Source organism: Nocardia sp. NPDC058640 (assembly GCF_042716995.1).
Taxonomy (GTDB): domain Bacteria; phylum Actinomycetota; class Actinomycetes; order Mycobacteriales; family Mycobacteriaceae; genus Nocardia.
The window spans coordinates 140,150-197,573 of record NZ_JBHXRG010000006.1 but is presented as its reverse complement, the minus strand read 5'-3'; the positions used below and the strand labels follow the sequence as shown (position 1 = coordinate 197,573).

At 68.0% G+C, this 57,424-nt stretch carries 53 protein-coding genes and 1 riboswitch (1 of these 54 only partly in view); of the genes, 26 read left to right on the top strand and 27 right to left on the bottom strand.

The window, feature by feature from the left end; genetic code table 11:
• Positions 1-250 precede the first annotated feature (250 nt).
• The 21 genes from ACFWU5_RS11395 to ACFWU5_RS11295 all read right to left on the bottom strand — a co-directional run bounded on the left by ACFWU5_RS11395 (position 251) and on the right by ACFWU5_RS11295 (position 22,632).
• Entirely contained in the window at positions 251-451 is a 201-nt protein-coding gene (locus ACFWU5_RS11395; protein WP_379244250.1) for a hypothetical protein, read from the bottom strand.
• Positions 452-541: 90 nt separating this feature from the next.
• Complete coding sequence (locus tag ACFWU5_RS11390; RefSeq protein ID WP_379244248.1) at positions 542-1,399, bottom strand: DivIVA domain-containing protein; 858 nt, start codon at positions 1,397-1,399, stop codon at positions 542-544.
• Between the two features lie 60 nt (positions 1,400-1,459).
• Positions 1,460-1,762 carry a YggT family protein gene (locus tag ACFWU5_RS11385; protein ID WP_379244246.1) on the bottom strand — a complete coding sequence of 101 codons (303 nt, stop codon included), beginning with the start codon at positions 1,760-1,762 and terminating at the stop codon, positions 1,460-1,462.
• An 89-nt stretch (positions 1,763-1,851) separates the two neighbouring features.
• Positions 1,852-2,607, bottom strand: coding sequence for a cell division protein SepF (locus ACFWU5_RS11380; protein ID WP_379244244.1), 756 nt, complete (start codon positions 2,605-2,607; stop codon positions 1,852-1,854).
• A 107-nt stretch (positions 2,608-2,714) separates the two neighbouring features.
• Complete coding sequence (locus ACFWU5_RS11375; protein ID WP_379244242.1) at positions 2,715-3,443, bottom strand: YggS family pyridoxal phosphate-dependent enzyme; 729 nt, start codon at positions 3,441-3,443, stop codon at positions 2,715-2,717.
• 85 nt (positions 3,444-3,528) lie between these two features.
• Positions 3,529-4,260, bottom strand: a complete 732-nt coding sequence (gene pgeF, locus ACFWU5_RS11370; protein WP_379244240.1) for a peptidoglycan editing factor PgeF — start codon at positions 4,258-4,260, stop codon at positions 3,529-3,531.
• A 234-nt stretch (positions 4,261-4,494) separates the two neighbouring features.
• Positions 4,495-5,757, bottom strand: coding sequence for a cell division protein FtsZ (gene ftsZ / locus ACFWU5_RS11365; RefSeq protein ID WP_379267042.1), 1,263 nt, complete (start codon positions 5,755-5,757; stop codon positions 4,495-4,497).
• A gap of 160 nt (positions 5,758-5,917) precedes the next feature.
• Positions 5,918-6,607 (bottom strand): cell division protein FtsQ/DivIB, encoded by a 690-nt coding sequence (locus ACFWU5_RS11360; RefSeq protein ID WP_379244237.1) that lies wholly within the window; start codon positions 6,605-6,607, stop codon positions 5,918-5,920.
• Positions 6,604-8,118, bottom strand: a complete 1,515-nt coding sequence (gene murC, locus ACFWU5_RS11355) for a UDP-N-acetylmuramate--L-alanine ligase (RefSeq protein WP_379244235.1) — start codon at positions 8,116-8,118, stop codon at positions 6,604-6,606. The genes ACFWU5_RS11360 and murC overlap by 4 nt, the downstream gene beginning before the upstream one ends.
• Positions 8,115-9,230, bottom strand: coding sequence for an undecaprenyldiphospho-muramoylpentapeptide beta-N-acetylglucosaminyltransferase (gene murG / locus ACFWU5_RS11350; protein ID WP_379267040.1), 1,116 nt, complete (start codon positions 9,228-9,230; stop codon positions 8,115-8,117). The genes murC and murG overlap by 4 nt, the downstream gene beginning before the upstream one ends.
• Positions 9,231-9,285: 55 nt before the next feature.
• Positions 9,286-10,653: a putative lipid II flippase FtsW gene (gene ftsW / locus ACFWU5_RS11345; RefSeq protein ID WP_379267079.1), complete on the bottom strand. Its 1,368-nt coding sequence runs from the start codon at positions 10,651-10,653 to the stop codon at positions 9,286-9,288.
• Between the two features lie 174 nt (positions 10,654-10,827).
• Positions 10,828-12,264, bottom strand: a complete 1,437-nt coding sequence (gene murD, locus ACFWU5_RS11340) for a UDP-N-acetylmuramoyl-L-alanine--D-glutamate ligase (protein WP_379267077.1) — start codon at positions 12,262-12,264, stop codon at positions 10,828-10,830.
• 50 nt (positions 12,265-12,314) lie between these two features.
• Entirely contained in the window at positions 12,315-13,391 is a 1,077-nt protein-coding gene (gene mraY, locus ACFWU5_RS11335; RefSeq protein ID WP_379244231.1) for a phospho-N-acetylmuramoyl-pentapeptide-transferase, read from the bottom strand.
• Positions 13,388-14,875 (bottom strand): UDP-N-acetylmuramoyl-tripeptide--D-alanyl-D-alanine ligase, encoded by a 1,488-nt coding sequence (murF, locus tag ACFWU5_RS11330; protein ID WP_379267039.1) that lies wholly within the window; start codon positions 14,873-14,875, stop codon positions 13,388-13,390. Before murF ends, mraY begins: the two co-directional genes overlap by 4 nt.
• Entirely contained in the window at positions 14,872-16,461 is a 1,590-nt protein-coding gene (locus ACFWU5_RS11325; RefSeq protein WP_379267038.1) for a UDP-N-acetylmuramoyl-L-alanyl-D-glutamate--2,6-diaminopimelate ligase, read from the bottom strand. Before ACFWU5_RS11325 ends, murF begins: the two co-directional genes overlap by 4 nt.
• A 113-nt stretch (positions 16,462-16,574) precedes the next feature.
• A complete protein-coding gene (locus ACFWU5_RS11320) occupies positions 16,575-18,455 on the bottom strand; it encodes a peptidoglycan D,D-transpeptidase FtsI family protein (protein WP_379267037.1) in 1,881 nt (626 codons plus the stop codon).
• Entirely contained in the window at positions 18,452-19,627 is a 1,176-nt protein-coding gene (locus tag ACFWU5_RS11315) for a hypothetical protein (RefSeq protein ID WP_379267036.1), read from the bottom strand. Before ACFWU5_RS11315 ends, ACFWU5_RS11320 begins: the two co-directional genes overlap by 4 nt.
• On the bottom strand, positions 19,624-20,622 hold the full coding sequence (gene rsmH, locus ACFWU5_RS11310) for a 16S rRNA (cytosine(1402)-N(4))-methyltransferase RsmH (RefSeq protein ID WP_379267035.1): 999 nt from the start codon (positions 20,620-20,622) through the stop codon (positions 19,624-19,626). Before rsmH ends, ACFWU5_RS11315 begins: the two co-directional genes overlap by 4 nt.
• Positions 20,623-20,815: 193 nt before the next feature.
• Entirely contained in the window at positions 20,816-21,247 is a 432-nt protein-coding gene (mraZ, locus tag ACFWU5_RS11305) for a division/cell wall cluster transcriptional repressor MraZ (protein WP_379244219.1), read from the bottom strand.
• 381 nt (positions 21,248-21,628) lie between these two features.
• The gene (locus ACFWU5_RS11300) at positions 21,629-22,057 is read right to left on the bottom strand and encodes a DUF3040 domain-containing protein (protein WP_379244218.1); all 429 of its coding nucleotides are present in this window, start codon (positions 22,055-22,057) and stop codon (positions 21,629-21,631) included.
• A 125-nt stretch (positions 22,058-22,182) separates the two neighbouring features.
• Positions 22,183-22,632 (bottom strand): SAV_6107 family HEPN domain-containing protein, encoded by a 450-nt coding sequence (locus tag ACFWU5_RS11295; RefSeq protein ID WP_379244216.1) that lies wholly within the window; start codon positions 22,630-22,632, stop codon positions 22,183-22,185.
• Positions 22,633-22,747: 115 nt separating this feature from the next.
• On the opposite strand from ACFWU5_RS11295, the gene ACFWU5_RS11290 reads away from it, so the two are divergent.
• The 5 genes from ACFWU5_RS11290 to ACFWU5_RS11270 all read left to right on the top strand — a co-directional run bounded on the left by ACFWU5_RS11290 (position 22,748) and on the right by ACFWU5_RS11270 (position 27,856).
• Entirely contained in the window at positions 22,748-23,374 is a 627-nt protein-coding gene (locus ACFWU5_RS11290; RefSeq protein WP_379244214.1) for a GNAT family N-acetyltransferase, read from the top strand.
• Complete coding sequence (locus ACFWU5_RS11285) at positions 23,371-24,936, top strand: phytoene desaturase family protein (protein WP_379267034.1); 1,566 nt, start codon at positions 23,371-23,373, stop codon at positions 24,934-24,936. Before ACFWU5_RS11290 ends, ACFWU5_RS11285 begins: the two co-directional genes overlap by 4 nt.
• The gene (locus ACFWU5_RS11280) at positions 24,933-25,829 is read left to right on the top strand and encodes a carotenoid biosynthesis protein (protein ID WP_379267033.1); all 897 of its coding nucleotides are present in this window, start codon (positions 24,933-24,935) and stop codon (positions 25,827-25,829) included. The genes ACFWU5_RS11285 and ACFWU5_RS11280 overlap by 4 nt, the downstream gene beginning before the upstream one ends.
• A gap of 97 nt (positions 25,830-25,926) precedes the next feature.
• Complete coding sequence (locus ACFWU5_RS11275; RefSeq protein ID WP_379267075.1) at positions 25,927-26,682, top strand: LppM family (lipo)protein; 756 nt, start codon at positions 25,927-25,929, stop codon at positions 26,680-26,682.
• Between the two features lies 1 nt (position 26,683).
• Positions 26,684-27,856 carry a glycosyltransferase gene (locus tag ACFWU5_RS11270; protein ID WP_379267032.1) on the top strand — a complete coding sequence of 391 codons (1,173 nt, stop codon included), beginning with the start codon at positions 26,684-26,686 and terminating at the stop codon, positions 27,854-27,856.
• 18 nt (positions 27,857-27,874) lie between these two features.
• Here the strand turns inward: ACFWU5_RS11270 and ACFWU5_RS11265 are convergent, their stop codons facing one another.
• Positions 27,875-28,579 carry a hypothetical protein gene (locus ACFWU5_RS11265; RefSeq protein ID WP_379267074.1) on the bottom strand — a complete coding sequence of 235 codons (705 nt, stop codon included), beginning with the start codon at positions 28,577-28,579 and terminating at the stop codon, positions 27,875-27,877.
• A 287-nt stretch (positions 28,580-28,866) separates the two neighbouring features.
• Positions 28,867-28,960, top strand: a riboswitch (SAM riboswitch).
• 109 nt (positions 28,961-29,069) lie between these two features.
• On the opposite strand from ACFWU5_RS11265, the gene ACFWU5_RS11260 reads away from it, so the two are divergent.
• From ACFWU5_RS11260 to ACFWU5_RS11200, 13 genes are all read left to right on the top strand, one after another.
• Positions 29,070-30,041, top strand: a complete 972-nt coding sequence (locus ACFWU5_RS11260) for an amino acid ABC transporter permease (RefSeq protein ID WP_379267031.1) — start codon at positions 29,070-29,072, stop codon at positions 30,039-30,041.
• Positions 30,038-30,799, top strand: coding sequence for an amino acid ABC transporter ATP-binding protein (locus tag ACFWU5_RS11255; RefSeq protein WP_379267030.1), 762 nt, complete (start codon positions 30,038-30,040; stop codon positions 30,797-30,799). The genes ACFWU5_RS11260 and ACFWU5_RS11255 overlap by 4 nt, the downstream gene beginning before the upstream one ends.
• Positions 30,800-30,831: 32 nt before the next feature.
• The gene (locus ACFWU5_RS11250) at positions 30,832-31,791 is read left to right on the top strand and encodes an ABC transporter substrate-binding protein (RefSeq protein WP_379267028.1); all 960 of its coding nucleotides are present in this window, start codon (positions 30,832-30,834) and stop codon (positions 31,789-31,791) included.
• A gap of 28 nt (positions 31,792-31,819) precedes the next feature.
• Complete coding sequence (locus ACFWU5_RS11245) at positions 31,820-32,890, top strand: LLM class flavin-dependent oxidoreductase (RefSeq protein ID WP_379267027.1); 1,071 nt, start codon at positions 31,820-31,822, stop codon at positions 32,888-32,890.
• Complete coding sequence (locus ACFWU5_RS11240; RefSeq protein WP_379267026.1) at positions 32,887-34,494, top strand: ABC transporter substrate-binding protein; 1,608 nt, start codon at positions 32,887-32,889, stop codon at positions 34,492-34,494. The genes ACFWU5_RS11245 and ACFWU5_RS11240 overlap by 4 nt, the downstream gene beginning before the upstream one ends.
• A gap of 34 nt (positions 34,495-34,528) precedes the next feature.
• Complete coding sequence (locus tag ACFWU5_RS11235; RefSeq protein WP_379267025.1) at positions 34,529-35,575, top strand: ABC transporter permease; 1,047 nt, start codon at positions 34,529-34,531, stop codon at positions 35,573-35,575.
• The gene (locus ACFWU5_RS11230) at positions 35,568-36,446 is read left to right on the top strand and encodes an ABC transporter permease (RefSeq protein WP_379267024.1); all 879 of its coding nucleotides are present in this window, start codon (positions 35,568-35,570) and stop codon (positions 36,444-36,446) included. Before ACFWU5_RS11235 ends, ACFWU5_RS11230 begins: the two co-directional genes overlap by 8 nt.
• Complete coding sequence (locus ACFWU5_RS11225) at positions 36,443-38,077, top strand: dipeptide ABC transporter ATP-binding protein (protein ID WP_379267023.1); 1,635 nt, start codon at positions 36,443-36,445, stop codon at positions 38,075-38,077. Before ACFWU5_RS11230 ends, ACFWU5_RS11225 begins: the two co-directional genes overlap by 4 nt.
• A complete protein-coding gene (locus ACFWU5_RS11220) occupies positions 38,074-39,192 on the top strand; it encodes an LLM class flavin-dependent oxidoreductase (protein WP_379267022.1) in 1,119 nt (372 codons plus the stop codon). The genes ACFWU5_RS11225 and ACFWU5_RS11220 overlap by 4 nt, the downstream gene beginning before the upstream one ends.
• Entirely contained in the window at positions 39,189-40,556 is a 1,368-nt protein-coding gene (locus ACFWU5_RS11215) for an NtaA/DmoA family FMN-dependent monooxygenase (RefSeq protein WP_379267021.1), read from the top strand. Before ACFWU5_RS11220 ends, ACFWU5_RS11215 begins: the two co-directional genes overlap by 4 nt.
• On the top strand, positions 40,553-41,362 hold the full coding sequence (locus ACFWU5_RS11210) for a DUF1684 domain-containing protein (protein ID WP_379267020.1): 810 nt from the start codon (positions 40,553-40,555) through the stop codon (positions 41,360-41,362). The genes ACFWU5_RS11215 and ACFWU5_RS11210 overlap by 4 nt, the downstream gene beginning before the upstream one ends.
• Positions 41,359-42,507, top strand: a complete 1,149-nt coding sequence (locus ACFWU5_RS11205) for an LLM class flavin-dependent oxidoreductase (RefSeq protein ID WP_379267018.1) — start codon at positions 41,359-41,361, stop codon at positions 42,505-42,507. The genes ACFWU5_RS11210 and ACFWU5_RS11205 overlap by 4 nt, the downstream gene beginning before the upstream one ends.
• 149 nt (positions 42,508-42,656) lie before the next feature.
• A complete protein-coding gene (locus tag ACFWU5_RS11200; RefSeq protein ID WP_379267017.1) occupies positions 42,657-43,259 on the top strand; it encodes a DUF2867 domain-containing protein in 603 nt (200 codons plus the stop codon).
• Here the strand turns inward: ACFWU5_RS11200 and ACFWU5_RS11195 are convergent.
• Entirely contained in the window at positions 43,249-44,250 is a 1,002-nt protein-coding gene (locus tag ACFWU5_RS11195; protein ID WP_379267015.1) for a methylenetetrahydrofolate reductase, read from the bottom strand. The two genes, ACFWU5_RS11200 and ACFWU5_RS11195, sit on opposite strands and share 11 nt — an antisense overlap.
• Positions 44,251-44,585: 335 nt before the next feature.
• Here ACFWU5_RS11195 and ACFWU5_RS11190 point away from each other — a divergent pair, with 335 nt between their 5' ends.
• The 6 genes from ACFWU5_RS11190 (at position 44,586) to ACFWU5_RS11165 (ending at position 51,077) form a co-directional block, all read left to right on the top strand.
• Positions 44,586-45,740 (top strand): polyprenyl synthetase family protein, encoded by a 1,155-nt coding sequence (locus ACFWU5_RS11190; protein WP_379267073.1) that lies wholly within the window; start codon positions 44,586-44,588, stop codon positions 45,738-45,740.
• Positions 45,741-45,754: 14 nt separating this feature from the next.
• Positions 45,755-47,392: a phytoene desaturase family protein gene (gene crtI, locus ACFWU5_RS11185; protein WP_379267014.1), complete on the top strand. Its 1,638-nt coding sequence runs from the start codon at positions 45,755-45,757 to the stop codon at positions 47,390-47,392.
• Between the two features lie 101 nt (positions 47,393-47,493).
• Entirely contained in the window at positions 47,494-49,149 is a 1,656-nt protein-coding gene (locus ACFWU5_RS11180; RefSeq protein WP_379244178.1) for an alpha-(1->6)-mannopyranosyltransferase A, read from the top strand.
• A gap of 76 nt (positions 49,150-49,225) precedes the next feature.
• Positions 49,226-50,191, top strand: coding sequence for a phytoene/squalene synthase family protein (locus tag ACFWU5_RS11175; protein WP_379267013.1), 966 nt, complete (start codon positions 49,226-49,228; stop codon positions 50,189-50,191).
• A 197-nt stretch (positions 50,192-50,388) separates the two neighbouring features.
• Positions 50,389-50,670 (top strand): type II toxin-antitoxin system Phd/YefM family antitoxin, encoded by a 282-nt coding sequence (locus tag ACFWU5_RS11170; protein WP_379244174.1) that lies wholly within the window; start codon positions 50,389-50,391, stop codon positions 50,668-50,670.
• Complete coding sequence (locus tag ACFWU5_RS11165) at positions 50,667-51,077, top strand: type II toxin-antitoxin system VapC family toxin (protein WP_379244172.1); 411 nt, start codon at positions 50,667-50,669, stop codon at positions 51,075-51,077. Before ACFWU5_RS11170 ends, ACFWU5_RS11165 begins: the two co-directional genes overlap by 4 nt.
• Positions 51,078-51,080: 3 nt before the next feature.
• On the opposite strand, the gene ACFWU5_RS11160 is transcribed toward ACFWU5_RS11165, so the two are convergent.
• Complete coding sequence (locus tag ACFWU5_RS11160) at positions 51,081-51,449, bottom strand: Rv2175c family DNA-binding protein (RefSeq protein ID WP_379244170.1); 369 nt, start codon at positions 51,447-51,449, stop codon at positions 51,081-51,083.
• Between the two features lie 92 nt (positions 51,450-51,541).
• Between ACFWU5_RS11160 and pknB the strand changes: the two genes are divergently transcribed.
• Positions 51,542-53,491 (top strand): Stk1 family PASTA domain-containing Ser/Thr kinase, encoded by a 1,950-nt coding sequence (pknB, locus tag ACFWU5_RS11155; protein ID WP_379267072.1) that lies wholly within the window; start codon positions 51,542-51,544, stop codon positions 53,489-53,491.
• Between the two features lie 78 nt (positions 53,492-53,569).
• Here pknB and ACFWU5_RS11150 read toward each other — a convergent pair whose 3' ends face one another.
• The gene (locus ACFWU5_RS11150) at positions 53,570-54,955 is read right to left on the bottom strand and encodes a class II 3-deoxy-7-phosphoheptulonate synthase (protein WP_379244168.1); all 1,386 of its coding nucleotides are present in this window, start codon (positions 54,953-54,955) and stop codon (positions 53,570-53,572) included.
• Positions 54,956-55,208: 253 nt separating this feature from the next.
• Between ACFWU5_RS11150 and ACFWU5_RS11145 the strand changes: the two genes are divergently transcribed.
• A complete protein-coding gene (locus tag ACFWU5_RS11145) occupies positions 55,209-55,706 on the top strand; it encodes a polyadenylate-specific 3'-exoribonuclease AS (protein WP_379267012.1) in 498 nt (165 codons plus the stop codon).
• 62 nt (positions 55,707-55,768) lie between these two features.
• Here ACFWU5_RS11145 and ACFWU5_RS11140 read toward each other — a convergent pair whose 3' ends face one another.
• Positions 55,769-57,400, bottom strand: a complete 1,632-nt coding sequence (locus ACFWU5_RS11140; protein ID WP_379244166.1) for a cytochrome bc complex cytochrome b subunit — start codon at positions 57,398-57,400, stop codon at positions 55,769-55,771.
• Positions 57,397-57,424: the 3' portion of a ubiquinol-cytochrome c reductase iron-sulfur subunit gene (locus ACFWU5_RS11135; protein ID WP_379267011.1), read on the bottom strand. 1,112 nt of this gene lie beyond the right edge of the window; only the last 28 of its 1,140 coding nucleotides appear in the window; its start codon lies off the right edge, out of view; the stop codon is at positions 57,397-57,399. The genes ACFWU5_RS11140 and ACFWU5_RS11135 overlap by 4 nt, the downstream gene beginning before the upstream one ends.

Sequence of the window (57,424 nt, the reverse complement as noted above, 5' to 3'; positions counted from 1 at the left end):
GAGCGCGAAATGTGGGCACGGGGACGATGTCGGCGCCGGTGCGCCGTACCGCGGTACCACCCCGTTTGCTCGCACTGTCCCTCGCCGGGAACAACACGAGCCTCTCGTTGTGTGAGCTGTGACGGGCTCACCCGTTCGGTTCTACTGAGCGCGAACGCCGTTCTTCCGAAGACTCCCCGGTGATAGCCGGATCAACGTCATGTGTACTGAAATTCTAACCGGGCGCGTCCAGCCGATATTTCGCGCCCGTTCAGTTCCGTCGGGCGTGTCGGCCGGGTGGGGCCGGTTCGCTCTCGGGTTTTCGACTGGCCAGTGCGCTCACGAGCAAACTCGCGGCACCGACCACGCAGATCAGAATGCAACCCCACGCCCACACCACCGAACCGGTGGCCAGCGCCGCCACGAGCAGTCCGAAACCGATCGTGGCTAGAACAAGCGTCAAGACGAGCATGGCGACTCCCAAAGCCAACCGAGCAGCCCGACGAAAGCTGGGCATTCCCGAATCACGCGGCGCGCTGCGCCGCGCGACCCGGGAACTAGTTTACTTGCCGCCCTTGGCGAAGGAGGCAGGAGCCAGACTGTTGGCCGAACCGTTGGTTTCGCCCGCGAACTCGGCGCCGTCGACCGGCACAGCCGACCCACGGTTCTCGAGCTCTTCCAGCTGCGATTCCAGGTAGGACTTCAGGCGCACGCGGTACTCGCGCTCGAAGGTCTTCAGCTGCTCGATACGGCTTTCCAGCACGGTGCGCTGCTGGGTGATCGTGGCCATGATCTCGGCGTGCTGACGCTCGGCGTCGGCGGTGAGCGCCTCGGCCTTGTCCTTGGCCTGCCGGATCTGGGTGTCGGACCGGTTCTGCGCATCGGCCAGCATCGCGTCGGACTTGCCGCGCGCGTCGGCGATCATCGCTTCCGAACGGGTGCGGGCGTCGCCGACCAGTCGCTCGGAGTTTGCCCGCGCGTTGGACAGCAGACCCTCGGCCTCGGTCTTGGCGTCGGTGGTGAGGCGGTCCGCCATCTCCTGCGCCAGGGTCAGCACCTTCGCGGCCTGCATGTTGGCGTCCGGGCCGGAGTTCTGCACCGGTGCCGCCACGGGCATCGGAGCGGGCGGCGCGACCGGCATCGGCTGCGGAACAGGTTCTGGTGCCGGCGGCGGAGCCTGCTGCACAGGCGCCTTCGCGGCGTTGACCGGGGCGGACCCACGGTTCTTCTTGGCGTCGGCCAGTTCGGTGTCGAGTTCGGCGACCCGCTGACGCAGGTCGGCGTTCTCCTCGATCAGGCGCGAAAGCTCCTGTTCGACGAGATCCAGGAAGGCATCGACCTCGTCCTCGTTGTAGCCGCGCTTACCGATCGGCGGTTTGCTGAACGCGACGTTGTGCACATCGGCAGGAGTCAGCGGCATCGAAGGATCCCTTCACGCGTCTTTTGGAGAACTAGCAAGCGGTCTTCTCGATTCATTGTGTCACACGGAGGTCACGGGCTGCCCGAGCCTACCCACGATCGACATCAGGATGAAGACGAGGAAGAGCAGGACCATTATCGAAAGATCGAGACGGATCCCCCCAAGATTCACAGGAGGTATCAAACGCCTCAGCAGTTTCACCGGGGGGTCGGTGACAGTGAAGATCACCTCGAGGATGACCACCACCACACCGGTGGGGCGCCAGTCGCGCGCGAAACTGCGAATGAACTCCACGATCACCCGACTGATGAGCAACAGCCAGAAGATGAAGAGCACGAGGTACAGAACCGCGAACAGGGCCACGGCATCACTCTGCCGTAAAACCGGCAACGCGCAAAATGGCCGCGCCGCGCAGTGCGCGGGCGGCCATCTCGGCATCGGGGATGCGGACGCTATTTCTGGTTGTAGAAGCCGTTTTCGGCGATCCGACGGCGCTCTTCCGCTGATACGTCGACATCGGCGGGTGAGAGCAGGAACACCTTCGTGGCCACCTTGTCGAACGACCCGCGCAGCGCGAACGCCAGGCCCGCCGCGAAGTCCACCAGACGCTTGGCATCGGCGTTGCTCAGGTCGACCAGGTCCATGATGACCGGGTTGCCCTCGCGGAACCGTTCGCCGATGATCCTGGCCTCGCTGTAGTCGCGCGGACGCAGCGTGGTGATCTTGGACAAGGGACCTCCGTCCTCGAAGATCCCTGGCCGCCGTGCGGGCGCGGGTTCGGGGCGCTCACGCTGCTCCATCCTGCGCTCCTCGGCATCGGGATCGACCGCGAGCGCACCACGAGTGGAGCCACGCATTCCTGGTGCGACACCGCCTGCCCGGAAGGACCGGCCCGACGACGGCGCCGTTTCGATCCTGGTGGGGCGACGCGGCGTCTCGTAGCGATCGTCGGCGTAGGTGTCGGCGACATAGTCGTCGCGACGGGCCTGGTAGGCCGACTTGTAGGCCGGCTGCGGAAAGTCGTCCGCCTCCTCCGCGAAACGGTCTGCACCGTAACGGTCTTCGGCATAGCGGTCGTAGCTGCGCGGGCGGATCCGGTCCGCGCGCTCCTCGGTACCGCGAGGGGCATGATCGTCGACGTAGTCGTCTTCGTACTCATCGAGCGGAACCATGCCGAAGTACGCCTTGAACTTATGCAGGGTACTCATCTGGTCGACCTTCCTTCGGCCCCGGTGGCGGCCGGGTGTTGAAGTTCTTGCTCAGCGCCTCTTCGGCCCAATCGTATGTGTCGAATGTGACTGATGAGGTTTCTTTGCTACGCCGAGGTTATCGGTCGGGTGCCCATCAAGGCGGTTCCGACACGCACACACGTCGAACCGTGTTCGACCGCGATCTCCAAATCACCCGACATACCTGCAGAAAGTTCGGTGGCTTCGGCGTGTTGCGCGAGTAGCGAAGTATGCGACTTCGCAAGCTTCGCAAATGACACATCGGCGGGCGTGTCAAGGGGCGGAATCGCCATCAGACCGGCCAGATGCAGGCCGGGCGCCTTCGCTACGAGGTCGGCCAGAGCGAGCAGATCGGCGGGCGCGACACCCCCGCGTCCGGGGTCGGCGTCCAGGCTCACCTGCAACAGCACCCGCAGCGGCGAGTTACGCTCGCCGGCTGCCAGTGCGTCCTGCGCGGCGCGGTCGAGGGCGTTAGCCAGGCGTTCGCTGTCGACCGAGGCGACGGTGTGCGCCCAGCGCGCTACCGAGCGGGCCTTGTTGCGTTGTAAACGGCCGATCATGTGCCATTCGACGTCGTCGTAGGCCAGTTCGTCGACCTTCGCGGAGGCTTCCTGCTCGCGGGACTCGCCGAATTCACGGCGGCCGAGGGAGTGCAGGATGGCGACGTCGGAGGCGGGGAAGAACTTCGTGACCGGGAGCAGTTTCACCGAACCCGGTGTGCGGCCTGCTGATTCGACCGCGGCGTCGATGCGAGCGAGCAGGCCGTCCAGGCGCGCCGAGAGTTCCGCGGTGCGCGCAGTGGGGTCAGTGGTCATCGGCGTGCTCCGGTGTTCGCGCGGGTGCGGATCCTCGTGCGGGCAGCGTTCGTGCGGGCAGAATCCGGGCGGGCAGTATCCGGGCTCATGCGTTGGTTTCCATCCAGATCACGCCGGCGATGCGGCCGGTGGGGGCGCCGCGGCGGTGGCTGAACAGGGTTTTGTCCTCGATGGTGCAGCGGGGGTCGGTCGCGACACCGGACACGCCCGCTTCGGTGAGCTGTCTGCGGATGCCCGCGCGCAGGTCCAGGCCTGGGGTCTTGCGGACGGTGGTGGTGGCGCTGCCGGGCAGGTGGGCTTCCACGTCGGCCCGCATGGCGGCGGGGACCTCGTACTGGCGACCTGACGCCGCCGGGCCGAGGAAGGCACCGATGCGGTCGATGCGGGCACCGACCGAGACCATCGCCTCGAGCACGCGCGGGACGATGCCGATGCGGGCGCCGATACGGCCCGCGTGGACGGCGGCGATCACGCCCGCCTCGTCGTCGGACAGCAGGATCGGCACACAGTCGGCGGTGAGGACCACCAGCGCCAGGCCGGGCACCGTGGTGACCAGCGCGTCGGTCACCGGGACCGGCTCGTCGCGCGGTCCGTCGACGATCTCGATATTGCGCCCGTGCACCTGTTCCATCCACACCAGGCGGTCCGGCGCGAGGCCGATGCCCTCGGCGAGCCGAATTCGGTTGCGGCGCACGGCTTCCGGATCGTCTCCGACGTGGTCGCCCAGGTTGAACGATTCGTAGGGCGCGGCGGAGAAACCGCCGGCGCGGGTGGTGGTCACCCGGCGGACGTTCACGGTAGGAGGTGCGGAAGTCATGGTTGCCAGGGTAGTGCGGTGGGCAGGTCACCTGGTCACCGCGCGGGGTGACGTGGGCAACCCTCCCAGGACCACGCCGCGCGCGTCACGACGCAGCCCGCGCGTCGCTACGCGCCCGTGGGTCGCGGCGCCACACGTGCAACCGCGATGGCTCGACGTCAGCTACCACTCCCCGCACACGCGAAAGCGCCCGAACTCACAGTGGAGTTCAGGCGCTGTCGGTGGTGCGAAAAACTATCGACGCATGAAGATCGGGATGTCGATGTCGTCGTCATCGTCGCCGTCGTCACGCGGCACCGAGTTGTTGACCTCGTTCATCGCCCGCTCGGTGACCCGTGCGCGCTCGGACTCCCGGTAGCGCTCGGTATCGCGGTAGTTCGGTGCCGCGGCCCGGCCACCGGACACCCCGGCCGTGGCGGGCTCGACGGGACGCGACGGCGCTTCGGGGGCACGCCCCTGGCCGATGGACCCCGCACTGCTGGACCCGATCGGGCCGGACGTGGTCCGGCTCGTGGTGGCCGTGTTGTTCTCGGAACTGCGGCGCGCCGGTCCCCCACCGTCGAATCCCGCGGCGATAACGGTGACACGCACCTCGTCGCCCAGCGAATCGTCGATGACCGTACCGAAGATGATGTTGGCCTCGATGTGCGCGGCCTCCTGCACCAGCGAGGCGGCCTCGTTGATCTCGAACAGGCCCAGATCGGACCCGCCCGCGATCGAGAGCAGCACGCCGTGCGCACCGTCCATGGAAGCCTCGAGCAGCGGCGAATTGATCGCCGTCTCGGCGGCTTTCACCGAACGACCCTCACCGCGTGCGGAGCCGATGCCCATCAGGGCCGAACCGGCACCCGACATCACGGACTTCACGTCGGCGAAGTCGACGTTGATCAAGCCGGGGGTGGTGATCAGGTCGGTAATGCCCTGAACACCGTTGAGCAGCACCTCATCCGCGGAGCGGAAGGCGTCCATCAGACTCACCGCCGCGTCGCCCAGCTGCAGCAGCCGGTCGTTCGGAATGACGATGAGGGTGTCGCACGACTCGCGAAGCAGGTTGATGCCCACTTCGGCCTGGTTCCCGCGACGTTTTCCTTCGAAGGAAAACGGCCGGGTGACGACTCCTATAGTCAACGCCCCCAGCTTGCGGGCGATGCTGGCGACGACAGGGGCGCCGCCGGTTCCGGTGCCACCACCTTCGCCCGCGGTGACGAAGACCATGTCGGCGCCCTTGAGCACCTCTTCGATCTCGTCCTTGTGGTCCTCTGCGGCCTTGCGGCCGACTTCCGGATCGGCTCCGGCGCCGAGGCCTCGGGTGAGTTCACGACCGACGTCGAGTTTGACGTCGGCGTCGCTCATCAGCAGGGCTTGCGCGTCGGTATTGACCGCGATGAACTCGACTCCCTTGAGTCCCTGTTCGATCATTCGGTTGACGGCGTTCACGCCGCCGCCGCCGATACCGACGACCTTGATCACCGCAAGGTAGTTGTGCGGGGGCGTCATGGGCTCTCGCCTTCCTTCGATCTAAAACCCTCAACCTCAACCATAGGGTTGGCGTTATGTCAAGTATCCGACTGCTGCGGAACGCTATTCGCAGCCACTGCGATCCCGGCGCAGGCGCGCCGAGGCAAGAGCCAGAATCTTGTGCCACAAAGAATGTCGCTCACTTTACCGTGACCAGATTCGGACTCGATACGTCGAACACGGTCCCCTCACGGGTCAGCAGCGGCAACACGACGGCGGCTTTGCGCTCGCCATCGCCCGTGCCGCCCCACACTACCTGTCTCCCGTCGCGAAGGCGCAGTGAGACGTCCGAAATCGACCGTGCGACAACCTCACCCACCTGCACCGACAGCGCGGGCGGCAGGGTGACCAGCACATCCACCGCCGCCCTGGTGGCCGCGGGCCCGGTGAACGAGCCCTCCGACAGCAGCATCGGAACCCCGATCGGCGCCTCGGGTTCGATCGCGAATTCGACGCCGTCGGTGTCGATCAGGTGCGCGCCGTCGCCTGCGTCGAAGTACACCACCGCGGTGCGTTCCTCGACGGTGACCAGCACTGTCGAGGGGAATTTACGCTGCACCCGGACAGATCGGACTTTCGGGATCGCGGCCACGCGCTGCGCGATCGCGGTGGTGTCGATGCGCAACATCGAACGGCCGTCCGGGATTTCGAGGCGACCACGCACCTCGGCGTCGGGCACCGCCGACAGTCCGTCGATGCGTACGGTGCGCACCGACAGCGCGGGGGTGAACCAGGCCAACGCCACCAGCAGGCTCACCACCAGCATCGCGACCACCGTCCACAGGCGGTAGCCGTGCCACCCGCGCGCGGCGGGCATCGGCAATCTCATCGGCCGCCCTGCTGCGGCCTGGCGCGCAGGCTGTCGAGAATCTGGGTGCCCAGCATCGTGACATCGCCCGCGCCCATGGTGATCACGACGTCGCCGTCGTGCGCCAGGCCCGCGACCTGCTTGCCGACCTTGGACATATCCGGCTGGTAGTGCACGGGTTTGGTCACCGACCCGGCCACCAGCGCGCCGTTGACGCCGGGCAGCGGGTCTTCGCGGGCACCGTAGACGTCGAGCACGACCACCTCGTCGGCCAGGCTCAGCGCGGTGCCGAACTCGGTGGCGAACGTGGCGGTGCGGCTGTACAGATGCGGCTGGAACACCACGATCACCCGGCCCCTGGTGGTGCGGGCACCGTCGCGGGCCTCCTGGGCGACCAGCTGGGCCGCGGCTTCGAGCACCGCGCGCACCTCGGTGGGGTGGTGCGCGTAGTCGTCGAACACGCGCACGCCGTTCTCCCGGCCGGTGAACTGGAACCGGCGATGCACGCCACCGAAACCCTCCAGTCCCTGGACGATCTCGTCGATGTCGGCGCCGGTGGCGCGCGCGGCCAGCAGCGCGGCCAGTGCGTTCAGTGCCATGTGCCTGCCGGGCACCGACAGGCGCAGCGAGCGCGGCACGGTTTCGCCGTCGAGCTGGAATTCCACGATGCCGCCGACGTCGCGCGGTTGCCAGTCCAGCAGGCGCGCACCGACGGTCACGGGGGCGTCGGTGAGATCGCCGGAGCCGTAACCGAGCACGTCGATGCCGCGTTCTCTCAACCGCGGTGCCACGCGCTGCGCCAAGGCCAGCGAACCGGGATCGTCCAGGCACACCACCAGCAGTCCGCCGGGGGCGAGACGGTCGGCGAAGTCGTCGAAGACCTGGATGTAGGCCTCGTCGGTGCCGAAGTAGTCCAGGTGATCGGATTCGATATTGGTGACCACGGCGACGTCGGGGTCGTATTGCAGCAGTGAGCCGTCGGACTCGTCGGCCTCGGCCACGAAGATGTCGCCGCTGCCGTGGTGGGCGTTGGTGCCCGCCTCGTTGAGCTCGCCGCCCACGGCGAACGACGGGTCGGCGCCGCAGTGCTGCAGGGTGACGATCAGCATCGAGGTGGTGGAGGTCTTGCCGTGGGTGCCCGAGACCAGCAGGGTCTTGTGTCCGCGCATCAGCGCCGCGAGCACGGTCGGGCGCATCAGCACGGGGATGTCGCGCCGGTTCGCTTCGACCAGTTCGGGATTGGTCTTCGGGATGGCGGCGTAGGTGGTGACCACCACGGTCGGGCCGCCGGGCAGCAGGTCCAGCGCGTCGGCGGCGTGGCCGATGCGCACTTGCGCGCCGCGGGCCCGCAGCGACAGCACGCCGCGGCTTTCGCGGGCATCGGAACCGGAGACCTGGCCGCCGCGCGACAGCAGGATCCGCGCGATGCCGGACATGCCCGCACCGCCGATTCCGACCATGTGCACGCGTTCGAGTTCGGGGGGCAGGGCCGTGCCGGTGGACTCGCCGATCGTGCCGCTCTGCTCGCTCATCGGGCCACCTCGGTGACGATCCTGGCGACGGTGTCGGCAGCATCGCGATGGCCCGCGCCAGCGGCGGCGCGGCCCATCTGCGCGAGTGCGGCGGGGTCCAGCAGCAGCGGAATCACCTCATCGATCACATATTTCGGAGTCAGTTCGGCATCGGCCACGATTGTGCCACCACCTTGGGCGACCACCGGTCTGGCGTTGAATTCCTGTTCGCCGTTGCCGTGCGGCAGCGGCACGTAGAACGCGGGCAGCCCGACCGCGGACACCTCGGCCACGGTCATCGCACCGGATCGGCACACCACCGCGTCGGCGGCGGCGTACGCCAGGTCCATCCGCGACAGATACGGCACCGCGACATACGGTGCGGGTGCCCCAGAAGTGCTCACCTCGACGCTGTTCTTGGGGCCGTGCGCGTGCAGCACCGAAACGCCCGCGGCGGCGAGTTGCGGTGCGGCACCGGAGATGGCCTCGTTGAGACTGCGTGCGCCCTGCGAACCACCGAACACCAGCAGCACCGGGCCCTGCGCGGGCAGCCCGAAGTGCGCGCGAGCTTCCGCGCGCAGAGCACCACGGTCGAGTTCGGTGATGGAGGCGCGCACCGGAATGCCGACGACCTGCGCACCAGCCAGTCCCGAATCAGGGACAGCGGCAAGCACTTTCGTGGCCAGGCGAGCACCGACCTTGTTGGCGATGCCTGCCTTGGCGTTGGCCTCGTGCACGATCACCGGAACCTTGCGTTTGCGGCCGAAAAGTCCACCGCGCGCGGCCAGGTACGCGGGCAGGGCGACGTAGCCGCCGAAGCCGATGATCACATCGGCCTGCACGTCGTCGATGACGGCCCTGGTCGCCTTCACCGAGGCCAAAACCCGGCCGGGCAGGCGCAAAAGGTCCGCGGAGGGCTTGCGCGGCAACGGCACCGGCGGGATCAGTTCGAGGGGGTACCCACGTTCGGGCACCAGTTTCGTCTCGAGTCCACGTTCGGTACCCAAGGCGGTGACCCGGATCGAATCGTCGAGTCTGCGCAGCGCGTCGGCTACTGCCAACGCGGGTTCGATGTGGCCTGCGGTTCCTCCGCCTGCGACGATCACCGACAACCCGGATCGCGGGTTACTCACCTGGATATACCTCGTTCTCTGTCTCGATGTGCCCGGTTCACGAAGGCCCGCGTGCTCACGCTCCGCTACCTCCGCCGTTCTGCCGTTTCACCGGGCGGTGTGGCATCGGGTAGGTCGGCTCCCATGCTCTAGTCGACCGTAGCGAACTCGTGCCGCGACTTTCGGGCGCGCGTCGCCTGCGCTGCGGGGCGGGCTCGCGGCGAGGCGGCTGACGTGGGCGTTCGGGTTTGCGCGGCGCGGGTTTGCGCACGGGCGGGGTGTACACCTCCGGCACCGGCAGGCGCAGCAGACGACTGAGTCGACCGTCCTGACCGGCTTTCAACGCCGACACCGCTTCCGGTTCGTGCCGGGCGGCGCTGGCGATGATGCCGAACATGAACAGCGTGATCGCCAGCGACGAACCACCCGCGGACACCAGCGGCAGCTGCAGACCGGTCACCGGCAGCAGGCCGACGACGTAGCCGATGTTGATCAGCGCCTGCGCGGTGATCCAGGTGGTCGCGGTGGCGGTGAGCAGGCGAAGGAACGGGTCCACCGAGCGCAGCGCGATGCGAATGCCCGTGTAGACGAACAGGGCCAGCAGCGCCAGCACCACCATGCAGCCGAGGAAGCCCAGTTCCTCGCCGATGATGGCGAAGATGAAGTCGTTGTGCGAGTTGGGCAGGTAGCTCCACTTGGCGCGACTCTGGCCAAGACCCCGGCCGAGAATGCCGCCGTCGGCCAGGGAGTACTTGGCTTGCAGCGCCTGGTAATTGGCGCCGAGTGGATCGTCGCCGGGATTGAAGAACGCGCGCACGCGGTCGGAGCGATACCCGGCCGACACCGCGAGCACCGCCGCCGCGACCGTGCCGGTGGCCACGATCGCCACGAACAACCGCACGGGCAGCCCACCGAACCACAGCAGCGCCATCAGCACGATGCCCAGCGCGATGGTGGTCGACAGGTTCGGCTCGAGCACCACCAGCAGACACACCAGCAGACCGGCGGGCACCAGCGGCACCAGGATGTCTTTGAGCTGGCCGCCGCGACGCGACGCGAGCAGGTGCGCGCCCCACACGATCAGGGTCACCTTGACCAATTCCGACGGCTGGATCGACAGCGGCCCGATGTCGAACCAGCGGCGCGCCCCACCGACCTTCGTCCCGATGCCGGGGATCAGCACCAGCACCAGCGCGAGCACCGAGATACTGAAGATCGGAAACGACCACTGCCGCAGGAACCGCAACGGCAACCGCAACGCCACATAGAACGCGACCGCACCCAGCGCGGCGAACATGGCCTGCTGGATGAACAGCGCGTAGGCCGACTCCCCGTCGGCATAGGACTCCACGCTCGACGCCGACAACACCATCACCAGACCGAGCACGGTGAGCAGGGTGGCGATGGTGACGATCAGGTGGAACGACGCCAGTGGCCGCGCCAGCCACGCGCCGAAGCGCTCCCCCGCCCAGTTCGGCGTGCCGGAGCGGCGCGACGGTCCGGCGCCCTTGTCCGCTCGACTCGTACTCGGCTGGGCCCGCGTGGTCCCCGCGCTGCCTCGGCTGTCAGCCACGCTGCCCCCTTGTGGGCGGTGAGTTCTGGGCTCGGCGCGGTGTGGTCACAGCGCCCGCCCGATGTCACCGTCTTCCAGTGCCGTCACCGCATCCACGAAACAGCGTCCGCGGTGGGTGTAGTCGTCGTACATGTCCAAAGACGCCGCGGCCGGGGCGAGCAGAACGGTGTCGCCGGGGCCTGCCAGGCCTGCCGCGGCGCGCACCGCGCGGCCCATGACCGCTTCGGCTCGCTGGGATCGGGACGACTCCATGTCTGCATCGTCTCCCGCATCCAGCTGGATGACCGGGACTTCGGGTGCGTGTCGCGCCATCGCGGCGGCGATCACCGGCGCGTCGGCCCCGAAAAGGACCGCGCCGACCAGTCGGTCGCCGATCTCCTCGATCAGGTCGTCCACGCTCGCGCCCTTGAGCAGACCGCCCGCCACCCAGACCACCTGCGGGTGCGCCATGATCGCGGCGCGGGCGGCGTGCGGGTTGGTGGCCTTGGAATCGTCGATGAATTCCACGCCGCCCAGTTCGCGCACGAACGCGGTGCGGTGCGGGCCCACTTTGTGTTCGGCCAGGCCCTCTTTGACGAACTGCGGGGCCACGTCGATGGCCCTGGTCAGCGCGGACGCGGCCAGTGCGTCGGCGATGCCGGCGGGTCCTGGTGGGCTGATGTCGCTGGTCTCGGCCAGGATCGCGGCCTTGGTGAAGGCGCGGTCCAGCAGCTTGCCGTCGACCACGCCGAGTTCGCCGTCGGCGGGGACGCCGATGCGGAAACCGACGGTGCGGCGCGCCTTGGCCTTTCGGGCCAGCGAGCCCGCGACCGGGTCGTCGAGGCCGACCACGCCGACGCGACCGGTCAGCGCGCGCGCTTTCGCGGCGGCGTAGGCGTCGAGGCCGCCGTGCCAATCCAGGTGATCCTCGGCGACGTTGAGCACCACGCCCGCTTCGGGTCGCACCGACGGCGCCCAGTGCAGCTGGAACGAGGACAGTTCCACGGCCAGCACCTGCGGACCGGGGTTGCGGCGCAGCGCGTCCAGGATCGGCAGGCCGATATTGCCGCAGGCCACGCTGGGGATGCCGGCGGCGCGCAGGATCGAGTGCGTCATCTGGGTGGTGGTGGTCTTGCCGTTGGTGCCGGTGACCACCAGCCACTTGCGGACGGGGCCGTAGATGCGGGCCTGATCGACCCACCACGCGAATTCGACGTCGCCCCACACGGGCACGCCCTCGGTGACCGCGGAGACCAGCACCGGCGAATCCGGTCGCCAGCCGGGGCTGGTGATCACCAGCGCGAAGCGGCTCAGGTCGGCTTTCTCGAGTTCGACGCTGGGCGCGATCTCGAGGCCGAGTTCGGCGGCTTCGGCCAGGGCCTTGGCGCCGTTGTCGGTGACCACGGGGTGCGCGCCGATATCGCGCAGCGGTTCGATCAGCGAGCGTCCGGAGACGCCCCAACCGGCCACGAGAACGTCACGGCCACGCAGGAATTCCAGCATGGGGCCCGGGGAACGCAGGGCGCGGGGCGAGTGTTCGACCATGTTTCGATTCACCCGACCTGTGACAGATATTCGCTATAGAACAGGCCCAGACCCACTGCGGCGGAGATGCCCGCCAATATCCAGAACCGGATGATCACCGTGGTTTCGGCCCACTTACTCAACTCGAAGTGATGGTGGAACGGCGCCATCTTGAACAGGCGATTGCGGGTGGTGCGGTACACCACGACCTGCAGCACCACCGACGCCGCCTCGGCGACGAACAACGCGCCGATCACGGCCATCAGCAGTTCGGTGCGAGTGGTGACCGACAGACCGGCGATCAGGCCACCCAGCGCCAGCGAACCGGTGTCGCCCATGAAGATCCGCGCGGGCGCGGCGTTCCACCAGAGGAAGCCGATGCACGCGGCGGCCGCGGCGGCACAGACCAGCGCCAGGTCGAGGGGGTCGCGCACGTTGTAGCAGCCGGCTTCGGGGCTGGTGGCGCAGGCGTTGCGGAACTGCCAGAAGGTGATGATCACGTAGGCACCCAGCAGCAGGCTCATCGAACCCGCCGCGAGACCGTCGAGTCCATCGGTCAGATTGACCGCGTTGGACCAGGCCACGACCAGCAGCAGCACCCAGATGACGAAAACGACCGCACCCATGGAGACGGTGTTCCAGTCGCGCACATACGACAGGTGCTGGCTGGCGGGGGCAAGGCCGTCGGTGTTGCGGAACTGCAACACCAGCACCGCGAAGATGACCGCCGCCGCGGTTTGCCCGATGTACTTGCCCGCGGCCGACAGCCCGAGGTTGCGCTGCTTGCGCAGTTTGATGAAGTCGTCGAGGAAGCCGACGATGCCCAGCGCGGTGGTCAGGCCGAGCACGAGCAGACCCGACGCGGTGGGACCTTCGGCGTCGTAGCCGATGCCGATCAGGTGCGAGCCGAGGTAGCCCGCCCACATGCCGATCAGGATGGCGACACCGCCCATGGTGGGGGTGCCGCGCTTGGCCTGGTGGCTGGCCGGGCCGTCGACCCGGATCTCCTGGCCGAAGCCCTGTTTGGCGAAAACCCGAACCAGCAACGGCGTCAACAGGATCGACACCGCCAGTGCGATCCCCGCCGCGAACAAGATTTGCCTCATCGAGCTTTGTTACCTTCCGCTGCCCCGGTCAGGTGCTCGGCGACGACCCAGAGGCCGACCGCCTTCGACGCCTTGACCAGTACCACATCGCCGGGGGCGATCTCGTCGTCGAGCAGCGCGATCGCCGCGTCGATATCGGGAACGAGGATCGATTCCTCGCCCCAAGAGCCTTCCATTACCGCTCCCTGGTGCAAGCCGTGGGAGGGTCGTCCGGTGCCGACCACGATCAACCGGTCGACATCAAGGCGTACGGCCAGGCGTCCGATCGCGTCGTGTTCGATCACCGAGGTGTCGCCCAGTTCGCCCATCTCGCCCAGTACGGCCCAGCTGCGCCGGTTGGCCGGTTTGGCCATGGTGACCAGCGCTTTGAGCGCCGCGCGCACCGAGTCGGGGTTGGCGTTGTAGGAGTCGTTGATGACGGTGACGCCGTCGGGGGTGGTCGTGACGTCCATGCGGCGCACCGAGGCCGCGGTCGCGCCCGCCAGTGCCGTGGCCACGGTCTCGAGGTCGGCGCCGCATTCCAGGGCCACGGCCGCGGCGGCCAGTGCGTTGCCGACCTGGTGTTCGCCGCTGACCGCGAGCTGCACCGGGATCGACTCGCCGTTCGCGTGCATCGTGAAGTGGGCGCGGGCCTGGCCGTCGGTGGTCACGTCGGTGGCGCGGATGTCGGCGTCGCCGGACAGGCCGACCGTGACCACGCGGGCCTTGGTGCGCGAGGCCATGGCGGCCACGTTCGGGTCGTCGGCGTTGAGCACCGCCAGGCCTTCGGCGGGCAGGGCTTCCACGAGTTCGCCCTTGGCCTGCGCGATGGCTTCGCGGCTGCCGAATTCGCCGAGGTGAGCGGTGCCGACATTGAGCACGACGCCGATGCGCGGGGGTGCGATGCGGGCCAGTGCGGCGATGTGGCCGCGGCCGCGCGCGGACAGTTCCAGTGCCAGGAACCGGGTTTCCGCGCCTGCGCGCAGGGCGGTCCAGGGGTGGCCCAGTTCGTTGTTGAACGAGCCGGGCGGCGCGACGACCGCACCCAGCGGCGCGAGCACCGCGGCGAGCAGATCCTTGGTCGAGGTCTTGCCCGAGGATCCGGTGACGCCCACGACGGTGAGTCCGGTGCGCTGCGCCAGGCGTTGCGTGCTGACGCGGGCCAGTTCGGCAAGCGCCGACAGTACCGCGGCGCCGGAACCGTCGCCGTCGTGGCTCAGCGCCACCGAAGTGGCCGGGACCGAACCGAGTTCGGGGGTGACCACGATCGCGGGCACGCCGACCGGTCGGGCCGCCAGGACCGCGACCGCACCGGCGGCGATCGCGGTGGCCGCGTAGTCGTGTCCGTCGGAGTTGGCGCCCGGTAGCGCGAGGAACAGATCGCCGGAACCGATTCGGCGCGAATCGAATTCGACCGAGCCGGTCACCAGTGCCTGGGGGTCGGGTACGTCGTGCAGCTGTCCGCCGACCACGTCCGCGATCTCCCGCAGTGTCATCTCGATCATGAAACCGTCAAATCCTCCGAGTCCGCACGCGGACTCTGTTGTGTCCGCAGGGCATCCAGCGCCGCGGCGACCACCTCGCGGTCGTCGAACGGCTGCTTGACGCCCTTGATCTCCTGGCCCGACTCGTGGCCCTTACCCGCCACGAGCACCACGTCGCCCGCGCGCGCCCAGTTCACCGCGGCGGCAATGGCTTGTGCGCGGTCGCCGATCTCGCGGATCTCGCCGCGGTCGGTGTCGGGGATGTCGTGGGCACCGGCCACCACGGCGGCTCTGATGGCCGCCGGGTCCTCGGTGCGCGGGTTGTCGTCGGTGACGATGAGCAGGTCCGCGCGGGCGGCCGCGGCGCCCATGAGCGGACGTTTGGCCATGTCGCGGTCGCCGCCCGCGCCGAGTACGACGGCGAGCCTGCCGGTGCCCGCCTCGTCGAGGTGACCGCGCAGGGTGGTCACCACGGATTCGATGGCGGCGGGCTTGTGCGCGTAATCGACCACGGCGAGGAAGTCCTGGCCGTGTTCCACCCGCTGCATCCGGCCCGGCACGTCGACCACGGCCAGCGCGGGTGCCGCGATCGCGGGGTCGACGCCTGCCGCGGCGCAGGTGGCCACGGCCAGCAGGGCATTGGCGACGTTGTAGCGGCCGGGCAGGCGCAGGCGCACCGTGAGGTCGCCGTCGGGGGTCGCGGCGGTGAATTCCTGTTCGCCGCCGGTCGTTTTGATGTCGCCGACCACGGACCAGGTCGCCGCGCCGGTGGTCGACACGGTGATCGGGTCGACCAGGTCGCCCGCCAGGCGGGTGCCCCACTCGTCGTCGACGCAGATCACCGCGGTGCGCGCGGCGATCGGCGAATCCGCGTCGAACAGTCGACGTTTGGCGGCGAAGTAGTCCTCGAAGTCTTTGTGGAAGTCCAGGTGATCCTGGGACAGATTCGTGAACGCGCCGACCGCGAACCGCACCCCGTCGACCCGGCCCAGTGCCAGCGCGTGGCTGGACACCTCCATCACGACCGCGTCGACACCCTGCTCGACCATCGCGGCGAACATCGCGTGCAACTGCGGCGCCTCGGGAGTGGTGAGCGCGCTGGGAACGCGGCGGCCGCCGATGCGAGTCTCGATCGTGCCGATCAGGCCGGTGGACAGTCCGGCCGCGACCAGACCGGCTTCGACCAGGTACGAGGTGGTGGTCTTGCCGGAAGTTCCGGTGATGCCGATGATGCGCAGCTTGTCGCTCGGATGGCCGTAGATCTCGGCAGAGAGTTCGCCGAGCACCGCGCGGGGCTGTTCGCGCACCAGCACGGGGACAGCCACGTCGCCGATCAGCGCGGCGCCCGCGGCATCGGTGAACACGGCCACCGCGCCCGCGGCGATCGCGTCGGCGGCGAAACGGGCACCGTGCGAGTTCGCGCCGGGCAGACCGACGAACAGGTCGCCGGGGCGCACCGCGTTGGAGCGTTGTTCGATGCCGGTGACCGTCACGTCGCCCGATACCGGCGTCGCCGACGTGGCACCGGTGAGGTGCAGCAGCGCCTGCAGCGGGGTCGACAGCGCAGTGGTTGGCCGGAGCGCGTGCGGGCTGGACTGCGCGGGCACAAGGCTCCTCTCTGAGAGTGATCGAGCGCGTGGGCGAGACGAGCAGTCAGGTTACCGACGCGCGGTGTCGGACGGACAACGTGGGTTGAGTTTCAGCGGGCGAACCGCACCCGCTATGACCCGGCTTCCAGCACCAACTGCGCGGGTTCCGGCGACGGTGGCACCCGGTCGCGTTGCAGGGCCCACGAGGCGATGCTGTGGAACAGCGGCGCGGCCGATCCGCCACCCGAGCCGTCGGAGCTGCGCACGGGCGCGTCGAGCATCATCCCGATCACGTAGCGGGGGTTGTCCGCGGGCGCCATCCCGGCGAAGGTGATGTAGTACGACGAGGTCGAATAGCACCGGCACGCGGGGTCTACCTTCTGCGCGGTGCCGGTCTTGCCCGCCACCTGATAACCCTCGATCGCGGCGGGTACGCCAGTGCCCATCTGGACGCCCATCGGGTCCTTCTGCACGGTCGCCTGGAACATCTGCCGCAGGGTCGCCGCGGTCTGCGGGCTGACCACGCGCACGCCATCGGGTTGCAGTTCCTCGGTGCGGTGACCGTCGGGGCCGATCTTGGCCTTGACGATGCGCGGCGGGATGCGAAGCCCGTCGTTGGCCACGGCCTGGAACATGCCCGCCATCTGCAGGGTGGTCATCGAAAGGCCCTGTCCGATGGGCAGGTTGGCGAAGGAACCGCCGGACCACTGGTCGCGGGCGGGCACCTGGCCGCCGCTCTCGCCGGGCAGGCCGACGCCGGTGCGTTGGCCCAGGCCGAAGCGGGTGATCATGTCGGCGAAGCGGTCCTCGCCCACCCGCTGGGCGAGCATGAGAGTGCCGACGTTGGAGGACTTTCCGAATACGCCGGTGGTCGTGTAGGGGGCGACGTCGTGTTGCCACGCGTCGTTGACGGTGACGCCTGCCATCCGGATCGAGCCGGGGACCTGCAGCACCTCGTCGGGGGTGGTCACGCCGTATTCGATGGCGGCGGCGGCGGTCACGATCTTGTTGACCGAGCCGGGCTCGAAGGGTTCGGAGACCGAGGGGTTGTTCAGCTTGCCGGTGGTCCAACCATCAGGTCCCAGTGCGGCATTGAAGGTGCCGTCGTTGGCCATGGCCAACACCTGACCGGTCTTGGCGTCCAGGACCACCGCCGAGGCCGAGGACGCGCCCGACATCTGTTTGGCCTGGTTGACCTGCTGCTGCACGTAGTACTGCATGTCGGCGTCGAGGGTGAGCTCCACGCCGTTGCCGTTCACCGCGGGCTGCTGATCGCGATAGCTGCCGGGAATCACCGCGCCGTCGGAACCCTGGTCGTAGGTGCGCGAACCGTCGGTGCCCGACAGCACCGAATCCAGTGCCGATTCCAGGCCCATGTGGCCCTGGCCGTCCCAGTTCGTCGCGCCGATCACATTGGATGCCAGTGAGCCGCCGGGGTATTCGCGCCGGTCGGTACGTTCGGCGCCGACCACCGGATACTTCTCGGTGATCTCCGCGGCCACCCGCGGATCGACATTCTTGACCAGGTACTCGAAGCCCTTCTCACTGTTCAGCTTCGCCAGCAGATCCTTCTCGCTGGGCGTGCCCGCGATGGCACCGAGCTTGTCGTGGATGAACTTCGCGATGTCCTTCAAGTGCTGCTCGGGATCGGGCGCGCCGGCCTTCAGCTCCTTGGCCTTGGCCAACTGCTTGCGCACCAGAACCGGTTGGAACGTCAAGGATTTCACGGTCAACGTGAAGGCGAGCTGATTGCCGTACCGGTCGGTGATCGGACCGCGCACCGCGGCCTCGGTCGCCTTGATGGTGCGCTGCGCGGCCGACTGCGCGGACAGGGCGGGCGAGGCGAAACTCTGAATGTAGAGCAGTTGCAACGCGACAACGGCCAGGGTCGACAACAGCGCCACCCGTCCGACGCCCAGTCGCAGGCGGATGGGCCGGTCCGGCGAGAGCGCGCGGGCCCTCGACGAGACCGGCCCGCGTCGCTTCGGCGACGCGGGCCCGCTGCGTTTCATCGGGGGACATCCTGCGATTCGACGACCTGAGGCTGTTCGCTCGTGGGTGCGCCGACAGGGGGTGCGACCGCGGTGGGCGGTCCTGCGGCGGGTGCTCGTGGGCCGGGGGCCGCACCCGGCGTAGGTAGCGGCGCGTCAGCGGGGATGGCCGGTTCGGGAGCCAGGCCCGATTCGGGCGCGAAACCTGGTGTGGGCGAAGGGGTTTCGACCTGGGCAAAAGGTTCGCCCTGACCTGGGGCCTCAGCTCGATCGGGCACCGTCACCGGGGCCGGCGGTGCGCTGCCGTCGACCGGAGCGGGCTGGCCTGCCGGTGCGAGGATCTCGCCGTTCGCCGATGCGGGTGCCTGTGCGGGCAGCGGAGTCTGACCGTTCGCCGGCACCGGCGCTGCGATCGGGGCGGCGACGATCGGAGCAGGCGCCGGTTCCGCCGCGGGCTGCGACGGAACGGCCGGAGCCTGCGGTTCGTTCGCGGCGGGAGCTGTCGGTGCGGCCAACGCGGGTGCCGGTACCGGTGTCGGAACACCGCTGGGCACAACAGGACTCGCGCCGGTTGCTGCGGGACCCGCGTTGGGAGCCACCGGGCTGGTCAGCGGCACGCCCGGCAGTACGGGCACCACACGCTCACCCTGCGCCTGCGCATGACCCGGTGCCGGACCGTTGGGCGTGGTGGTCGGCGGGGCGTTCAGCGGCGGGGCGGGTGCACCCTGAGCGGGCGTCGGGTCACCGATCACCGTGACCTCACCGTCGGCGCCGATCACCAGTCGAGCCGGGTCCTTGGCGGGGATCATGCCGAGTTCGCGTGCGCGGGAAGCCAATTCGGGAGCCGATTCCGCACCGGCGACCTCACGCTGCAGGGCGGCCCGCTCGTCGGCGAGCTTGCGGTTGGTGGCCCTGGTGTCGCTGAGCCGGTAGCTGTCCTCGGCAGCGCGGGTGGTGAGCAGCAGGGTCAGGGCCAGGCCGCACGCGAGCAGACCGATGATCGCGGTGACGAACGGGATCCGTCCCGCCATCGTCGAGTTCCGTTCGGGCAGTTCGATGCCGTCGAGCAGCTGTTCCCTGGTGCGCTTGCGGGCGTAGGCCCGCTGTGCCGCACCGGATTTCACTCGTTGTGCCGCTTGCACGCGGCGAGCCGCCTTGCTCGGTACCGCGACTGTGCTGCTCCGCACGCTCATCGTGTCCCCTCCTGTGTCCTCCCTGACCTCTCCGCGATACGTTCGGCCGCGCGCATCCGCACCGGTGCGGATCGCGGATTGACCTCGATCTCGGAATCGGTCGCTTTTTCCGCACCTCGGGTGAGCATCGTGAACTCCGGTCCCATGCCGGGCAGTTCGACCGGCAGGTCCATCGGTGACCGGGAGATGATCCGTGGTGCGAGTTCGTGTTTGACCAGCCGATCTTCCAGCGACTGGTACGACATGACGCAGATCCGTCCGCCCACACGCAGTGAATCCAGGGCCGCGGGCAGTGCTGCTCGCAGCGAGTCGAGTTCGCCGTTGACCTCCACGCGCAGCGCCTGGAACGAGCGCTTGGCCGGGTGTCCGCCGGTGCGGCGCGCGGCGGCCGGAATGGTCGCGTAGAGCACCTCGACCAGTTCGGCGCTGGTGGCGAACGGTTTCACCACGCGCCTGCGCAGCACCTCCGAGGCGATCTTGCCCGCGAAGCGTTCGTCGCCATAGGTTTTCAGCACCCGCGCCAGGTCGCCGTGGCTGTAGGTGTTGAGCACGTCGGCGGCGGTGGGGCCCGTGGTGGGGTCCATTCGCATGTCCAGCGGCGCGTCGATGGAGTAGGCGAAGCCGCGTTCGGCTTCGTCGAGCTGCATCGACGACACCCCGAGGTCCATGAGAATGGCTGAGACCGAACCGATTTCGTTCAGGCCCGCCTCGGCCAACGCCGCGGGGATACCGTCGTAGCGGGTGTGCACCAGCGTGACCCGGTCGGCGTAGGGCGCGAGGCGCTCGCCTGCCAGCCGCAGTGCGGTGGTGTCGCGATCGAGTCCGACCAGTCGTGCTTCGGGGTAGGTGCGCAGGAAATGTTCCGCGTGCCCGCCCAATCCGAGCGTCGCGTCCAAGTAGACCGCGCCCGGTTCGCTCAGCGCGGGGCCGAGCAGATCGTCGGCGCGCTCGAGCAGGACCGGCACATGACGGGGGTTCTCGGCGTCATGGCTCACCTTGACCTCCCGGGATACTGCCGCGCTGAGCTGACGGATCGTCTTGCCCCGCGGCGTTTTTCGAATGAGTGTGTGTGAAACGAGCTGCCGCGAATGCTTCGAGGTCTCTGACCGGGGCACGGCACCTGGCGTCGGGGAAGTACGTCAGGGTCCACGCCCGGGCAGAGGCCTCGCAGCACTCGCGTGCTCGGGGTCAGAAGATTCCGCCCAGCGACTCGTCTCCGGCTTGCGCGTAGTCCTCCTCGTGGTCTTCGAGGTAGGTCTCCCACGCCTGCTTATCCCATATTTCGAGGAAATCGACCGACCCGATGACCACGCAATCCCGTGAGAGGTTCGCGTAGCGCCGATGGTCGGGCGACAGCGTGATCCGGCCTTGTGCGTCCGGACGTTGCTCGTCGGTGCCCGCTGCCAGTGCTCGAACGAAAGCCCTTGCCTGCGGGTTGCTTCGGGACGCCGACGCGGCTCGTCGCGCAAGCGCGGTGAACTCGTCTTTGGGATACACGGCCAGGCTGTGGTCTTGGCCTTTCGTGACCATCAACCCTCCCGCCAGATCGTCTCGAAACTTCGCAGGCAACGTCAGCCGCCCTTTGTCGTCCAATCGGGGGGTGTAGGTACCGAGGAACATCCCGGCCACCTCCCTACTGGATTAACACCGCCGTGAGGCCTCTCCTGTAGTGCGCGACCCACATTACCCCACTTTCCCCCACTTTCCAGCGAAACCTTGCGTGATCTCGCTCCCCGCCAACGCAATTGCGCAGGTCATCCCAGCTATCACTGAGATTCGCGGTTATCGGGAGTTCGGGCAACCCGCGCGGGTCGGCAACCCGCGGTTCCGACAACGTTCAGCAAACACCGCAGGTACGCGACTATTCGGACATCACGTGGGGGCGAGGTGGGGAGCCGTGGGGAGAGTGGGGGGAACGCCCTGCCGACACACGCACGCACAAAGGCGGCGCCGCACCCGGTGGTGGGTGCGGCGCCGCCGTCGTGACCGGCTAGGTGTGAGCTACTCCTGCTCGAACCGTCGCCGGAATCGGTCTTCCATGCGCTCGGAGAAGCCGCCCGACTTGCGTGGGCGACCACCGCGGGCGGTGGGTCCGGTCGGCGGGACACTGCCCGCCGCCGGGGTCTCGGGCGCGTCGGGTCGCGCGGCGCGACGCGAGTTGCCGATCATCAGCAGGACACCAGCGCCGAACATGGCGATGAATCCGACCAGACTGATGATCGGGAAACCGCCCGGCTTGAACGGGGCGGCGATGCCGGCGACCAGCAGGAACAGGCCGACGGCGAACAACGCCGCAGCCTGCAGTCTGCGTCTACTCGACGTGGAACGAAGTCGTCCGCCTCGGACGGACGAGGCGAACTTCGGGTCCTCAGCATAGAGAGCGCTCTCGATCTGTTCGAGCATGCGCTGCTCGTGCTCGGAGAGTGGCACGGTACCTCCCCCGGCACTAGGCGTGGCTGGTCGCCTCCGGGTAGGCGACGGGTAGCCGACCTTGGCGGCTATCTGTCCCCCATGATACGAGTTCGATCGGTGGCGTACCACCTACTCGGTCATAACTAAGCGGTCATGTCGCGGCCACGACTCGGCTGCGGGTGGCTCTTAGCGGCGGCTACCAGCGCATCGTCGACGTCGTAGAGGAATGCGCCCACCCGTGAGCAGAACTCATCGGCTTGTGTGTCGGTGATCGCGCGGTCCAATCCGGCCTCCAGCGCGGCCCGTAATTGCGAGTGCGCCTCGAAATAATCGGCCCACATCACGAACTCCGGGCTGGCGCGTCTCAGCAATACCCACGCGCTGCGCGAACGCGCTCGCGGGGCCCGGTCGGCTCCGGTGAGCGCGATCATCGAACCGGCACCGCGCAGCGCGGCCAGGTACGCGGTGCGGAACCGCTCCCCCGGTTCGTGTTCCCAGGCGGAATCGGTGAGCAGGGCATCGGCCTGACGCAATAGCCCGCCGGCGCGCCCGTCGTGACCATGCGGTGCCCGACCATCGGTGTGACCAGTCATCTGCTGCCCCTTTCGCCCCTCGCACTATCGAACTAGCATTCGAACGTTTGAATTGAGATTGAATATAGGGACACCCACTGACAACTTTCCGCGTCCACATCCCTCGACGAGAGCCATGACAGCCGTCAAGCCGAAACACACCCCCGCACCCGTGGTCGTCGACCTCACCGTCGCCGGCATGCGCGCCCGTCTGCACGACGCGCTGTCGGTCTATGTCGCGGCCATGGAGTACCCGCGCGGCACCGAGCACCATCGCGCCCCCATGTGGAACGAACACACCGGCCGGGCGGGCTGGCGAGCCGTCGCGGCGGTGCTGCCCGACGATGCCGGTGGCGTCGACCTGCGTACGGCGCCGATCGTGGCGATCGCCTACGGCTACAGCGGGGCGCCGCGGCAGTGGTGGCATCAGCAGGTGCAGACCGGGATGCGCCGCAGCGGTTGGCCCGACGCGACCGCGCGCGACCTGCTCGCGGACTATTTCGAACTCACCGAGCTGCACGTGCATCCGGCCGCGCAGGGTCGCGGGATCGGGGCGCGACTGCTGGACCGGTTGCTCGCGGACCGGGTGGAGGCGGCGGTGCTGCTGTCCACGCCGGAGGTGCCGGAGGAGGCGAACCGGGCCTGGAAGCTGTATCGACGGGCCGGGTTCACCGATGTGGTCCGCAATTTCGTGTTCGCCGGCGATACCCGGCCGTTCGCGATCCTGGGGCGCAGGCTGCCGATGCCGCCCTCGCACCCGTGACGACGGTGGTGGTCGGTTCCGGCCACAACGCGCTGGTCGCGGCCTGTTATCTCGCGCGCGACGGACACCGGGTGCAGGTGCTCGAACGCGACGAGGTGCCCGGCGGGGCGGTGTCGACCGTGGAGCGGTTTCCGGGCCATCTTGTCGATCGTGGTTCGTCGGCGCACATCATGATCCGGCACACCGGGATCATCGAGGAGCTCGAGCTCGACCGGTTCGGGTTGCGGTATATCGACTGTGATCCGTGGGGTTTCACGCCGTCGGACGGTGGGCGTGCGCCGATCGTGTTCCATCGGGATCTGGACCGCACGTGTGCGTCGATCGAGGCGGCGTGTGGTGTCAAGGACGCTGACGCTTATCGGCGGTTCGTCGCGGTGTGGGGTGAGCGCAGTGCGCGGGTGATGCGGTCGTTCGGTGGGCCGCCCACGCCCGGCAGGCTGGTGCGTTCGTTCTGGGGGCTGGACGCGAAGGCCGGTGGGTCGGCGTTGTCGCGGGAGTTCTTGCAGTCCGGTGACGCACTGTTGGACTTCTGGTTCGACGACGAACGGCTCAAGGCGTCGCTGGCGTGGTTCGGTGCGCAGTCGGGTCCGCCGATGTCGGAACCGGGGACCGCGCCGATGGCCGGGTTCGCCGCGCTCATGCACACATTGCCGCCGGGGCGGGCGGTGGGCGGAAGTGGGGCACTCAGTGCCGCGTTGATCGCGCGGTTGCGTGCCGATGGGGGCGAGTTGCATACCGGCGATGCGGTCACTTCGCTTCGCCGGTCCGGCAGCGGTTGGCAGGTGACGACCGAATCGGGCCGAATCCTGCACGCCGACACCGTGATCGCGGGTTCGCACATTCTGTCCACGCTGGACCTGTTGCGCGCGGGCGATTTCGACACCGCGGTGCTCGACGACTGGCAGCGACGCATCCGGGTGGGCCCCGGCATCGGCATGGTGGTGCGTCTGGCCACCGACCGGCTACCCGAATATCCCGGCGCTAGCGTTGCCGAATCCGCGCGGGGCCTGCAGTTTCTCGTGTCGGATCGACGTCAGCTTCGACTGGCGCACGGTGCCGCGCTCGGTGGAACGCTACCGCCGCGTCCGGTGGTGCTGGCGATGAGTTTCAGCGCGCTCGACCCGTCCATCGCACCCGCCGGGCAACATCAGCTCTCGCTGTGGGCGCAGTGGCATCCGTACGAGCTCGCCGACGGCAGCGACTGGGCAGCACACGCCGAGCACGAGGCGGATCGGATCATCGCCGAAGTCGAAAGGTACGCACCGGGTTTCGCGTCGTCGGTGCGGCAGCGTTTCGTGCAGACGCCGGTCGATCTGGAAAGCGAGATGGGTTTGCGTGGCGGCAATGTCATGCATGTGGAGATGTCCCTGGATCAGATGATGCTGTGGCGGCCGCTGCCGGAATTGTCGGGGCAGCGGGTGCCGGGTGCGCCCGGACTGTATTTGACGGGCGCGTCGACCCATCCCGGTGGCGGGGTCTCAGGGGCCAGTGGTCGTAGTGCGGCGCAGTTGGTTCTGCGTGATGGTCGCAAGCGCAGGTTCGGCCTGCCGCGTTCGCGATGACAGCGAGCGGCGAAAGTTTTGCTGCGGTCCAGGACTGGTTGGGTGCGGACCGCCGGCGCGCGCTGCCCGCTGTTGCCGCGATGGCTCTGGTGCTCGTACAGGTCAGCTACCCATTGAGCGAGGGTGTGGGCCGTGATCGGATCACCGTCGCAGTGGTGGTGCTCTCGGCCGTGACCGCACTTCTGCACGCAGCGACCACGCGCGGACTTCGTTGGGCTGTTGGGTTTTTCGCCATCGTCTCGGGTCTGGGCCTGGCGGCGGAGATCATCGGGACCGCCACCGGGTTCCCGTTCGGCAGTTACTCCTACGCCGTCGACCGGCTCGGTCCGGCGCTGGCCGATGTCCCCCTGGTCGTCCCGCTCGCGTGGACCGGTGGCCTGTATCCGATCTGGATCGTGGCGGGCTTGCTCACCTCCGACTGGGAGCGAAGCGGTGGGCGCCGGTTCGGTGCACCCGGAACAGCCAGAGCTTCGAATGCGCGGCGCGCCGGGCTGTTCGTCCTCGGCGCGGTCGGGTGGGACCTGTTTCTGGATCCGCAGATGGTCGCCGACGGTCAGTGGACGTGGGCGGTGACCGATGCGGGGTTGCCGGGGTTGCCGCAGATTCCGTGCACCAACTATCTGGGATGGGCTTTGGTGGCCACGCTCATGGCCGGCCTGCTCACGGTCCTGGATCGCCGGAATCCGCCGCGCGATCCGTCGGTCGCCGTCCCCGTCGCGGTGTTCGGGTGGACCTGGCTCGGTTCGACTCTCGCGCACGCGGTGTTTCTCGGCCTGCCGGCGTCGGCGGCGTGGGGTTTCGTCGGACTCGGCGTGCTCGGAATCCCCTTGTTCGCGCGCCTGTGGGCGGCCCGGCGCGCGCGAGTCACCGCGATTCCCCGCGAAAACGCCTGATCGGCAGGGGTCGATGGGCACTGGTGGGCCCGTCGTGTGCACGCGGCGGCTCGAGCCTGGCACGATGTCAACCGTGCAGCCGAGTCCCGTCGCCGACATGCCCGCTTCCTCCCCTCGCCGTTTCGTGCCCGCGCGGCGCGTAGCGGCCGTCGCCGTGCTGTTGGCACTGCTGGTGCCCGCGCTCGCCGGATGCCTGCGGGTGCAGGTGTCGATGGGGGTGTCCTCCAACGACCGGGTGTCGGGCCGGATCGTGGCCGCGGTGGTGCCGACCGGACCCGAGGACAAGGGCCCGCAGTTGGCCGCGCCGGACCAGTTGGCGTCGAAAGTCCGGGTGGAGAACTACAACCAGGACGGGTTCGTGGGCACGCAGGTGTTCTTCGATGATCTGTCCTTCGGCGAGGTCGGCCAGTTGGGCGGGCTGTCGGATCAGACGCAGGGCATGTTCACCCTCGAATTCCAGCGCAGCGGCGATCTGGTGAGTCTGCTGGGTCGCGTGGATCTGGAATCGGTGCCGCCGCACGGTTCCGACGTGCAGTTCTCGGTGGCGTTCCCGGCGCGCGTGGCCAAGACCAACGGCACCCGCGAGACCACCGACAGCGAGAACACCGTGTCGTGGAAGCTGCCCGCGGGCGAGGTGTCGACCATGCGCGCGGAAGTGAAGTACGCCGACCCCAACACCCGCTCGTTCGCGGGGTGGGCGGGCATCGTCGGCGGTATCACCCTCGCGGTGGCCGCGCTGATCGCCGGGCTGGCGTTCCGCGATCGCAACCCCGCCCCGCCGCACGCACCGCGCGGCGGTTTCTCGCCGTCGGAGATGTGGCGCGAGATCTCCAGTCGCCGACTGGGTCGCTGACATGGGCGCGGCGGTCCGCTACCTGACCTGGGCGGGCACCGGTCTGGCCGCGCTGGGCGCGACGACCGCCGCCTACAACCTGGCCACTTTGCGCACGTTGCCGCGCGGGGGTTCCGGCGTGATCGAGCCGGTCACGGTGTGTGTTCCCGCCCGCGACGAAGCCGACCGCCTGCCCGCGCTGATCGCGGACCTGCGCGCGCAAACCGGTGTCCCCCGGTTGACGGTGTTGATCCTGGACGACGCGTCCACCGACGGCACCTACGACGCCGCACTGGCCGCGATCGCCGACGACCCCCGCTTCACCGTGCTGCGCTCGGCCGCCCACCCCGCCCCCGGTTGGACCGGCAAGGCCGCCGCCTGCGCCCGACTGGCTGCGCGCACCGACTCGGCCGCCCTGGTTTTCGTCGACGCTGACGTCCGCCTGGCCCCCCATGCCATCGCCGCGGCGGTGACCGAATTACGCAGGCGCGGTGCAGGTTTGGTCTCAGCCTGGCCGGTGCAGGAAGCGGGTTCGATCACCGAACACCTGGTCCAGCCGCTGCTCGCGTGGTCATGGGCCTCGACGTTGCCGGTCGGCCCCGCCAATCACAGCCTGCGACCGTCCACCGCCGTCGCCTGCGGACAGTTCCTCGCCGTCGACGCACAGGCGTACCGCGCGGGCGGCGGTCACGCGGCCGTAGCGGCAAGTGCCACAGAGGATCTCGACCTGGCACGCGCCATGCGTCGAGCAGGTCACCGCACCGCCCTGGTAGCTGCGGGTCCGGCCGCGAGCACCCGAATGTACTCCGGCACAACCGAACTCACCGACGGCTACACCCGCTGGCTGTGGTCGGCCTACGGAGGCCGCCGCGACACCGGTGCCGCCATCGGAATCCTTGCCGCCCTTGCCTATTGGCTGCCACCCCTGGCCGCCCTGTTCGGCCGCGGTAAGACCCGCCGCATCGGCCTACTCGGCTACCTGGCCGCGATCACGAGCCGACTCGCCGCCCGCACCATCGAAACCCGCCGCACCCCCACCGGTCCCGACATCGCCTCGGCCCTGGCCCACCCCATAGGCGTGGCCCACTACCTGACCCTGTGGACCCGCTCCCACCACCGCCACCGCACCGGCCGCCTCCGCTGGAAACAGCGCCCGCTGGTCACCCCCGACACCCCCATCGCCCGCCACGCCTGATTGTCACGCGGCGAGGTCTCAGTCGACCTCGGTGATGCCGATGGTCGGGAAGAAGAAGCAGGATTTGCCCGCGTTGTCCACGGTGCCGAACACCGCGGCCAGGACGGTGCCTTTGCCGGTGTCGACGGGGACCGCTCGCACGCCACCGACCGGAATCGCGGCGAAAAGGAAGTCGCGGATGGCGGTTTCGGCCAGTGGGCGCAGTTCCACGGGGACTTCGGGCGGGACCATCGCGCGAACGATGTCGGCGATCGACCCCATCGACTCCATACCACCGCGCCCGGTGCTGATATTGAGCCAGGCCACCTGCATACCGGCGGTTTTCGTCGCGGCGGTGTCGGCGGCCAAGCCGTAGGGCAGGAACGTGAACAGCGTCTGACCGGACTTCACGGCGGACAGATCCAGGCCGGGGATCGGGAGCGTATTCGCAGGCCACGGGCCCGGCACCGCGCCCGCGACCGCCGGGACCAGACCCGCGCCGTCGCCCGAACAGTTCAGGGCGACCGTCGGGTAGAGGAACGGCTGGATACCCAAGGCTTTCAGCGTCTCGACGACCGTCTGGTACGCGCCGAGCAGGTCTGCGGGACCGGCGGCGGGCGTGGCGTCCCTGGTGACCGCGGGCGCCACCGGAACAGCGGGTTCGGCGGCAGCCGACGGCGCGGCCAGCAGTAGCGCGGCGGCGCAGGCCGTCAGCGAGGTCAGTGTGGTGGAACGACGCGGCATGATCACGGCGAACTCCTCATCGACTCGAGAGAAGCCCGACGCTACCCCGCCCGATGACCATTTCCGCCCAGGTGAAGTGACCGCCCGTTCGGCGCGTCGCAATCTCCCAGCGAACCCACCGACCGCCTCTCGGTTCGTGTTCGCGGGTCGTAGACCACACCGAACCGGGGCAATTGTGCTCGGACTCGGGGCCGACACCAACCCCTGCACTCACGCTGATTTCTACCGTTGTGAACCATCGTGGCTGTGCCGCATGCTGATTCAGCTCGGGCCGCAAGGCAGGGGCACAACCATCCAGAGCGACCGAGAGACCTGGCTCGATGACGTCGCAGCAACCCGCCCGTTCGAGGGTGTGGGTGCTTCCGCCGGGTTCGATGGAGGAGATCTTGTGAACACTTCCTGTCCGGCCTGAGCGCCGCCAGATCGCGTACCCGTCGCTGGCCGGGTGGAGGTCGCCGTACCTCGTTCCACTGTGCTGCTGAGGACTCCCATGACCGCGTCCGCCGTCACCGCCCCGCCGGGCGACACCGCACCCCCTGAGCCGGACCCCATCGACAACGACCTGCCCCGGATCGCTGGTTCCTGGCATCCGTGGCGGTGGGTCGTTGCCGCGGCCGCACTGCTGCTGGTGGCCCAGTTCGCGCACGGTCTGATCACCAATCCGGGCTGGGACTGGGGCACGTTCGCCCAGTACTTCACCGCGAAATCGGTGCTGGCCGCGCTGCGGGTGACCATCGAGTTGACCCTGTGGGGCACCGTGCTCGGTTTCGCGATCGGCACGCTGCTGGCGATCGGGCGGGTGTCGAACAATCCCGTGCTGCGGGTGATCGCCTGGACCTACATCTGGGCGTTCCGGTCGATTCCGCTGATCGTGCAGCTGCTGTTCTGGTTCAACATCGCGTACCTGTATCCCCGTCTGTCGGTGGGTATTCCGTTCGGACCCGCGTTCTTCGATTTCGAAGTCAACGGCGTGATCAGCGGTTTCACCGCGGCGGTGATCGGGTTGGCCCTGCATCAGGCGGCGTACTCGGCCGAACTGATCCGGGCGGGTCTGCTCGCCGTCGACAGCGGACAGCTGGAAGCTGCCGCGGCACTGGGCATTCCGCGCTGGCGGCAGTTCCGCACGATCGTGCTCCCGCAGGCGATGCGTTCGATCCTGCCCAATGCCGCCAATGAGGTGATCAGCCTGTTCAAGGGCACCTCGATCGTGTCGGTGATGGCGATCGCCGAGCTGTTCTACCAGGTCCAGGTAATCTTCGGCCGCAACGGCCGGGTGGTGCCGCTGCTGATGGTCGCCACCGCCTGGTACATCGTGCTCACCACCGCGCTGACGATCGTCCAGTTCTACATCGAACGCCACTACGCCAAGGGCGCGCAGCGTGAGCTGCCGCCGACACCGTGGCAGAAGGTCCGCACCAAGGTGACCGAGATCGCCGCCGCACCCCGAGGAGCTACCCGATGACCACTGCGGTGCGGGCGCGAGGAATTCGTAAGTCCTACAACGGAACCGAGGTGTTGCGCGGTATCGACCTGGCGGTGCGGACCGGCGAAGTGGTCGCGCTGATCGGCCCGTCCGGGTCGGGCAAGTCCACGCTGCTGCGGGTGCTCAACCATCTCGAAGCGCAGGACGCGGGCACGGTGCACGTGGACGGTGAGTTGATCGGCTACCGGCAGCGCGGCGATACCCTGCGGCCGCTGCCCGACCGTGCGGTGCGTGCTCAGCGCAGCCAGATCGGTTTCGTGTTCCAGCAATTCAACCTGTTCCCGCATCTCACCGCCCTGGAAAACATTGTGCTGGCACCGGTTTCGTCACAGGGACGCCCGCGCGACGAGGTGGTGGCCGAGGCGAAGCAGCTACTACACCGGGTGGGGCTTGCCGATTTCGCCGACGCCTACCCGCGTCGACTGTCGGGCGGGCAGCAGCAACGCGTGGCCATCGCGCGTGCGCTGGCGTTGACACCGCGTCTGATCCTGTTCGACGAGCCCACCTCCGCGCTGGACCCGGAACTGGTCGGCGAAGTCCTCGCGGTGATCCGCGATCTCGCTGTCACCGGCACCGCGCTGGTGATCGTGACTCACGAAATCGGTTTCGCCCGCGAGGTCGCCGACACGGTGGTGTTCCTCGACGAGGGCCGCATCGTCGAACGCGGCGCTGCCGCGACCGTTCTCGACCATCCCGAACATCCACGCACGCAGGCATTCCTGTCCCGCGTGCGCTGACTGTCCCTTCCCACGAACAGGTTTCGACACTGATGAAACTCTCCACACTGATCGGCATCATTTCGGCGGCGACACTGCTGACCGCGGGGTGCGCCGATCCCGAGACGGCCGAAACCGCCCAGGCCGGCACGGTCACCTTCGACCTGTCACCCACCCAGCAGGGCCGGGTGCACGTGGCGAAGGTCGACGCGATCGCCGCGACTGTGCCGCAGGCGATTCGCGATCGCGGCACGCTGATCGTGACCGGTGCCGCCGGTGCCGCGCCGCCGCTGCGGTTCTACGCCACCGACGACAAGACCGTGGTCGGTTCCGAGATCGACTTCGCCAACCTGGTGGCCGACAAGCTGGGCCTGAAACTGGTGACGCAGGTGGCGGATTGGTCGCAGAACTTCGTGCGCGTGGACTCCGGTGAAGTCGACGCGTTCATCTCCAATGTGACCGTCACCGAGGAGCGCAAGGAGAAGTACGACTTCGCGACCTACCGCAAGGACAACGTCACCCTCGAGGTGCCCGCGGACAGTGCGCTGACGTTCACCGACCGGAAGAGCCTGGTGGGCAAGCGAATCGGCGTCGGCGCGGGCACCAATCAGGAACAGCTGCTGGTGAAGTGGAACGAACAGAACGTCGCCGAAGGACTGGCGCCGATCGACATCGCCTACTACCAGCAGGTCACCGACTACTACCTCGCGCTGGCCTCGAAGCGACTGGACGGCTTCATCGGACCCGGCCCCACGGGCCTCTACCACTCCGCGACCACCGGCGAGACCAAGGTCATCGCCACCTTCTCCGGTGCCGGTGAGGGTCTGCAGGGCGAGATCGCGGTGCTGACCAAGAAGAACAGCGGCCTCAATGCCGCCATCCACCGGGCACTGGTCGACGCCATCGCCGACGGCAGCTACCAGAAGGTCCTCGATCGCTGGGGTCTGGATTCGGAGAAGGTCGCCGAGTCGCGGATCAACCCGCCGGGGCTGCCGAAAAAGCCTGTCGCATGAGGTCATTCGAGACGCTAGGAGCGCGCGCATGAAATTCCTGCTGATGACGCTGATCACCCGGGTGCCCGATCCGGCTACCGGCGTGGTTCCCACGACACGTGATCGTCTGCACGAGGTGGTCGAACAGGCCAGGCGCGCTGAGGAATTCGGGTACGACGGGTTCGCTGTCGGTGAGCGGCACGAGGATCCGTTCCTGTCGGCCGCTCCCCCGGTGGTGCTGAGCCATATCGCGGCGGTGACCTCGCGGATCAGTCTGTTCACCGCGGTCACCACGTTGAGTCTGCTCGATCCGGTGCGCGCGTTCGAGGACTACTCGACGGTGGACAACCTGTCCGACGGCAGGCTCGAGCTGATCATCGGCAAGGGCAACGGTGCCGCCCAGGCGCAGCTGTATCACGTCACCGCCCAGGATCAGTGGCAGCGCAATCGTGAAGGCTACGAACTGTTTCGGGCGCTGTGGGACAGCGAGGAGGTGACGTGGTCGGGCCGGTTCCGACCCTCGCTGACCGCGGCCAAGGCATTGCCGCGACCGTTGCAGCCGCGAGTGCGGATCTGGCACGGCAGCGCGACCAGCCGAGAGTCGGTGGAACTTGCTGCGCGACACGGGGATCCGGTGTTCTCGGCCAACGTCACCAATCCGATCGAGCCGTACGCCGAACTGATCCGCCACTACCGCGAACGGTGGGCGCACTACGGGCACGACCCGGCCGACGCGCTGGTCGGTGCGGGCACCGCCGGTTTCCATGTCGCGCGGACCTCGCAGGAGGCCGTGGCGGTGTATCGCCCGCTGTTCGAGGCGCGCACCGCCTTGCAGCGCAAGGTCGGCAACCCCGTCGTGTTCGACACCGTCGAGGACTTCCTCGACCGCTCGTCGGCGCTGGTCGGCAGCCCGGAGCAGGTGATCGACAAGGTGGGTCGCTATCACGAGCAGTTCGGGCACGAGGTGATCCACCTGTCCGCCGAACGCGAAGGGCGTTCCGACGCCGACTATCTGGGCAGTCTCGAACTGTTCCAGGCCGAGGTGGCGCCGGAGCTGCGCCGCCGCATTCCCAGCCGTCCCCTGGCTACTCGCCGCGAATTGTCTGGAGCTACCTCGTGATTCGACATCGTCTCGCCGGACTGGTGGGTGTGGTCGCCGCCGCCACCACGGTGGTCGCGTGCGGCGGCGACACCGGCACCGGGCAGGCCGGTCCCCCGCAGCCCGGCGGCACCCTGCGCTACGGGCTGTCCCAAGCGCCCTCGTGCTCCGATCCGGCGCAGTCGGGTTCGAATCAGACCATCTATGTCGCCCGCCAGGTGGTCGACTCACTGACCGATCAGGATCCCCGGACCGGGGCGATCACGCCGTGGCTGGCCAAGAGTTGGCAGATCAGCCCGGATTCGAAAGTCTTCACGTTCACGCTGGCCGACGGGGTGACGTTCAGCGACGGCACCCCGCTGACCGCCGATTCGGTGCGCGACACGTTCGACGCGATCATCAGACTGGGTGGGGCGAAGGCACCGCTGGGCACCAGCTATCTGGCCAACTACGTCGGCACGACTGCGGTCGACAAGCTCACCGCGCGGGTGGAATTCAGCCAGCCCAACGCCCCGTTCCTGCAGGCGTCGTCGACGCCGCAGCTGGGGATCCTGGCGCAGTCGACCAATGCGAAACCGGCGGAGGCCCGGTGCGCTGGTGACAACATCGGCAGCGGGCCATTCACCTACGCCGACTACAAGCAGGACGCGTCGGTGACGCTGGCCAAGCGCGCCGGATATGACTGGGGCTCCGCGGTTTTCGGGCACAAGGGCGAGGCGTACCTGGACCGGATCGAGTTCACGGTCATTCCCGAATCGGGGGTGCGCACCGGCAGTGTGGCCTCGGGTCAGCTCGATGCGATCAGTGACGCGCTGCCCCAGGACGCACCGCAGATCGAGGCGGTGGGCGGGCGGGTGTTGTCCACATCCAATCCCGGCACGCCATTCGGGTTGCACCCCAACGTGACTCGCGGTCCGTTGCGCGACCCCGCAGTGCGCCAGGCGTTGCTGCCCGCGGTGGATCGCCGTCAGCTCGTGGACACGGTGCTGGGTCCGCAGTTCAAGCCGGCTACCTCCACGCTGGCCGCGGCCACGCCCGCCTACGCGGATCTGTCGTCGAAGCTCGCCTACGACCCGACCAAGGCGAAGTCGATCCTCGAGCAGGCCGGTTGGTTGCCGGGGCCCGATGGCATCCGCGTCAAGAACGGTGAGCGACTGAGCTTTTCGGTGACGTTCAGCCAGGTGTTCGCGGGTAATCAGGCGATTCTGGAACTGGTGCAGCAACAGTTGCGGCAGGTAGGAGTCGAACTGAAGCTCGACCTGGTCTCGTTCCCGGAGTCCACCGCACGGCAGAACAGCAAGGATTACGACGCCATCTACGGCAACTCCACCCGTGCCGACGGTGACATCCTGCGCACCGCGTTCTCACTGACCGGCCGCAATCTCAATGTGCGCGGACCGATTCCGGCGCTCGATGACACGCTGAACAACCAACTGTCCGCCAACGATCCCGCCACCCGCGCGGATCTGATCAAAACCGCGCAGCAACAGATACTCGACAACGGGCTCTACATCCCCACGATCGAGCTGTCGCAGGCGATCGGTGCCGCCGCGCACACGCAGGATCTGAAGTTCGAGGCCTCGGCGCGACTGCAGTTCTTCGACACCTGGCTGAGCGGGCACTGAGATGGTCCAGACGCGGGTAGCAGCGCACGCCCTCATGCTCCGGTACGTGAGTTCCCGAGTGCTGCAAGCACTGTGGGTGCTGTGGGCGGCGTTCACGATCTCGTTCGTGGTCCTGTACCTGCTGCCCGCCGACCCGGTGTCGATGGCCGCGGACAGTTCGGGCACCGGCACACCGGTCGACAAGGCGGCGATCGCGGAACTGCAGGCCCGCTACGGGTTGGACAAGCCACTGTGGGAGCAATATGTGAGCGCGCTCGGCAATGCCGTCACCGGCGATCTGGGCCGCTCCATCAATACCGGTCAACCGGTCACCGAAGCCCTCGGTGACGCCATTCCCTCCACGCTCGGATTGGCTTCTCTCGCACTGCTGTTCGCGTTCGTAGGCGGGGTCGGCCTGGCCTTCGCCGCGACCTACACGCGACGGCCGTGGCTACGGAACACCCTGAGTGCGCTACCGCCACTGGGTGTTTCGGTGCCGACGTTCTGGACGGGCCTTCTGCTGTTGCAGTTGTTCTCCTTTCGCCTGCACTGGTTTCCGGCCTTCGGTGGCACGGGGCTGCGCGGGACGGTGCTGCCCGCTCTGACCTTGGCCCTGCCGATCGGTGCCGTGCTCGCGCAGGTGCTCGCCGCCGGACTGGAACAGACCTGGCGGCAACCGTTCACCGAGGTCGCGCTGGCCAAGGGTGCGTCGCGGTGGTGGGTGCAGCGCCGACACATCGCCCGGTTGGCGAGCGTGCCCGCCTTCACCATCGCCGGCGTGTTGGTGGGCACGATGCTGGCCGGGTCGGTGGTGGTCGAGTCGGTGTTCGCCCGCGCCGGTGTGGGGCGGCTGACTCAGACGTCGGTGCTCAACCAGGACATTCCCGTGGTCCAGGGGGTGGTGTTGCTGTCGGCGCTGATCTTCGTCGCGGTGAATCTGGCGGTCGACCTGCTGTATCCGCTGCTCGATCCACGCATCACCGGAACTCACCGCAATCCCACTCCCCCGGCTGCTGAGGCCTCCGCTGAACTCGCGACAAGTACTTCGCAGCGGTCTGCCCGCAAGCTCACGAACGACACGGAAGGCAGCGAACATGGTTGACGTCCTCGTCCGGCATGCACGATTGGCTGATCAGCCGGTCGCGGCGCCCGCCGTCGAGCAGGTCCTGCGCTGGACACGCGGGCACCTCGGACTCGTGTTCTCCGGCGTGGTGCTGGTTGTCGCGGTCGGCTGGGCCGTGGCGCCGTCGGTGTTCGCCTCCGGTGATCCGCTGACCGGCGTGCCCGCGGAGAAGTTCCAGAGTCCCAGCGCCGCGCACTGGTTCGGGACCGACAATCTCGGGCGCGACCTGTACACGCGGATGGTGCACGGTGCGGGGCTGTCGCTCACCGCCACGCTGACCGCGGTCGGGATCGCACTGGTGGTCGGGTCGCTGCTCGGACTGTTATCCGGGGCGGCGGGCGGGATCGTCGACACCGCGATCATGCGGGTGGTCGATGTCCTGCTGTCCATCCCGTCGCTGCTGCTCGCGCTGGCGCTGGTGACGGCGTTGGGCTTCGGTACCCGCAATGTGGCTGTCGCCGTGGGGGTTTCGTTGATCGCGAACTTCGCCAGGGTGATGCGCTCGGAGGTGCTGCGGGTGCGGCACGCGCCGTATGTCGAGGCGGCGCACGCGTCGGGGGTGCGCTGGTATGCGGTGCTCGCTCGTCACGTCTTACCCAATTCGTTTCAGCCCGTACTCGCCTTGGCCGCAGTCGAATTCGGGATGGCAGTGCTGGCGGTGTCGTCGCTGAGTTTCCTCGGCTACGGCACCAAACCGCCTACCCCCGAATGGGGGTCGTTGATCTCCGAGGGTCGCAACTTCTTGGCCTCGGCGTGGTGGTTGACCACGCTGCCGGGCCTGGTGATCGTCGCCGTCGTGCTGTCGGCCCAGCATGTGGGCCGTTTCGCGGGAAGGACCGGGCAGCGATGAGCGACCGAACGAAGGACGCGACGCTACTGCGCGTGGACGATCTGCACATCGCCTATCGGACCGGTTCGGGGTCCGTCGACGCCCTGCGCGGAGTCACGATCGAGGTGGCGCGTGGGGAAGTTGTCGCGCTGGTGGGCGAGTCGGGGTCGGGCAAGTCGACGTTGGCCCACGCGGTGATCGGCTTGCTCGCCGATTCGGCGCAGATCGTCTCGGGCACAGTCGAATTCGATGGTGAGCGCGTCGATCCCGGGAACGAGAAGGCGCTGCAGCGCTTGCGCGGTGCTCGGGTGGGATTGGTCCCGCAGGATCCCGGCCTGTCGCTCAACCCGGTACTGCGGGTGGGCGATCAGGTGGCCGAGGCGCTGCTGGTACACAAGCTGGCTGATCGGCGCGGCGCGGCATTGCAGGCACTGGACCTGCTCGCCGAAGTCGGCCTCGACCGGCCCGAGGTTCGAGCTCGGCAGTATCCGCACGAGCTGTCCGGTGGGCAGCGGCAACGGGTGCTGATCGCGATCGCCCTGGCCTGCGGGCCTGACTTGATCATCGCCGACGAGCCGACGAGTGCGCTGGATGCGACCGTGGCGCGGCAGGTGCTGGATCGGCTGGCCGAGCGGATCGCCGCGCGTGGGACAGCGGTGCTGTTGATCACCCATGACCTGGCCGTGGCTGCCGAGCGGGCCGACCGATTGGTGGTGCTCGAGCAGGGCAAGGTGGTCGAATCCGGTTCCACGGAACAGGTTTTGAACCAGGCGGTCCAGCCCTATACCCAGCGGTTGCTCGCTGCGTCGCCTGCACTGTCCCCCACCGAATTCCGACCCTCGCGTCCCCGCGCCGCAGCGCCTTTGCTGTCGGTTCACGCCTTGCACAAACGATTCCACGCGGGGGCGGGCACTATCGCCGCCGTCGACGGCGTCGAGTTCAGTCTCGATCGCGGCGAAACACTCGCTCTCGTAGGCGAATCCGGCTCGGGCAAGTCGACTACGGCACGCATTGCCTTGCGACTCACCGACCCCGACAGTGGCACAGTCACTTTCGATGGCCACAACCTCACCGGAATCCGTCGAAGTCGCCTACGTGCCCTGCGCAAACGGTTCCAAGTGGTGTACCAGAACCCCTACTCGTCGCTGGATCCACGCTGGGATGTCGCCGACATCATCGCCGAACCCTTGCGCGCCTACGGCATCGACAACCGCGCCGACCGAGTAGCCGAGCTGCTCGAACAAGTCGCGCTGCCAACTACTTTCGTGCGGCGTAAGCCCGCGGAACTGTCCGGCGGCCAGCGCCAACGGGTGGCGATCGCCCGCGCGCTGGCCCTGCGACCCGACCTGTTGGTGCTCGACGAACCGGTCTCCGCCCTGGACGCCTCGGTCCAGGCACAGATCCTGGACCTGCTCGACACCCTGCAATCCGAACTGGCGCTGGGCTACCTGTTCATCTCCCACGACCTGGCCGTGGTCCGCCGGATCAGCGACCGGGTCGCGGTGATGCGCCACGGCCGCATCGTCGAAACCGGTCCCACCGCAACCCTGTTCACCGATCCGCGGCATCCGTACACCCGAGAACTGCTCGCGGCGATCCCCGCACCGGGCAACCGGATCGATTCCCCCGACGGAAAGGACCTCACCCGATGAGCAAGCCCAGACTGTTCCTCGGCATCGAAACCGCAGGCACCGGAACACATCCCGCGTCCTGGCGGCGACCCGATTCCGGCGCTGAAGACCTGTTCACCGCCGACTACTGGATCACGGTGGTGTCGCAGGCCGAGAAGCTCGGGTTCGACGCTGTTTTCCTGCCGGACTCGTTCGGACTCCAGTCCGGTGGTGCCGCGGTGACGCGCGGCAGGCTCGACGCCGTCGCGATCGCCGCCCGTACCGCGCCCCTGACCAGGCGCATCGGTCTGATCCCCCAGGTGCCGGTCACTCACACCGAACCGTTCCACGTGTCCAAGGCGGTGACCGCGCTCGACTTCGCGAGTCTGGGCCGTGCGGGCTGGGAGGTGACCGTGTCCGCCGATCCATCGCAGGCAAAGGCGTTCGGCCGCAAAGCATCTCAGAGTGTCGAATCGCTGTGGCACGAGGCCGACGAAGCGGTCGAGGTGGTGACCCGGCTGTGGGACAGCTGGGAGGACGACGCCGAGATCCGCGACGTGCCCACCGGCCGTTTCATCGACCGTGACCGTCTGCACTACATCGACTTCGTCGGCGACAACTTCTCGGTCAAGGGCCCGTCGATCACCCCGCGCTCGCCCCAGGGTCAGCCGATCGTGACGATCCGCGCCGATGATACCGAGTCCACCGACGTCGCGATCCGCCGCGCCGACATCATCCGCATCACCGCCGCTGACCTGCCCGCGGCTGCGCAACGCCGCGTCGCATTGCGCACCGCTCTCGCCGCCGCGGGCCGCGACCCGGATGCCGTGCGAGTCCTGCTGGATCTTCCTGTCCACCTGGCGGATTGGGCCGAGGAGGCCCGGTCGCAGGTTCGACAACTCGACCGGTGGGCCGACCTGCCCGCCGAGCACAGCCTCCGCCATGTGGGCACCGTGGCCGCCCTGGACGAACTCCTCGCGGAGATCTCGCGGTCCAGAGTCGCCGACGGCGTGGTGCTGCGGCCACTGGCACTGCGGGCCACCCTCTATGCCCTGGCCAACCGCCCGACCACGACCCCGACCGCGACAACGCTGCGCGAGCGCCTCGGACTGCCGCGCCCCACCAGCCGTTACGCCACGACAGGAGCAGTGCTGTGACCTCGAAACCCCGCAAACAAGTCCATCTCGCCGCGCACTTCCCCGGCGTCAACAACACCACCGTCTGGGCCGATCCGGCGTCGAAATCGCAGGTGGAGTTCTCGTCCTTCGAGCACCTGGCCCGCACCGCCGAACGGGGCCTGTTCGACTTCTTCTTCCTGGCCGAAGGGCTGCGGTTGCGTGAACATCGCGGCCTGATCCACGACCTGGACGTGGTGGGCAGGCCCGACACGTTCACCGTGCTCAACGCGGTGGCGGCGGTGACGCAGCGTCTCGGGTTGGCGGGCACCATCAACAGCACCTACAACGAACCGTTCGAGCTGGCCAAACAGTTCGCCTCGCTGGATCACCTGTCGGGGGGTCGAGCGGCGTGGAATGTGGTGACGTCCTCGGATGCGTTCACCGGCGAGAACTTCCGGCGCGGGGGGTATCTCGAACACGGTCAGCGGTATCGGCGAGCCGAAGAGGTGGTCGCGGCGACCCGGGCACTGTGGGACAGCTGGCCCACCGACTCACTGGTGATCGACCGCGAGCACGGGATTTTCGCCCGCGACGTTCCCGAAACTACCTTCCGCAGTGCGCAATTCGACTTCGCGGCACCCTTTGTCGTACCGCCGAGTCCGCAGGGACACCCGGTGCTGTTGCAGGCGGGCGATTCCGACGAAGGACGTGAGTTCGGCGCGAAGGCCGCCGATGCCATCTTCACCGTGCACGGCGCCCTCGACGCAGGCCAGAAGTTCTACGCCGACGTCAAAGGCCGACTCACCAAATATGGTCGCGCACACGATGATCTGCTGGTTTTCCCCGCAGCGACCTTCGTGCTGGGCGATACCGAACAGGAAGCTCGCGACAATGCCCGCCACATCCGCTACCAGCAGGTGAGCCCGCACACCGCCATCGCGTTCCTCGAACAGGTCTGGGGCCGTGACCTTTCCGGCTATGACGCCGATGGCCCCCTGCCCGATATCGACCCCGACACCACCGCCGAGATCACCCGCGGGCGAGTCCGACACGCGAAAGATCCACTGGCCGTGGCGAAAACATGGCGGGAGAAGGCGCACGCGCAGAACCTGAGCATTCGCGAACTCATCATCGAGGTCACCGCCCGCCAGCAGTTCATCGGCACACCCGCCCAGGTCGCGCAGCAGGTCGACCACTACGTGCAGTCCGATGCCGCCGACGGTTTCATTCTGGTCCCCCACCTGACCCCCGCCGGCCTCGACGAATTCGTCGACAAGGTGGTCCCGGAACTGCAGGAACGCGGCAGTTTCCGCACCGAATACACCGGCACCACCCTGCGCGACCATCTCGGTCTGCGTCACCCCCACCACCGCACTGTCACCGAAGGAGCCCGCGCGTCATGACCATCACCGTCGAATCCCCCACCACCGCAACACCCTTCGCCGCTGACTGGTCGCGCTGGCACCATGCCCGCGAGGACGGTCTGCGCGACCCGCTCGGCTGGCTCAGCTTGGCCGGGCTGCACTGGCTCACCGACCGCCCGCAGCGTCTGGACGGTGTCCCCGGCACCTGGTGGGTCACCGACGAAAAAGTGTTCATCACCGCGCAACCCGCCGACCGGCTCGACGTGGACGGCGAACGGATCGGCGGCGTGCGGATCGTCACGCCAGCGGAAGGCGCGCCGGGGGTGAGCGTGCTCAACGAGGCGCGGGTCCTCGAGGTGATCCGGCGCTCGGGACAGTTCGCGGTGCGCGTGCACGATCCGGCCGCCCCGACCCTGACCGCGTTCACCGGCGTCGCCGCCTACCCGGCCGACCCGCGCTGGGTGGTGACCGGGCATTTCACCGCCTTCGACCAGGCCCGCACGGTCATCACGGGCGCCGTGGTCGACGGGCTGGAGCACCACCACCGCGCCGCTGGGATCATCGAATTCCGGATCGGTGACAGCCACGAAGCCCTGCTGGCCTTCGGCACCCCCGACGACCTGAAGGTGCTGTTCACCGACGCCACCAGCGGCGTGACCACCTACCCGGCCGCGCGCTCGCTGGCCGTCGGCGCGGTCGAGGCGCACGGCACGGTCACCCTCGACTTCAACCGAGCCGTGAACCTGCCGTGCGCGTTCACCGACTTCGCGACCTGCCCGGTCGCACCGCGCGAGAACCGGCTGCGCGTGGCAATCGAAGCGGGAGAACAGGATCCGAAGCTATGAGCGTTCCCCTGTCGATCCTGGATCTGGCACCGATCAGCGAAGGTTCCAGTGCCGCACAGGCATTGCGCAACACCATCGATCTGGCACGGCACGCCGAGCAGTGGGGTTACCGCCGATACTGGTTGGCCGAACACCATTTCGTGTCGGTGGCCAGTTCTTCGTCGCTGACGTTGCTCGGTTTGGTCGCCGCCGCCACGTCGCGGATTCGGGTCGGAACCGGCGCGGTGCAGGTCGGGCACCACACGTCGGCCTCGATCGTGGAGGCGTTCGGCACCGTCGACGCGCTGCATCCGGGACGACTCGATCTGGGCCTGGGCAGGTCAGGGCATCGCCTGAGCCAGTTCGGTGCGGCGGCGGCGACCGCCAAGGGCGGGCATCCGGTACTGGACACGGTGACCGGGCGCACCGAGATCCGCGACGGGGTCGTGGTGCCGCCGCCGTTCGATCCCCGCCGGGTCACCGACCGCTCGAAGTTCCTCGCGTCTATCGAAGCGCTGCAACAGCCAGGCGCGCAGGCACTGGACTTCGCGGACCAGGTCGCCGAGGTCCAAGCGCTCCTCGACGGCCGCTATTTCACCTCCAATGGCGTTGAACTGCACGCCGTTCCGGGCGAGGGTATCGACGCCGAACTGTGGTTGTTCGGCAGTTCAGCAGGCGAAAGTGCCGAACTGGCAGGCACATTGGGCCTGCCGTTCGCCGCGGCCTACCACGTGGCACCGGGCACAGCACTGGACTCGGTCGAGGCGTATCGGGCAGCCTTCCAACCGTCGGAGGCCCTGGCCGAGCCGTACGTCATCGTCTCAGCGGACGTAGTGGTAGCCGCCGACGACGCCACCGCCCGCCACCACGCCGGCACCTACGGGCACTGGGTCCACAGCATCCGCACCGGCGGCGCCGCCGAATACCCCGACCCCGCAACAGCTTCCCCGCTCACCCCCGACCAACTCCGCCTGGTCGACGACCGCCTCGCCTCCCACATAGTCGGCTCCCCCACCACCGTGGTCGAACGCCTCGACGCCCTCCAAAAGCTCACCGCCGCGGACGAACTCCTCATCACCACCATCACCCACAACCACACCGACCGCCTCGAATCCCACCGCCTCCTAGCCCAAGCCTGGAACCTCCGCGCCGCCCGCGCCGCCTAACTGGACACTCGATCACCACGCTCTGACGGAGGAATTCGGACCAAAATCCCGCCACCAGAGCGTGGTGATCTTGATTGACCTATACGTAGGCGTATACCAGGGGTAGGCTCTTCACTTATACGCCACCGTATAAGTGAAGGGTTTCAGCTATGCGACTGCCCGAATCGGCCCATTCCGAGCACCCCTGGCGCATCCACGAGATCGCCCCCGATTTCGTTGTCGAGGACGTTTGGAAGTTCCGCATCCCCGGCGCGGGCCGGCACGACTTCCCGGCCCTGCTCGCCGCCATTCAGGCCGAACGCACCACCGAGTCCACCGGCCTGAGCGCACTGCTGTTCAAAGTCCGCTGGAAGCTGGGCGAACTGTTCGGCTGGGACCGCGCCCAAGTCACCTCCCTGCGCGACCGACTCCCCACCGACCTCCGCGACACCGCCACCCCCGTCGAAAACAGCCCCCTGACCAGCCTCTACGTCCTCGACAACGAATACGCCGGCGAAATCGCCAACAACACCATGCACGGCATCATGCACCTGAGCTGGGTCCCCGACCCCACCGGCTACCACCTCCGAATGGCAGTCCTGGTCAAGCCCAACGGCCGCCTCGGCCGCCTCTACATGGCCGCCATCAAGCCCTTCCGCTACACCATCATCTACCCCGCCATCACCCGCAGCTGGGAACAAACCTGGAAAGACCTCGCCACCCCCACTGAACGGCGGTGGATTGCCTTCGATCGAAGGCGCTCTACGCGCTGATCGGGGCTGCGGTTACGCCGTAGCCGAGGTTGGTGAGGACCTCGCTGGTGGCCTTGGCGAAGTTCAGGGTGATGAAGTGCAGGCAGGGGGCGCCTTCGTTGATGAGGCGTTGGGCCATTTCGGTGGCGATCTGGATGCCTTCGGCGCGGACTGCCGCGCGGTCTTCTTCCGGGCCGGTGCCTGCGGCTCGGGTCAGGCGGGCGACTACGGCGGGGGGGATGGGGCGGCCGCTGAGTTCTTCGGCGCGGGCGACCGTGCGCAGGGAAGTGATGGGCATCAGTTCGGGGATGATCGGTTTGGCGCCCTCGATGGGGTCCATGGCGATCACGCGGTCGCGTAGGCGCAGGTAGTGGTCGACGTCGAAGAACATCTGGGTGATCGAATACTCCGCTCCCGCACGGAGTTTCGCGGCCAGGTGGTAGGTGTCGTGGTCCAGGTCGGGTGAGCGGTGGTGGCCCTGGGGGAACGAGGCGACGCCGACGTGGAAGTCGCCGAGGTCGCGCACGATGCGGACCAACTCTTCGGCGTATTCGACACCGCCGGGGTGCTTCTGCCATTCGCCGAGGGGGTCGCCGGGCGGGTCGCCGCGCAGGACCAGCACGTTGCAGATACCGGAGTCGGCGTAGGAGCCGACCAGGGAGCGCAGTTCGGCGATGCTGTGGCCGACGGCGGTGAGATGCGCGACCGGGAGCAGGGTGGTTTCCTGCGCCAGCGCGCCGGTGATGCGGACGGTGCGGTCGCGGGTGGAGCCGCCCGCGCCGTAGGTCATCGACACGAAGGCGGGGTGCATGCGTTCGAACTCGCGGACCGCGCGCCACAGACGGGCCTCGCCTGCCTCGTCACGCGGGGGGTTGAACTCCACGGAGAACGGCACGCCGTTGCCGGAATGGGTGCGCAGACTCTGCACCACCGAGGGGGTGTTCGAGACGATCGACGGCTGTTGGGCGGGTCGATCTGGGGTCGAACGTCCCCGTCCATTGTCGAAAGTCACCGTGCCAGTCTAGTGGGACACCCAACCGCTCCCGCGCCGACCGGTGATCCTCGCCGCCGCAGGGGGCCCGCGGCTCGTGTGCGGGCAGGTCGCACGTCAAGGCCCGTGAACGCTGTGGTGGCGACCGACCCCAGCCCCGCTGCGACCCCGAACGCATCACCGAGCAGTTCGACAGCGCCGCATCGGCGAGCTCGCCGAAACGCCAGGTGTGGGCTCCGTCGCAGCGGCGAAGTGCGCTGACGATCGTGTCACCGTGCCCGCGTATCGTTCGACCCAACGCTGGCAGGCGCACCGCCGAGTGCGAAACCGGTGCCCGCCGCTCGCCCACTTCGCCACTGGAGGCCGCCCTGTCCGCCGGAATCGGTACCCCGCTCTCCCGGTCCGCCGCCGACGCGCTGACCTCGGTCGATCTCGTCGCGCTGACACCGGGCACCCCGGCCTTCGTGGCCGCCGTGGAACAGGTGCTGACCAGCTTCTTCGCCACCCGTCGCGAGATCGTCGAACCGTTGGGACCGGTGTTCATCGACGCGGTGCGGGCGTTGGAAGAGTTCGTTGTTCGCGGGGGGAAGCGGACCAGGCCCGGCTTCGCGTGGACCGGCTGGCTCGGTGCCGGTGGCGATCCCGCCGGTCCCGACGCGGCCGCGGTGTTGACGGCCTGTTCGGCGCTGGAACTGGTGCAGGCGTGCGCGCTGGTGCACGACGACATCATCGACTCCTCGCGGACTCGGCGCGGGTTCCCGACCGTGCATATCGACTTCGAGGATCGGCACCGGGCAGCCGGTTGGCCCGGCGACGGCGCTTCCTACGGATCGGCCGTCGCGATTCTGATCGGCGATCTGGCCCTGGCCTGGGCCGACGATCTGGTGCACGCGGCCGGACTCAGCGCCGACGCGTTGGCGCGGTTCGCGCCGGTGTGGGCGCGGATGCGGACCGAGGTGCTCGGCGGGCAGCTGCTCGACATCAACGGCGAGGCCGGTGGGGACGAATCGGTCGAGGCCGCTTTGCGGATCAACCGGTATAAAACCGCCGCGTACACGATCGAACGGCCGTTGCATCTGGGTGCGGCGATCGCGGGCGCCGACGACGACCTGGTCGACGCGTTGCGCACCTTCGGGACCGATGTCGGGATCGCGTTCCAGCTGCGCGACGACCTGCTCGGCGTGTTCGGCGACCCGGCCGTGACGGGCAAGCCTTCCGGCGATGACCTGCGCGAAGGCAAGCGGACCGTGTTGATCGCGGAGGCGCTGCGACGCGCGGACACCGAATCCGCCGCGCTGATCCGGACCGGGTTGGGCACCGATCTCGACGACGCGGCCGTCGACCGGTTGCGCGCGGTGCTCACCGAACTGGGTGCCGTCGACGAGGTGGAGCGGCGGATCGGCGAACTCACCGAGACCGGATTGGCCGCCATCGCGACCAGTTCCGCGACGCCCGAAGCCAAGCAGTTGTTGCACGCCATGGCGCTGGCCGCCACGCGTCGCGCGGCCTGAACAGGAAAAGTGTTGTGGGACAAGCGGATCATGTCGTTGTAGTCGGTGCCGGGCTGGCGGGGTTGGCGGCCGCGCTGCATCTGCGGGGCGCGGGGCATGAGGTGACGGTGCTGGAACGCGCCGATCATCCGGGTGGGCGTGTGGGGCGTTATCGGTTCGACGACTATGAGATCGACAGTGGGGCAACGGTTCTCACGCTGCCATCGGTGATCGATGACGCGTTGGCGGCCGTCGGGCAAACCCGGGACAGCGTCGGCCTGCGGATCCATCGCCTCACCCCCGCCTATCACGCACGGTTCGCCGATGGCAGCGATATTCGTGTGTTCGATGATGCCGACCAGATGGCTGCCGAGGTCGAAAAGGCTTGTGGTGCTGAGGAAGCCGGAAACTATCGGCGACTTCGCAGCTGGCTCGGTCGCATCTATGACGCCGAATTCGACGAGTTCATGGACGCCGATTTCGATTCACCGCTCGATATGGTGCGCACCCCGCGCGCCAGGGCCGCGCTTGTCACTTTGGCCGAGCTCGGCGGGTTCGGGAAACTCGGGCCGCGGGTTCGGTCCTATCTGCGCGATGAGCGGCTGACCAGGCTGTTCACCTTCCAGGCGCTGTATGCGGGCATGTCGCCCGATGACGCGCTCGCGATTTACGGCGCGATCCCGAACATGGATACGTGCCTGGGCGTCTACTTCCCCGCAGGGGGGATGCGGGCGATCACCGTCGCGCTCGCCGAGGCATTCACCGAGGCCGGTGGAAACCTCGTACTGAACGCCGAGGTCGCCGGCATCGACTACGCGAACGACAAGCGCACCAGCCCTGCCGCCGTGTTCGCAGCCCGCTCCAACGGCCGTAGAAATGGTGCCGTCGGCTCGGTACGGAGTGCCCGAGGACGGCACGCGGAAGCCATCCGCACCACCGACGGACGCACATTCTCGTGCGACGCGGTAGTTCTCACCGCCGACATCGGCTCCCTGCCGCGATTCGGCCTGCACCACCGTCGCGGCCTGCGCGCCTCCCCCTCGGCAGTGGTCGCCCACGGCACCATCCCCGCCGAGATCGCCGCACAATGGCCCGTCCAGGCCCACCACACCATCGACTTCGGCGCCGCCTGGGCGCAGACGTTCACCGAGATCGCCGCCCGCAAGGGTCGCGGACAACTCATGAGCGACCCGTCACTGCTGCTCACCCGACCCGCGCTCACCGACCCCGGCCAGTTCGTCGACAGGTCCGACGGCCGCCACGAACCCCTCTCCCTGCTGGCCCCCTGCCCCAACCTCACCGCGGCCCCCCTGGACTGGCACACCCTCGGCCCCGCCTACCTCCGAGAACTGCTCACCGTCCTGGAACAGCGCGGATACACCGGCATCACCGACCACTTCACCGTCGACCACCTCGACACCCCCGCCACCTGGGCCGCCCAGGGCATGATCGCGGGCACACCGTTCTCCCTCGCCCACCTGTTCCGGCAAACCGGTCCCTTCCGCCCACGCAATCTGCCAAGGGGTGTGGACAACGTCGTTCTCGCAGGTTGTGGCACCACTCCGGGGGTGGGTGTGCCCACCACGCTGCTGTCGGGCAAGCTGGCCGCGGCACGAATCACCGGCAGCCGGGCGCGCACCGGTACCGACCACCGGGTTAGTGTTCCAAGATGAAGCCGTAAACTGACGGCCGACTTATCAGCTCGCGGTTGCGACCGCCGACCATCCGGGGGGACCGACCGAACATGCCGCCCCCCGAGACGACCGTAGGCACCATGGACAACACGCGCACACTCGAGCGTCAGGGCCACCTACCCGCTCGAACCGAACCCGGCGTTCGGGCCTGGCTGCGGATCGCAGGCGATTTCGCCCGCAGTCCCGAAGGCCACGCGGCCATCATGGGATTCTTCGGCGCGGCGATGATCACCTTCGGCGGTTTCGGGGCGGGCGCTGTCCGCAAACGCGACCCGCTGCTGGAAGGCCTACACCTGTCGTGGCTGCGGTTCGGCCACGGGTACGCGCTGTCGACGATCCTGATCTGGATCGGCGTGCTGATGATGATCACCGCGTGGGTTCGACTGGGCCGCACCACTCTCGGCAAGGGCGGCTCGACGGTCACCCTCAACGAGTTACGCGCGATCGTCGGAATCTGGGTCACGCCACTGCTGTTCGCGGCACCGATGTTCAGCCGCGACGTCTACTCCTACCTCGCGCAGGGCGCGCTGTTGCGCGACGGTTTCGACCCCTACCAGGTGGGTCCCGTCGCCAATCCCGGTCTGCTGCTGGAGAACGTGAGTCCGGTCTGGACCACCACCACCGCGCCGTACGGGCCTGTCTTCTTGCTCATGGGCCGCGCGATCACCTCGCTCACCGGCGACAATGTGATCGCCGGGACCATCGCGCTGCGCTTCGCCATGCTGCCCGGGTTGGCGCTGATGATGTGGGCGGTACCGTATCTGACCAAGCATCTGGGCGGTAAGCCCACGGTCGCGCTGTGGCTGGCGGTGCTCAACCCGCTGGTGCTGGTGCACCTGATCGGCGGCGTGCACAACGAGATGCTCATGGTCGGGCTCATGTGCGCGGGCGTGGCGCTGGTGTTGGAACGACATCACGTCGCCGGCATCGTGGTCGTGGCCATCGGCGTGGCGATCAAGGCCACCGCGGGCGTGGCGCTGCCGTTCCTGGTGTGGATCTGGATTCTGCACGAGAAGGAACGCCGAGCCGCGCAACGGCAGGTGGATTCCGATGCCGCCCTGGCCGAGGAGCTCAAACACCCCGATGCCGCCAGACCGTCACCGGATATGCCGCACCCGCTGTTCGTGTTCGCCAAGATCGCGGGCATCGGTGTCGGTGTGTTCGCGCTGGTGTTCGGCGCGGCGTCGGTGATCGCGGGGGTCGGCTTCGGCTGGGTCACCGCGCTGCAGGGTTCGAACAAGATCATCAACTGGCTGTCGCTGCCCACGATCCTGGCGCACATGGTCACCTGGGTGAGCCCGCTGAACTTCGACTCGGTGCTGGACGTGACCCGCCTGCTGTGCCAGATCGCCATGGTGGTGTTGCTGGTGGCGACCTGGTGGCGGTTCCGGCACAGCGAGCGCGAGGCCGTGATGGGCATCATCATCGCGTTCGTGGCGATCGTGCTGCTGTCGCCCGCCGCGCTGCCCTGGTACTACTCGTGGCCGCTGGCGCTGGCCGCCGGGTTCGCGCTGTCGACCACCACGCTGATGTGGTTGGTGGGGATCTGCACCTGGTTGATGCTGGTGTTCCAGCCGGACGGGTCGATCGGCCTGTACAACTTCTGGCACGTCGCGTTGGCGACGTTCGCCGCCGTGGTCGCCGCGGTGTCGTTGCGCACCGTGGATCCGTTGCATCTGCGGTCGGCCAAATCGAAGGCTGTTGCCAGCGAAGCGGCGCCGCCCGTTCGCGCATGAGCGGCGAGCTCGCAGCATGATCGGGCGCACGCGGGGGCTTCGAGTCGCGACCGTGCCCGGCGATGGTGTCCGACCGTTGACCGGTGATCTCGACGCGGCCTACGCGAGTTGCCGTCGGATCGCCGCCGAGCACGGACGCACGTATTACCTGGCCACCACCCTGCTTTCACCGGAACGACGCCGGGCCGTACACGCGCTGTACGCCTTCGCGAGAATGGTCGATGACATCGTCGACCACGCCGACAACCCCGCCCGCGTTCTCGACCCGCGCGATGCCACTGCGCACCGACTCGCCCCACTGACCGAGGTCTCCCCCGCCCAACACCTCGACCTGGTCGAGAAACAGCTGCGACTGGCCCTGGAACACGGCAACCTCGCCACCACCGACCGACGCCGCCACCAGATCGTCACCGCGGCCGCCGACACCATCACCCGCTACGACATCGCGCACGCCCACATCTGGACGTTCCTCGACGCCATGCGCATGGACGTCCCCGGCACGGCCACCCACCGCACCCGCTACGCCACGATGAGCGACCTGCGCGAGTACATGCGCGGTTCCGCCGCCGCGATCGGCCTGCAGCTGCTCCCGGTCCTGGGCACGGTCGTGCCCGTGGTCGATGCCGAGCCGGCGGCCGCCGCCCTCGGCGAGGCCTTCCAGCTCACGAACTTCCTGCGCGATGTCGCCGAGGACCTCGACCGCGACCGCGTCTACCTGCCCACCGACGAACTGCAAGCCTTCGGTGTCGACGAAGATCACCTGCGCGCCTGCCACCACCGCGGCCACACCGACACACCGCTGCGCCGCGCCCTGGCCCACCTGATCGCGCTCAACCGCGACATCTACCGGCAGGCCGTCCCCGGCATCGCCCTACTCGCCCCCCGAGTACGCCCGGCCATCACCACCGCCGCCACCCTCTACGCCGAAATCCTCGACCGCATCGAAGCGGCCGACTACCAGGTGTTCGCCACCCGAGCCACGGTCCCCCACCACCGCCGAATCCTGGTCGCCGCCAAGGGTTTGACCATCTCCCGCCGCTAGCGCTCAACCGATCCGCCGCAACCCTCAGCCGTCCACCTACTCGGCCAGATCGTCGCATACCGTCAAAAGATCGCCCGCAAACCGTCAGCCGATTTGTCGCAAACCGTCAGCCAGATCGCCGCATATCGTCAGGCATAGACAGCCGCCTAAATTCTGTCTAGTCTGTCCAGATAGGAATCAACCAGGGGCGGTGGGCTATGCGGTGGCAGGTACAAGAAGCCAAACAGCGATTTTCTGAAGTACTTCGCGCGGTCGAGGCCGAGGGTCCGCAGACCATCACTCGTCACGGCGACGAGGTCGCGGTAGTCATCGACATCGCGGAATACCGTCGGCTGACCAGGCCCGATATCAGCTTCGTCGATCGATTAGTGGTGACCTTCGGCGGCCTCGACGACGAGACCGCCGACGTCATCGCCGAAGTCGAGGCACAGAGATCGCAATCGATGCCGCGAGAACTCGACTTCACCGAGCTGTCGTGAGCTTCCTCATCGACACCAACGTCATCTCCGAACTGATGCGACGGACACCGGACCCCGCAGTTCTCGACTGGTTCGCGCGCAACCGCACCAACGAGTTGTGGTTGAGCGTGATCACCGTCGGTGAACTCCGTCGTGGCGTCGCGCTCCTCCGTGCGCGTGAAGAGAGTGCACGCGCGGACCGGATCGAGGCCGCCGTCGACGAGATCGAGGGCAATTACGCGCAACGAATTCTGGCTGTCGACACGCCCGTCGTACACCGATGGGCGCTGATCCCAGCCCCCATCGACGTCAGCGACGGCCTGATCGCGGCAACAGCATTGACACACGGGCACACCGTCGCGACACGAAACACCAAGCACTTCAAGCACACCGGTGCCGCGCTGGTGAATCCGTTCGACCCGGTGTGAGGCTCAGAAAGGTTCGGCGTGGGCGCGGCGGACTACCTCGCGGGCCAGCTGGGTGTGCAGGGCGTCGACCGGGCGGCCGGGCAGGGAGGGGTCGTCGGTGTACAGCCATTCGAGAATGTCCTCGTTGCTGTACTTGCCGTCACGCATCACGGTGATCACGCCGGGCAGCATGCGCACGATCTCGTCTTCGGCGTTGAAGAAGCGGGCGGGAACGCCGACCACACCGTTGCGGCGCACCGCCAGCAGCTGGTAATCGCGCAGGAGTTGGTGCACCGAGGTGACCGGGACGCCGAGTATGTCGGCCGCCTCGGGCAGCGAGACGATGGTTTCGGTGTCGGGCAGCACGTCTTTGCTGCAAGGGAAGGCACTCACCGGAACAACGGTAGTACGTGTCGCGGCCCACTCATCGTCTGGCATGCCGACACGACACAGTTACGATCGTGGTGGCCGCACACGGCGGCCGGTTGAATGCCGGAGGACTTCACTTGATCGGCCAGATGCTGGAAGGGCGCTATCGCATCGACGCGCCGATCGCGCGCGGCGGGATGTCGATGGTCTTCCGCGGGACCGACACCCGGCTGGATCGCCCTGTCGCGATCAAGGTGATGGACCCCAAATTCGCCGGTGACCCGCAGTTCTTGAGCCGTTTCGAGTTCGAGGCGCGCGCGGTGGCCAAGCTCAAGCACCCGTCGCTGGTCGCGGTCTACGACCAGGGCGTGGACGGCGAATACCCGTTCCTGATCATGGAATTGGTCGAGGGCGGCACGCTGCGCGAACTGCTGCGCGAACGCGGACCGATGCCGCCGCACGCCGTGCGCGCGGTGGCCGAGCCGGTGCTGCGCGCGATCGGCACCGCCCACGACGCGGGCCTGGTGCACCGCGATGTGAAGCCGGAGAACGTGCTGATCTCCGACGCGGGCGAGGTGAAGATCGCCGACTTCGGCCTGGTGCGCGCGGTGGCCGCGGCCAACACCACGTCGGCGAGCGTGATCCTGGGCACCGCCGCCTATCTGGCGCCCGAGCAGGTCACCACCGGCACCGCCGACGCGCGCAGCGACGTGTACGCGTTCGGCATCCTGATCTTCGAACTACTCACCGGGCGGGTGCCGTTCAGCGGCGACAACTCGCTGTCGGTGGCCTATCAGCGGGTCGAGAACGACGTCCCCGCGCCCAGCGGCTTCATCGGCGGCGTGCCGCCCGAGTTCGACGCGCTGGTCGCCAAGGCCACCTCCCGCGACCCCGCACTGCGCTACGCCGACGCCAACGAGATGGCGGCGGCACTGCAGTCGATCGCGATGCAGTTGAACCTGCCGTCGTATCGTGTTCCCGCACCGCGGGATTCGGCCGAACATCTCAGCGAGAGCTACCACACCGGCGCCGCGCACCACCCCGGCGATCGCCCGGTGACCCCCAATCCTGTTGCCGCACACCACTCCCCCGCGCCCGAGCAGCATCACACCCGGGTGGTGACCGCGCAGCGTCCCCGACCCGAGGAGCACGCGCCGGCCGCGACCGCTTTCGGCGCGGGCGGTGACAGTCACGCTCGCCGAACAGGTTTGGTGTGGGTGGGCCTGGTCACCGCGCTGACCCTGCTGGTCGGCATCGGCGGCTGGTGGCTGGGCGTCGGCCGCTACACCGCCGTGCCGCCGATCGCGGGCATGGACTCCGAGCGGGCCGTGTCGGTGCTGCAGGAGGCCGGTTTCGAAACGTCGTTGCGGCAGAAGGCTTCCGACACGATCCCGGTGGGCGGGGTCGTTGGCACCGATCCGTCGGCCGGGTCGCGGGTGACCAAGGGTTCCACGATCGCGGTGCTGATCTCCAACGGCAAACCGCGCGTGCCCGACCTCGCGCCGGGCGATCAGATCAGTGCCGTCAACGAGGCGATCCGCGACGCGGGCCTGCAGCCGATCGACAGTGGCGAGGCGGCCAGTACCGCGCCGAAGGGCTCACTGGCCCGGGTGGAGCCCGCGCCGGGCACGGTCCTGCCGATGGGCGCGCAGGTGAAGGTGTACCGCAGCAAGGGTTCTCAGCCGGTCAACGTGCCCGATGTGCGCGGGAAGACCGCCGAGGAGGCCGCGAAGGCGCTGACCACCGCGGGCCTGACCGTGCGCGAGACCCGCGTGCAGTTCGACAAGAGCGTCGAGGGCGATAAGGCGATCGCCACCGACCCCGCCGTCGGTACCACCCTGCAATCGGGTGACACCGTGACGCTGATCGTGTCGAATGCGGTGAAGGTGCCCAATGTGATGGGCCAGAGCGTCGGCAACGCCCGCGACAAGCTGCAACAGCTCGGCCTACGAGTGGAGGTCAAGTCCCTCACCGATTCCGACAGTTCGCTGGTCATCGGCCAGGTTCCCGGCATCAACACGAATGTGGAGGCGGGCAGCGTCGTATCGCTCACCGCCCTGCCTTGAAGGGGCAAGGATCCCGAGAAGGACAAAGAAAAACCCGGGCGCGGTCCTCGCTGACCGCCCCGGGCTCGTCTTACTGACTCAGCGCAGCATCTCCGCGACCAGGAACGACAGTTCCAGGGACTGCTGGGTGTTCAGGCGCGGGTCGCACGCGGTTTCGTAGCGACCGCCCAGGTCCAGGTCGGAGATGTCCTGGGCGCCGCCGAGGCATTCGGTGACGTTCTCGCCGGTCAGCTCGATGTGCAGGCCGCCGGGGTGGGTGCCCAGCGCGTGGTGCACCTCGAAGAAGCCCTGGACCTCGTCGACGATGCGGTCGAAGTGCCGGGTCTTGAAACCGGTGGACGACTCGTGGGTGTTGCCGTGCATGGGGTCGCACTGCCAGATCACCTGGTGGCCGGTGGCCTGCACTTTTTCGATGATGGGCGGCAGCACGTCGCGCACCTTGCCGTTGCCCATGCGCGCGACCAGGGTGAGTCGGCCGGGCTCGTTGTTGGGGTCGAGGCGTTCGACGTATTCCACGGCCTGATCGGGCGTGGTGGTCGGCCCGATCTTGAGGCCGATCGGGTTGGCCAGCAGTTCGGCCAGGGCGATGTGGGCGCCGTCGAGCTGACGGGTGCGCTCGCCGATCCACAGGAAGTGCGCGGACAGGTCGTACAGCAGCGGCTCGCCGGTCTCGGACTCGCTCAGCCGCAGCATGGCGCGCTCGTAATCCAGCACCAGCGCTTCGTGGGAGGCGTAGATGCGCGCGGTCTTCAGGCTCGGGTCGTTGACCTGGCAGGCGGCCATGAACCGCAGGCCGCGGTCGATCTCCTCGGCGAGGGTCTCGTAGCGCGCGCCCGCGGGTGACTGGGCGACGAAATCGCGGTTCCAGTCGTGCAGGCGGTGCAGGTCGGCGGTGCCGGCGCTGGTCAGGGCGCGGACCAGGTTCATCGCGGCGCTGGCGTTGGCGTACGCGCGGACCAGTCGGGACGGGTCGTGGCGGCGCAGCGCGTCGTCGGCCACGATCGAGTTGATCATGTCGCCGCGGTAGGACTTCAGGCCCATGGCATCGGTGTCGGACGAGCGCGGCTTGGCGTACTGGCCGGCGATCCTGGCCACCTTCACCACCGGCATGCTCGCGCCGTAGGTGAGGACCACGGCCATCTGCAGCAGCGTGCGGATGTTGCCACGGATGTGAGGTTCGGTGTTGTCGACGAAGGTCTCCGCGCAGTCACCGCCCTGCATGAGGAAGGCCTCGCCGCGCGCGACCGCGGCCAGCTGCGTCTTGAGGTCCTCGACCTCGGCGGGCAGACAGATCGGCGGCACGCTCTCGAGCACGGTGCGCATGGTCGCGGCCTCGTCGGGATCCCACGACGGCTGCTGCAGGGCGGGCCTGGCCAGAGCGGCGTCGAGGCGACTGCGCAGATCGGCAGGCAGCGGCGGCAGTTCCGGCAGGCGGTCAATGGGTACGTCGACGGTCCAGGTCACCAGCTAAGAATACGGACCCGCGCACACGGGCGAATATCCGGCGTACCTGCGAAGTGCGCGCGGGGCAACCGGCAGCCAACGCGAAGTCCCCGCGCGGGGCAGCTGCCGACCACCGCGCGTGGCGTACGCAGTGAACGGGCACCGCCGACCCGTGCGAACTGCGCGTACAACGCCGACATAGGGTTTCGTCAACCCCTCGTGGGTCCATCGCCGGACGTCACGAGCAACCCATCGGCACGAAGAGGCGATCTCCTTGCGATATTTTTACGATTCGGAATTCGTTGAGGATGGGGTGACGATCGATCTGATCTCGATCGGCGTCGTCTGTGAGGACGGGCGCGAGTACTACGCGGTTTCCACCGAATTCGATGCGACGAAGGCGGGACCGTGGGTGCGCAAGCACGTGCTACCCAAGTTGCCGCCCGCCGGTTCGCCGCTGTATCGCACCAGGGAACAGATCCGCGACGACCTGTTCAAGTTCTTCCTGCCCCGGCCCACCGTGGTGCCCGAACTGTGGGCCTGGGTCGGCGCCTACGACCATGTGGCGCTGTGCCAGCTGTGGGGTGACATGACCGCGCTGCCCAAGGGCATGCCGCGCTACACCAACGAACTGCGCCAGCACTGGGCCGTCAACGGCTCCCCCGCGCTGCCGCCGATCCCCGACGACGCGCACGACGCGCTGGCCGACGCCCGGCACAACCTGGCGAAATTCGAGGCCATCGAGACCTACCGCCGCACCCCGCGCCTGTAACCACACAAGTGAAGGCCCCGAGTCGAATTCGACTCGGGGCCTTCACTTTTCAGCACGTCAGGTCAGTGACCGAACGGCTCACTGCTGTTGGCGATCGCCTGCTGTTCGGCGAGAGCGGTGAGCATCTTGTGCTCGTCGTTCTCCTCGATCTCAGCCCAGGTCTCGCCCTCGGCCGCGGGATCGGCCTTGAGGAAGCTACCGGTGCCCGGCTTGCCCGCCGAACCCAGCTTGTTCATCTTCTTGGGCACCGGGGCGCCCTGGTACTCCAGCGGAATCGCGTGGCCGTGGTCGTCGACCCCGCCCAGCGGCTGGTGGATCTCGATGTACTCACCGTGCGGCAGACGCTTGATCACACCGGTTTCGATGCCGTGCTCGAGCACCGCCCGGTCACTGCGCTGCAGACCGATGCAGAACCGGTAGGTCACGAAGTACGCGATCGGCGGCAGCAGCAGCACGCCGATACGACCGATCCAGGTGGTCGCGTTCAGCGAGATGTCGAACTTCAGCGCGATGATGTCGTTGACACACGACAGCGTGAGCACCACGTAGAACGCGATCGCCATGGCACCGATCGCGGTACGCACCGGCACGTCGCGCGGACGCTGCAGCAGGTTGTGATGCGCGGAGGTGTCGTTGGTCAGGCGCTTCTCGATCCACGGGTAGGCGATCAGCAGCGTGAACACCAGGCCCATGACCAGCGCGACCCAGAACACCGCCGGGATCGTGTAGTTGCCCAGGTAGATCTCCCACGGCGGCATCAGACGCGCCATACCGTCGGTCCACATCATGTAGAAGTCGGGCTGCGAACCCGCCGACACCTGTGACGGGTTGTACGGACCGAGGTTCCAGATCGGGTTGATCTGCAGGACACCGCCCATGATGCCCACGATGCCGAGGGTGAACGCGAAGAACGCGCCCTGGTCGGCGGCGAACACCGGGATGATGCGCGCACCGACAACGTTGTTCTCGGTGCGGGCCGGTCCGGGGAACTGGGTGTGCTTCTGGTACCAGACCAGCGCGACGTGCGCGCCGATCAGCGCCAAGATGATGCCGGGCAGCAGCAGCACGTGCGCGATGTACAGGCGCGGGATGATGATGTCGCCGGGGAAGTCGCCGCCGAACATCAGCCAGTGCATCCAGGTACCGACCACCGGGACACCGATGGTGATACCGGAGAACGCGGCCCGAAGTCCGGTACCCGACAGCAGGTCGTCGGGCAGCGAGTAGCCGAAGAAGCCTTCGAACATCGCCAGGATCAGCAGCAGTGAACCGATCACCCAGTTGCCTTCACGCGGCTTGCGGAACGCGCCGGTGAAGAAGATGCGGAACAGGTGGATGATGATCGACGCCGCGAACAGCAGTGCCGCCCAGTGGTGGATCTGTCGGACGAACAGACCGCCGCGCACCTCGAAGGAGATGTTCAGCGCGGTCTCGTACGCCCGCGACATGCCAACACCGCGCAGCGGCTGGTAGGCGCCGTCGTACACGACGTGGCTCATCGACGGGTCGAAGAACAGCGTCAGGTACACACCCGACAGCAGCAGGATGATGAACGCGTAGAGCGCGATCTCACCCAGCAGGAACGACCAGTGGGTCGGGAAGACCTTGTTGATCGACCGCTTCATGAACGCGGCGGCACGATACCGCTCGTCCATCTCGTTGGCCTGGTTGGCGGCCATATCTCCGACACTCATGAACGACGCTCCCAGAAGGCCGGG

Bases quoted from the DNA above. Each gene is read 5' to 3' on its own strand.
- ACFWU5_RS11170 (WP_379244174.1), top strand. From the start codon at position 50,389: ATGCGGTGGCAGGTACAAGAAGCCAAACAGCGATTTTCTGAAGTACTT.
- ACFWU5_RS11225 (WP_379267023.1), top strand. From the start codon at position 36,443: ATGAGCGACCGAACGAAGGACGCGACGCTACTGCGCGTGGACGATCTG.
- murC (WP_379244235.1), bottom strand. From the start codon at position 8,118: ATGAGCGAGCAGAGCGGCACGATCGGCGAGTCCACCGGCACGGCCCTG.
- ACFWU5_RS11380 (WP_379244244.1), bottom strand. From the start codon at position 2,607: ATGAGTACCCTGCATAAGTTCAAGGCGTACTTCGGCATGGTTCCGCTC.
- ACFWU5_RS11315 (WP_379267036.1), bottom strand. From the start codon at position 19,627: ATGAGCGTGCGGAGCAGCACAGTCGCGGTACCGAGCAAGGCGGCTCGC.
- ACFWU5_RS11205 (WP_379267018.1), top strand. From the start codon at position 41,359: ATGAGCGTTCCCCTGTCGATCCTGGATCTGGCACCGATCAGCGAAGGT.
- ACFWU5_RS11200 (WP_379267017.1), top strand. From the start codon at position 42,657: ATGCGACTGCCCGAATCGGCCCATTCCGAGCACCCCTGGCGCATCCAC.
- ACFWU5_RS11290 (WP_379244214.1), top strand. From the start codon at position 22,748: ATGACAGCCGTCAAGCCGAAACACACCCCCGCACCCGTGGTCGTCGAC.
- ACFWU5_RS11255 (WP_379267030.1), top strand. From the start codon at position 30,038: ATGACCACTGCGGTGCGGGCGCGAGGAATTCGTAAGTCCTACAACGGA.
- ACFWU5_RS11180 (WP_379244178.1), top strand. From the start codon at position 47,494: ATGGACAACACGCGCACACTCGAGCGTCAGGGCCACCTACCCGCTCGA.
- ACFWU5_RS11245 (WP_379267027.1), top strand. From the start codon at position 31,820: ATGAAATTCCTGCTGATGACGCTGATCACCCGGGTGCCCGATCCGGCT.
- ftsZ (WP_379267042.1), bottom strand. From the start codon at position 5,757: ATGACGCCCCCGCACAACTACCTTGCGGTGATCAAGGTCGTCGGTATC.
- pgeF (WP_379244240.1), bottom strand. From the start codon at position 4,260: ATGACTTCCGCACCTCCTACCGTGAACGTCCGCCGGGTGACCACCACC.
- ACFWU5_RS11280 (WP_379267033.1), top strand. From the start codon at position 24,933: ATGACAGCGAGCGGCGAAAGTTTTGCTGCGGTCCAGGACTGGTTGGGT.
- mraY (WP_379244231.1), bottom strand. From the start codon at position 13,391: ATGAGGCAAATCTTGTTCGCGGCGGGGATCGCACTGGCGGTGTCGATC.
- ACFWU5_RS11230 (WP_379267024.1), top strand. From the start codon at position 35,568: ATGGTTGACGTCCTCGTCCGGCATGCACGATTGGCTGATCAGCCGGTC.
- ACFWU5_RS11375 (WP_379244242.1), bottom strand. From the start codon at position 3,443: ATGACCACTGACCCCACTGCGCGCACCGCGGAACTCTCGGCGCGCCTG.
- ACFWU5_RS11395 (WP_379244250.1), bottom strand. From the start codon at position 451: ATGCTCGTCTTGACGCTTGTTCTAGCCACGATCGGTTTCGGACTGCTC.
- mraZ (WP_379244219.1), bottom strand. From the start codon at position 21,247: ATGTTCCTCGGTACCTACACCCCCCGATTGGACGACAAAGGGCGGCTG.
- ACFWU5_RS11270 (WP_379267032.1), top strand. From the start codon at position 26,684: ATGGGCGCGGCGGTCCGCTACCTGACCTGGGCGGGCACCGGTCTGGCC.
- murD (WP_379267077.1), bottom strand. From the start codon at position 12,264: ATGCTGGAATTCCTGCGTGGCCGTGACGTTCTCGTGGCCGGTTGGGGC.
- ACFWU5_RS11210 (WP_379267020.1), top strand. From the start codon at position 40,553: ATGACCATCACCGTCGAATCCCCCACCACCGCAACACCCTTCGCCGCT.
- ACFWU5_RS11360 (WP_379244237.1), bottom strand. From the start codon at position 6,607: ATGAGATTGCCGATGCCCGCCGCGCGCGGGTGGCACGGCTACCGCCTG.
- ACFWU5_RS11275 (WP_379267075.1), top strand. From the start codon at position 25,927: ATGCCCGCTTCCTCCCCTCGCCGTTTCGTGCCCGCGCGGCGCGTAGCG.
- ACFWU5_RS11250 (WP_379267028.1), top strand. From the start codon at position 30,832: ATGAAACTCTCCACACTGATCGGCATCATTTCGGCGGCGACACTGCTG.
- ACFWU5_RS11140 (WP_379244166.1), bottom strand. From the start codon at position 57,400: ATGAGTGTCGGAGATATGGCCGCCAACCAGGCCAACGAGATGGACGAG.
- ACFWU5_RS11390 (WP_379244248.1), bottom strand. From the start codon at position 1,399: ATGCCGCTGACTCCTGCCGATGTGCACAACGTCGCGTTCAGCAAACCG.
- ACFWU5_RS11220 (WP_379267022.1), top strand. From the start codon at position 38,074: ATGAGCAAGCCCAGACTGTTCCTCGGCATCGAAACCGCAGGCACCGGA.
- ACFWU5_RS11320 (WP_379267037.1), bottom strand. From the start codon at position 18,455: ATGAAACGCAGCGGGCCCGCGTCGCCGAAGCGACGCGGGCCGGTCTCG.
- ACFWU5_RS11265 (WP_379267074.1), bottom strand. From the start codon at position 28,579: ATGCCGCGTCGTTCCACCACACTGACCTCGCTGACGGCCTGCGCCGCC.
- ACFWU5_RS11260 (WP_379267031.1), top strand. From the start codon at position 29,070: ATGACCGCGTCCGCCGTCACCGCCCCGCCGGGCGACACCGCACCCCCT.
- murF (WP_379267039.1), bottom strand. From the start codon at position 14,875: ATGATCGAGATGACACTGCGGGAGATCGCGGACGTGGTCGGCGGACAG.
- ACFWU5_RS11235 (WP_379267025.1), top strand. From the start codon at position 34,529: ATGCTCCGGTACGTGAGTTCCCGAGTGCTGCAAGCACTGTGGGTGCTG.
- ACFWU5_RS11295 (WP_379244216.1), bottom strand. From the start codon at position 22,632: ATGACTGGTCACACCGATGGTCGGGCACCGCATGGTCACGACGGGCGC.